General features: G+C 51.3%; 60 protein-coding genes, 1 tRNA gene and 1 pseudogene (1 of these 62 only partly in view). 12 read left to right on the top strand and 50 right to left on the bottom strand.

Going from position 1 to position 57,671, the window contains the following annotated elements:
• Positions 1–18: 18 nt before the first annotated feature.
• From RSX24_RS03550 to RSX24_RS03610, 13 genes are all read right to left on the bottom strand, one after another.
• Entirely contained in the window at positions 19–246 is a 228-nt protein-coding gene (locus RSX24_RS03550; RefSeq protein ID WP_343259702.1) for a DUF6148 family protein, read from the bottom strand.
• Between the two features lie 27 nt (positions 247–273).
• Entirely contained in the window at positions 274–2,139 is a 1,866-nt protein-coding gene (locus RSX24_RS03555) for a phage terminase large subunit family protein (protein ID WP_343259703.1), read from the bottom strand.
• Positions 2,136–2,639: a hypothetical protein gene (locus tag RSX24_RS03560; protein WP_343259704.1), complete on the bottom strand. Its 504-nt coding sequence runs from the start codon at positions 2,637–2,639 to the stop codon at positions 2,136–2,138. The genes RSX24_RS03555 and RSX24_RS03560 overlap by 4 nt, the downstream gene beginning before the upstream one ends.
• Before the next feature lie 287 nt (positions 2,640–2,926).
• A complete protein-coding gene (locus tag RSX24_RS03565; RefSeq protein WP_343259705.1) occupies positions 2,927–3,262 on the bottom strand; it encodes a hypothetical protein in 336 nt (111 codons plus the stop codon).
• 143 nt (positions 3,263–3,405) lie between these two features.
• Positions 3,406–3,864 (bottom strand): hypothetical protein, encoded by a 459-nt coding sequence (locus RSX24_RS03570; RefSeq protein WP_343259706.1) that lies wholly within the window; start codon positions 3,862–3,864, stop codon positions 3,406–3,408.
• 260 nt (positions 3,865–4,124) lie between these two features.
• Positions 4,125–4,457: a hypothetical protein gene (locus tag RSX24_RS03575; protein ID WP_343259707.1), complete on the bottom strand. Its 333-nt coding sequence runs from the start codon at positions 4,455–4,457 to the stop codon at positions 4,125–4,127.
• A gap of 166 nt (positions 4,458–4,623) precedes the next feature.
• Positions 4,624–4,911, bottom strand: a complete 288-nt coding sequence (locus RSX24_RS03580) for a hypothetical protein (protein ID WP_343259708.1) — start codon at positions 4,909–4,911, stop codon at positions 4,624–4,626.
• A 289-nt stretch (positions 4,912–5,200) separates the two neighbouring features.
• Positions 5,201–6,886, bottom strand: a complete 1,686-nt coding sequence (locus tag RSX24_RS03585; protein ID WP_343259709.1) for a hypothetical protein — start codon at positions 6,884–6,886, stop codon at positions 5,201–5,203.
• Entirely contained in the window at positions 6,886–7,356 is a 471-nt protein-coding gene (locus RSX24_RS03590; protein ID WP_343259710.1) for a hypothetical protein, read from the bottom strand. Before RSX24_RS03590 ends, RSX24_RS03585 begins: the two co-directional genes overlap by 1 nt.
• 90 nt (positions 7,357–7,446) lie before the next feature.
• A tRNA-OTHER gene (locus tag RSX24_RS03595) sits at positions 7,447–7,514 on the bottom strand.
• Between the two features lie 29 nt (positions 7,515–7,543).
• A complete protein-coding gene (locus RSX24_RS03600; protein ID WP_343259711.1) occupies positions 7,544–7,798 on the bottom strand; it encodes a hypothetical protein in 255 nt (84 codons plus the stop codon).
• 39 nt (positions 7,799–7,837) lie between these two features.
• Positions 7,838–8,044 (bottom strand): hypothetical protein, encoded by a 207-nt coding sequence (locus RSX24_RS03605; RefSeq protein WP_343259712.1) that lies wholly within the window; start codon positions 8,042–8,044, stop codon positions 7,838–7,840.
• Positions 8,045–8,112: 68 nt separating this feature from the next.
• Entirely contained in the window at positions 8,113–8,367 is a 255-nt protein-coding gene (locus RSX24_RS03610) for a hypothetical protein (protein WP_343259713.1), read from the bottom strand.
• A gap of 608 nt (positions 8,368–8,975) precedes the next feature.
• Here RSX24_RS03610 and RSX24_RS03615 point away from each other — a divergent pair.
• A complete protein-coding gene (locus tag RSX24_RS03615) occupies positions 8,976–9,194 on the top strand; it encodes a hypothetical protein (protein WP_343259714.1) in 219 nt (72 codons plus the stop codon).
• A gap of 43 nt (positions 9,195–9,237) precedes the next feature.
• On the opposite strand, the gene RSX24_RS03620 is transcribed toward RSX24_RS03615, so the two are convergent.
• From RSX24_RS03620 to nrdR, 6 genes and pseudogenes are all read right to left on the bottom strand, one after another.
• A complete protein-coding gene (locus RSX24_RS03620; RefSeq protein WP_343259715.1) occupies positions 9,238–9,702 on the bottom strand; it encodes a hypothetical protein in 465 nt (154 codons plus the stop codon).
• A gap of 233 nt (positions 9,703–9,935) precedes the next feature.
• Positions 9,936–10,232: a hypothetical protein gene (locus RSX24_RS03625; RefSeq protein ID WP_343259716.1), complete on the bottom strand. Its 297-nt coding sequence runs from the start codon at positions 10,230–10,232 to the stop codon at positions 9,936–9,938.
• Between the two features lie 12 nt (positions 10,233–10,244).
• Complete coding sequence (locus RSX24_RS03630; RefSeq protein ID WP_343259717.1) at positions 10,245–10,622, bottom strand: hypothetical protein; 378 nt, start codon at positions 10,620–10,622, stop codon at positions 10,245–10,247.
• A gap of 233 nt (positions 10,623–10,855) precedes the next feature.
• Positions 10,856–11,653: pseudogene (locus tag RSX24_RS03635) on the bottom strand (ATP-dependent DNA ligase); the annotation flags it as partial.
• A 57-nt stretch (positions 11,654–11,710) separates the two neighbouring features.
• Positions 11,711–12,169 carry a NucA/NucB deoxyribonuclease domain-containing protein gene (locus RSX24_RS03640; protein WP_343259718.1) on the bottom strand — a complete coding sequence of 153 codons (459 nt, stop codon included), beginning with the start codon at positions 12,167–12,169 and terminating at the stop codon, positions 11,711–11,713.
• A gap of 427 nt (positions 12,170–12,596) precedes the next feature.
• Entirely contained in the window at positions 12,597–13,064 is a 468-nt protein-coding gene (nrdR, locus tag RSX24_RS03645; RefSeq protein WP_236421214.1) for a transcriptional regulator NrdR, read from the bottom strand.
• A gap of 113 nt (positions 13,065–13,177) precedes the next feature.
• On the opposite strand from nrdR, the gene RSX24_RS03650 reads away from it, so the two are divergent.
• Positions 13,178–13,396, top strand: coding sequence for an alpha/beta-type small acid-soluble spore protein (locus tag RSX24_RS03650; protein ID WP_236421213.1), 219 nt, complete (start codon positions 13,178–13,180; stop codon positions 13,394–13,396).
• A gap of 99 nt (positions 13,397–13,495) precedes the next feature.
• On the opposite strand, the gene RSX24_RS03655 is transcribed toward RSX24_RS03650, so the two are convergent.
• From RSX24_RS03655 to RSX24_RS03710, 12 genes are all read right to left on the bottom strand, one after another.
• Positions 13,496–14,059, bottom strand: a complete 564-nt coding sequence (locus tag RSX24_RS03655) for a lytic transglycosylase domain-containing protein (RefSeq protein ID WP_339277197.1) — start codon at positions 14,057–14,059, stop codon at positions 13,496–13,498.
• The gene (gene coaE, locus RSX24_RS03660) at positions 14,056–14,652 is read right to left on the bottom strand and encodes a dephospho-CoA kinase (RefSeq protein ID WP_339277195.1); all 597 of its coding nucleotides are present in this window, start codon (positions 14,650–14,652) and stop codon (positions 14,056–14,058) included. Before coaE ends, RSX24_RS03655 begins: the two co-directional genes overlap by 4 nt.
• Before the next feature lie 9 nt (positions 14,653–14,661).
• On the bottom strand, positions 14,662–15,441 hold the full coding sequence (locus tag RSX24_RS03665; RefSeq protein WP_343259719.1) for an MntP/YtaF family protein: 780 nt from the start codon (positions 15,439–15,441) through the stop codon (positions 14,662–14,664).
• Between the two features lie 145 nt (positions 15,442–15,586).
• Positions 15,587–16,417 (bottom strand): DNA-formamidopyrimidine glycosylase, encoded by an 831-nt coding sequence (gene mutM, locus RSX24_RS03670; protein WP_343259720.1) that lies wholly within the window; start codon positions 16,415–16,417, stop codon positions 15,587–15,589.
• A 115-nt stretch (positions 16,418–16,532) separates the two neighbouring features.
• Positions 16,533–19,187, bottom strand: a complete 2,655-nt coding sequence (gene polA / locus RSX24_RS03675; protein ID WP_236421208.1) for a DNA polymerase I — start codon at positions 19,185–19,187, stop codon at positions 16,533–16,535.
• Positions 19,188–19,443: 256 nt separating this feature from the next.
• Positions 19,444–20,103, bottom strand: a complete 660-nt coding sequence (gene phoU / locus RSX24_RS03680) for a phosphate signaling complex protein PhoU (protein ID WP_236421207.1) — start codon at positions 20,101–20,103, stop codon at positions 19,444–19,446.
• Positions 20,104–20,158: 55 nt separating this feature from the next.
• Positions 20,159–20,914 (bottom strand): phosphate ABC transporter ATP-binding protein PstB, encoded by a 756-nt coding sequence (gene pstB, locus RSX24_RS03685; protein WP_236421206.1) that lies wholly within the window; start codon positions 20,912–20,914, stop codon positions 20,159–20,161.
• A 213-nt stretch (positions 20,915–21,127) separates the two neighbouring features.
• Positions 21,128–22,330, bottom strand: a complete 1,203-nt coding sequence (locus tag RSX24_RS03690; protein ID WP_343259721.1) for a methyl-accepting chemotaxis protein — start codon at positions 22,328–22,330, stop codon at positions 21,128–21,130.
• Positions 22,331–22,494: 164 nt separating this feature from the next.
• Positions 22,495–23,223 carry a response regulator transcription factor gene (locus RSX24_RS03695; protein WP_236421204.1) on the bottom strand — a complete coding sequence of 243 codons (729 nt, stop codon included), beginning with the start codon at positions 23,221–23,223 and terminating at the stop codon, positions 22,495–22,497.
• A 118-nt stretch (positions 23,224–23,341) separates the two neighbouring features.
• The gene (gene pnpS, locus RSX24_RS03700) at positions 23,342–25,171 is read right to left on the bottom strand and encodes a two-component system histidine kinase PnpS (RefSeq protein WP_236421203.1); all 1,830 of its coding nucleotides are present in this window, start codon (positions 25,169–25,171) and stop codon (positions 23,342–23,344) included.
• Between the two features lie 24 nt (positions 25,172–25,195).
• Positions 25,196–25,561 carry a cupin domain-containing protein gene (locus tag RSX24_RS03705; RefSeq protein WP_343259722.1) on the bottom strand — a complete coding sequence of 122 codons (366 nt, stop codon included), beginning with the start codon at positions 25,559–25,561 and terminating at the stop codon, positions 25,196–25,198.
• 231 nt (positions 25,562–25,792) lie between these two features.
• A complete protein-coding gene (locus tag RSX24_RS03710) occupies positions 25,793–26,662 on the bottom strand; it encodes an SDR family oxidoreductase (protein WP_236421201.1) in 870 nt (289 codons plus the stop codon).
• Between the two features lie 349 nt (positions 26,663–27,011).
• Here RSX24_RS03710 and RSX24_RS03715 point away from each other — a divergent pair, with 349 nt between their 5' ends.
• Positions 27,012–28,574, top strand: coding sequence for a histidine kinase N-terminal 7TM domain-containing diguanylate cyclase (locus RSX24_RS03715; protein ID WP_343259723.1), 1,563 nt, complete (start codon positions 27,012–27,014; stop codon positions 28,572–28,574).
• A gap of 239 nt (positions 28,575–28,813) precedes the next feature.
• Here the strand turns inward: RSX24_RS03715 and RSX24_RS03720 are convergent, their stop codons facing one another.
• The 5 genes from RSX24_RS03720 to RSX24_RS03740 form a co-directional block, all read right to left on the bottom strand.
• Positions 28,814–29,239, bottom strand: a complete 426-nt coding sequence (locus RSX24_RS03720) for a hypothetical protein (protein WP_236421199.1) — start codon at positions 29,237–29,239, stop codon at positions 28,814–28,816.
• A 132-nt stretch (positions 29,240–29,371) separates the two neighbouring features.
• Positions 29,372–30,313 carry a malate dehydrogenase gene (gene mdh / locus RSX24_RS03725; protein WP_236421198.1) on the bottom strand — a complete coding sequence of 314 codons (942 nt, stop codon included), beginning with the start codon at positions 30,311–30,313 and terminating at the stop codon, positions 29,372–29,374.
• A 15-nt stretch (positions 30,314–30,328) separates the two neighbouring features.
• Positions 30,329–31,621 carry an NADP-dependent isocitrate dehydrogenase gene (gene icd / locus RSX24_RS03730; RefSeq protein WP_236421197.1) on the bottom strand — a complete coding sequence of 431 codons (1,293 nt, stop codon included), beginning with the start codon at positions 31,619–31,621 and terminating at the stop codon, positions 30,329–30,331.
• 156 nt (positions 31,622–31,777) lie between these two features.
• Positions 31,778–32,890 carry a citrate synthase gene (citZ, locus tag RSX24_RS03735; protein ID WP_236421196.1) on the bottom strand — a complete coding sequence of 371 codons (1,113 nt, stop codon included), beginning with the start codon at positions 32,888–32,890 and terminating at the stop codon, positions 31,778–31,780.
• Between the two features lie 727 nt (positions 32,891–33,617).
• Entirely contained in the window at positions 33,618–33,956 is a 339-nt protein-coding gene (locus RSX24_RS03740) for a DUF4064 domain-containing protein (RefSeq protein WP_290371507.1), read from the bottom strand.
• Between the two features lie 351 nt (positions 33,957–34,307).
• On the opposite strand from RSX24_RS03740, the gene ytvI reads away from it, so the two are divergent.
• Positions 34,308–35,426, top strand: a complete 1,119-nt coding sequence (ytvI, locus tag RSX24_RS03745; RefSeq protein WP_236421195.1) for a sporulation integral membrane protein YtvI — start codon at positions 34,308–34,310, stop codon at positions 35,424–35,426.
• 84 nt (positions 35,427–35,510) lie between these two features.
• On the opposite strand, the gene RSX24_RS03750 is transcribed toward ytvI, so the two are convergent.
• The 8 genes from RSX24_RS03750 to RSX24_RS03785 all read right to left on the bottom strand — a co-directional run bounded on the left by RSX24_RS03750 (position 35,511) and on the right by RSX24_RS03785 (position 45,276).
• On the bottom strand, positions 35,511–35,906 hold the full coding sequence (locus tag RSX24_RS03750; protein ID WP_236421194.1) for an FxsA family protein: 396 nt from the start codon (positions 35,904–35,906) through the stop codon (positions 35,511–35,513).
• A 6-nt stretch (positions 35,907–35,912) separates the two neighbouring features.
• Positions 35,913–36,419, bottom strand: a complete 507-nt coding sequence (locus RSX24_RS03755) for an acyl-CoA thioesterase (protein ID WP_236421193.1) — start codon at positions 36,417–36,419, stop codon at positions 35,913–35,915.
• 88 nt (positions 36,420–36,507) lie between these two features.
• A complete protein-coding gene (pyk, locus tag RSX24_RS03760; protein ID WP_236421192.1) occupies positions 36,508–37,935 on the bottom strand; it encodes a pyruvate kinase in 1,428 nt (475 codons plus the stop codon).
• 105 nt (positions 37,936–38,040) lie between these two features.
• Entirely contained in the window at positions 38,041–39,072 is a 1,032-nt protein-coding gene (locus RSX24_RS03765; protein ID WP_343259724.1) for an acetyl-CoA carboxylase carboxyltransferase subunit alpha, read from the bottom strand.
• A complete protein-coding gene (accD, locus tag RSX24_RS03770) occupies positions 39,073–39,966 on the bottom strand; it encodes an acetyl-CoA carboxylase, carboxyltransferase subunit beta (protein WP_236421190.1) in 894 nt (297 codons plus the stop codon). It abuts the gene before it with no gap.
• Positions 39,967–40,384: 418 nt separating this feature from the next.
• Positions 40,385–40,573, bottom strand: a complete 189-nt coding sequence (locus RSX24_RS03775) for a glutamate decarboxylase (protein WP_236421189.1) — start codon at positions 40,571–40,573, stop codon at positions 40,385–40,387.
• 252 nt (positions 40,574–40,825) lie between these two features.
• A complete protein-coding gene (locus RSX24_RS03780; RefSeq protein WP_236421228.1) occupies positions 40,826–41,317 on the bottom strand; it encodes a phosphatidylglycerophosphatase A family protein in 492 nt (163 codons plus the stop codon).
• Between the two features lie 233 nt (positions 41,318–41,550).
• Positions 41,551–45,276, bottom strand: a complete 3,726-nt coding sequence (locus tag RSX24_RS03785; RefSeq protein WP_343259725.1) for a DNA polymerase III subunit alpha — start codon at positions 45,274–45,276, stop codon at positions 41,551–41,553.
• A 396-nt stretch (positions 45,277–45,672) separates the two neighbouring features.
• Between RSX24_RS03785 and RSX24_RS03790 the strand changes: the two genes are divergently transcribed.
• The 3 genes from RSX24_RS03790 to RSX24_RS03800 all read left to right on the top strand — a co-directional run bounded on the left by RSX24_RS03790 (position 45,673) and on the right by RSX24_RS03800 (position 46,944).
• Positions 45,673–45,999, top strand: a complete 327-nt coding sequence (locus tag RSX24_RS03790; protein WP_236421187.1) for a YtrH family sporulation protein — start codon at positions 45,673–45,675, stop codon at positions 45,997–45,999.
• Positions 46,000–46,026: 27 nt separating this feature from the next.
• A complete protein-coding gene (locus RSX24_RS03795; protein WP_236421186.1) occupies positions 46,027–46,515 on the top strand; it encodes a sporulation membrane protein YtrI in 489 nt (162 codons plus the stop codon).
• Positions 46,516–46,614: 99 nt separating this feature from the next.
• Positions 46,615–46,944, top strand: a complete 330-nt coding sequence (locus RSX24_RS03800; RefSeq protein WP_236421185.1) for a YtpI family protein — start codon at positions 46,615–46,617, stop codon at positions 46,942–46,944.
• 124 nt (positions 46,945–47,068) lie between these two features.
• On the opposite strand, the gene RSX24_RS03805 is transcribed toward RSX24_RS03800, so the two are convergent.
• The 4 genes from RSX24_RS03805 to RSX24_RS03820 all read right to left on the bottom strand — a co-directional run bounded on the left by RSX24_RS03805 (position 47,069) and on the right by RSX24_RS03820 (position 49,569).
• The gene (locus RSX24_RS03805; RefSeq protein WP_236421184.1) at positions 47,069–48,403 is read right to left on the bottom strand and encodes a DRTGG domain-containing protein; all 1,335 of its coding nucleotides are present in this window, start codon (positions 48,401–48,403) and stop codon (positions 47,069–47,071) included.
• 191 nt (positions 48,404–48,594) lie between these two features.
• Positions 48,595–48,879, bottom strand: a complete 285-nt coding sequence (locus tag RSX24_RS03810) for a hypothetical protein (protein WP_236421183.1) — start codon at positions 48,877–48,879, stop codon at positions 48,595–48,597.
• Positions 48,880–48,977: 98 nt separating this feature from the next.
• A complete protein-coding gene (locus RSX24_RS03815; RefSeq protein ID WP_236421182.1) occupies positions 48,978–49,325 on the bottom strand; it encodes a YlbF/YmcA family competence regulator in 348 nt (115 codons plus the stop codon).
• A 46-nt stretch (positions 49,326–49,371) separates the two neighbouring features.
• A complete protein-coding gene (locus RSX24_RS03820) occupies positions 49,372–49,569 on the bottom strand; it encodes a hypothetical protein (protein ID WP_339277174.1) in 198 nt (65 codons plus the stop codon).
• A gap of 28 nt (positions 49,570–49,597) precedes the next feature.
• Between RSX24_RS03820 and RSX24_RS03825 the strand changes: the two genes are divergently transcribed.
• The 5 genes from RSX24_RS03825 to RSX24_RS03845 are packed head-to-tail and all read left to right on the top strand — an operon-like array spanning position 49,598 to position 55,964.
• Positions 49,598–50,965 carry a YheC/YheD family endospore coat-associated protein gene (locus tag RSX24_RS03825; RefSeq protein ID WP_236421181.1) on the top strand — a complete coding sequence of 456 codons (1,368 nt, stop codon included), beginning with the start codon at positions 49,598–49,600 and terminating at the stop codon, positions 50,963–50,965.
• A gap of 29 nt (positions 50,966–50,994) precedes the next feature.
• On the top strand, positions 50,995–52,179 hold the full coding sequence (locus RSX24_RS03830) for a YheC/YheD family endospore coat-associated protein (RefSeq protein ID WP_343259726.1): 1,185 nt from the start codon (positions 50,995–50,997) through the stop codon (positions 52,177–52,179).
• Positions 52,180–52,231: 52 nt separating this feature from the next.
• Positions 52,232–53,605, top strand: coding sequence for a YheC/YheD family endospore coat-associated protein (locus tag RSX24_RS03835; protein WP_236421179.1), 1,374 nt, complete (start codon positions 52,232–52,234; stop codon positions 53,603–53,605).
• The gene (locus tag RSX24_RS03840; protein WP_343259727.1) at positions 53,605–54,708 is read left to right on the top strand and encodes a YheC/YheD family endospore coat-associated protein; all 1,104 of its coding nucleotides are present in this window, start codon (positions 53,605–53,607) and stop codon (positions 54,706–54,708) included. The genes RSX24_RS03835 and RSX24_RS03840 overlap by 1 nt, the downstream gene beginning before the upstream one ends.
• A 38-nt stretch (positions 54,709–54,746) precedes the next feature.
• The gene (locus RSX24_RS03845; RefSeq protein WP_343259728.1) at positions 54,747–55,964 is read left to right on the top strand and encodes a YheC/YheD family endospore coat-associated protein; all 1,218 of its coding nucleotides are present in this window, start codon (positions 54,747–54,749) and stop codon (positions 55,962–55,964) included.
• A 177-nt stretch (positions 55,965–56,141) separates the two neighbouring features.
• Here RSX24_RS03845 and RSX24_RS03850 read toward each other — a convergent pair whose 3' ends face one another.
• Together RSX24_RS03850 and RSX24_RS03855 are read right to left on the bottom strand one after the other, a co-directional pair.
• A complete protein-coding gene (locus tag RSX24_RS03850) occupies positions 56,142–56,831 on the bottom strand; it encodes an HAD hydrolase-like protein (protein ID WP_236421176.1) in 690 nt (229 codons plus the stop codon).
• A 140-nt stretch (positions 56,832–56,971) separates the two neighbouring features.
• Positions 56,972–57,671: the 3' portion of a Gfo/Idh/MocA family protein gene (locus tag RSX24_RS03855; RefSeq protein ID WP_343259729.1), read on the bottom strand. The gene runs 272 nt beyond the window's last position; the window shows 700 of its 972 coding nt (coding positions 273–972); the start codon falls outside the window, past its right edge; the stop codon is at positions 56,972–56,974.

Here is a 57,671-nt window from a genome sequence, read left to right on the forward strand (position 1 = left end):
GTGGTCTGTGTTTAGGAATCAATAGTCCATGGGAGTTATGCGATGCACTTTACGGCGCTTACGGCCGCTTTGAAGCTCGTCACACAACCGACTGTAATACTTCTTGCGTTCCAACACCTCCCCCATGTTAATGCGCGTCAGCGTCCGCCCTGCTATGCTGTATGACTGCGATGTAGCCAGCGCCTTTTCAGCATCGAACCAAAGTTGATACATGGCATAAGCTTCTTGGTACGTCATTTGCGGCATAATCCCTTTCACCTCCTTTCGTGTGGTCTACACGCTACTGCTAACGTTCTGCTTCCTCTTCCTCCGCTGTGCTTGAGGCGTAGCCCCTGCAACGACATTCCCCGGAGACGGCAAAGGGCTGTCAAAGTTCGGGTTACCAGATTCAATGGCGGCAAGGTTGTACACCGCCAAGTCGAGCGCTTCGTTTCGGGCACGGATTTGTTTCCACACCTGATAGGCCACGCCGTTTTTCTTCCTGGTCACCAACTCTTCGGAGGCCAGTTGTTTGAAATACTCTTCGTCGTAGGTGAACGGGTCCGGCTTTTCCGGGTCCGGCAAAGGGAAACGCCAGTATCCCGGCTCTCCGGGTTTGACTTTCATCGCGGCAAACACCCTTGCCTTCCCCTCAGCGACGCCCAGTCTGAACACCGTGGCGCGGTGGATGTTGTTGTCCGACGTTCCAATAATGAGCGGAAGCTTTGTCCCGTCGTCCGTCCCTTCCCCCTTGATGGCGTAAATGCCACGTCCTGCGCGTTGCTTGCAGAACTTATAGACCTGGTTCGTGAAGTGACCACCGGAGTCTATGAACGTCCGGTTAATCCTGAACTTGCGACCCTCGGCATCAGACCAAGTTCGGGCCAAGAACTCGTCGAGATCGTGCCAGACCTGTTCTTGATTGAGGTCACCGAATACTTTGTGGAACTGGATTCGCCAAGCTGCAAAGCCCTTGCCCCATCCGACGACATCAATCTCGAAACGGTTGTCCTGTGTATCCACTGCCGCCGTTAGGAAGCGCACACCTTCGGGAACGCGAGCAATGTACATCTGCCTGCGGTTCAATAGTTCCTCGTGTTCCAGCTTGTCGCCTTTCTCTTCCCACGTTTCAGCAAGGCGGGTGTTGACGAATGCCTTGATCATCTCGGGGCCGCCTCGATTCGCTTCCTTCCACTCGTTCACGAAATCTTTCCACGTATAGTTGATCGTGGCGTACAGTGAACTCAAGTGGAATCCCCTGCACTTCGCGTGCTGTTTAGCTGCAATCCACACCGCTTTATTTTCATAGTCGTGCTTCCACTCATGTTCCCCACTCGGCATGCCGCATTCGCAGCAGTGATAGCGAACATCGGTACACGACTTTGTTTCCTCGTCATAGTCGTACTTCAAATTTTCGAATTTGAGGACTTGCAGTTCCCCGCACTTCGGACAAGGAAGGTACAACGACTCTTGCGTGCTGTCTTCGTAAAGAGACTCGATCCGGGAAACACCCTTGACCGTAGGCGTAGAAACGAGAATCAGCTTTTTGTTATAGAAGGTGGTTGTCCGCTTGGAAGCGAGATCCACCGGGTCGCCCTCTTTACCAGCCGATACCGGGAAACGGTCAATCTCGTCCGCAATCAGGACCCGGATAGGCTTGGATGCCAAGGAAGCCGGGGAATTCGCCCCTGCAATGTTGATCCTTCCGCCTGGGTAAGACTTGTATAGGATCGTGTTCCGCGTATCCCGGCTCTTATCCTTCGTGACCAGCTTCGACAACTGGGGTGAATCCCGGTACATCGGGGCCAATCGGTCGTTTGAAAAGTCCTTAGCCACTACCAAGTCCGGCTGAACGACCATGATCGGGGCCGGGTCATGCCCGGTGAAATAACCGATGGCGTTCAGTTGGATTGCCGTTTTACCGAGTTGGGCACCCCACATCATGATGATACGTTCTATATTCGGATCGGATATGGCTTCCATTGGCTCTTTTTGAAAAGGAGAGCGGCTTGTTTTCCATGGACCCGGTTCCGCTGAGTCCTCCGGGGATAGTACCCGGTGCCTGTCCGCCCATTCCGCCACGCTGAGTGGTTCAGGCGGCTGTACCAAAGCCACCGCACGTTTCAGGAGAGCGAATGTCTGCCTGCGTTGCGCGTTCATTCTTCTTTCGCCAACGGATCGTATTTAGCAAGCTCCGTCAACGCCTCATCAATCAACGTTTCCAGTTTAATGCGGACCTCTTTCTCATCGTTCATGTGCGCCACCGTTCCAGCGATCCTCGGGGGCAGCCCTTGCAACCTTTCGCGGAAGGCTACAACCAATTCGCCCCACGCGTCCAGCACGTCGCCTGTTGTATGCAGGTCACCGCGCAGCTTTTGAAGCTCAAGCATCGCCATTTCCTTCTTGATCTGTTCATGCGCGGCCTTCTCTTCGGCTAAACTGATCTTGCCTTCCTCCGCTGTGCCCGTTACATGCCGGATGTAAGCCTGCATGGTTGAAGCAAGCTCGTACTTCCCACGGGCCACTTGAGTAAGCACGCCATCCCTCGTTAACTGCGCCACCCATTGCTTCGTTTTACCGATGCAGGCAGCAAGTTCATTCGTGCCAATAATTGTTTTAGCCGTCGCTTCTTTCGCCGCTGGCTGTTTCACTTTTGGCATGTCCACCACTTTCCTTTTCTTCTCCTGATTTATCGCACCTTATCAGACCGATTTTAAGGCCGTTTTCAGAGGCGCTTAATTTGAAGGTAAAATTCTACCTACAACAAAACAAAAAGCCATCACAAGGCCGCTGGATGGCTCTGTGTGGCTTACAAGGTAAAGGATATTTAAAAAATAAAATCTAGGCGTTTTTCGGGGTCGTCCGCACCCGCCCTTAATTCCCAAACTCTGGAGGGACCCAGGAATTATTTTCCCGAGGATTTTCCTGATAAAAATAGGAAAAACCATTAAATAATCATTAATTCCGGTTGTTCTTTGCTGAGTTTGTACCAATCGAACTCCGAGTTCGGCATGATGATGGTCAGCGTCTCATCACCAATGATCGTACTGCCCAGTTGTACACGGCGTACTGCATCCTCCATACGTTCACCTGGCTGTTGATCAACAGGCAACCACACGAATGCTGATGTATCATAGCCTGCGATCTCACACCATAATACAATGGTCTGCCATCGGGTAGGGATACGGTTGTTGATAACATTCATTAGGTTATCACTTGCCTGTTCAGGTGTTAGGTAATAGCGACTAAGTGTGTTGTTCAATACGGATGTTATGTTCGTCAAGGCAACCACCACCCTTTAATGTTGTAGTGTTCTTCCAATCGTCGTGGTCAGGAGGTTTGTGCGAAGCGTGTTGTATATGTTGTGTTCTCCCAACTGGTTGATCGTCTATAAAGAGTGAAGCGTTAATAAGGTGTTCTCCCATACTATTCACTCTCCCACATACGTACGAATTTAAGTGCTCGTGTTAACTCCTTACCCAATACTTCCGTGCCATCAGATAACGTGTATATTACGCCTGCATCAATTTCCCCATTTGATACAGGGTTTTCTGATGACCCATCAGGGGAAGTATTATCCGATGATTTAGGCGAAGCATGTACGCTTTCTAATAGCGCATCAAGCAATGGTTCGATGTAGTATTGAGGGTTTACATCGCCACTATGATAATCATGTTCGTCCATAATAAGGAGTTTGTCCAGCAAGCGAATACGTTGCGTGAATAAAACCTCTTTATCGCGGTCCGCATAAGACGGAGGTTTTCCGATTCTTTGGTGAAGTTCGCTTAATATTTTCTCGGCGTCTTCATACGTAACAAATGTCGGGGGTGCAGCAACTGTTTGTTTTTCTCCACCATTCCACCATTTCTTAAACCATGAGAACATTTTGTATCACTCCCCTTATATTTTTGAACAACAAATACACCCGCTTTTATACGAGTGCTTATGCATGCATGAATGAAGTTGTAATGTATATATCTTTTATTATTTATATCTTTTATTTCTTTTTTCTTTCTTGGGTGTATAATTGTCCACCACTAGAGGGGTATAATTGTCCACCACAAACGTTTTTTCAGGCATATATTTAGTGGTGTATGATTCTCCACCGCTTTTATGCACAATTCATGTATAAATTGCATGGATATTCAATCGTTAATGATAGGTTGGAATTGATAATCGTTAACGTAATTCGGATCGCGAGAATCCAAAGGTATGTTTATTTGCCCTGCCACATATCTCAATGCTTGGTCATGAACAAACCTGATTTGAAGATCAATCTCACTTTCAACCGGGAGAGTGTTTTGGAGAACACAAAACCCGAATAACGTCAAATTCCCAACTTCATTTATCTCGAATGGCGCGCCTTCTTCTTTAAGAACTTCAAACGCTTTGTACTTCATGTGAATGGCTGCGTCGATAAACTTTTTTTCGGATTTCAAGCGCTCCAACTTCGTTTTGATGAATTCCGTCAATTCCATAGTAGCTGCACCCCCGTTTAATCGTTTGTTCTCTTCCAGCACTTCTTACACACGATCCGCGCTGTGGGCTTGTCGCCCCGTCTTACTTCATGGCCTCTTTTCACCGGATCACCGCACCTGATGCAAAGAGGGACGGTTACGCCGTTTATCGTTATGGATTCAACGTTCAGCATCTTGATCTCGCCACCGCTCGACGAGGTTTTTGGTTCATGCAAAGTAGATGCACTGGGACTTTGGGCATCACAGAATTCGGAGGTTTTGAACGTTTGCGTTTAAAGTGACTCTCCAACGTGAATCGGATTTCGTGGTCAGGAATGCCGACCGCCTTGCACTGATTGACGAAATCGGATAATTCCAACGCCAGTTGGTAAAAGTCTTTTATTTTGTCCCAAAATTCTTCAAGTTCCAAGCGAATACGTTCAATTGCTTCGCCAAACGTTTCTTCATGCTGCATGCTGCTCCCCTACCTTTTCGAGAAATCCAAAATTGTCGTTACTACCAAAGCTAATGAAAGACAGGTCATAACCGGGCTGTCCAAATTTATGAATGATAGCAAGAATGACATTAAGGAATACGCTCCGGCCGCCAGACCAATTAAGATCAAGACTGCAAGCAAGTTACTAATATAATTTTCCATGCCGCCACCACCTTTCTTTTTATGTACCGGCACGCCCCTACTTCGCCGTCACCTCTGCAACTTTTCGGGGCATAGATTTGCCTGCGATTATAACAAATGATTTTGGTTATTTACCGTCATGCGTCAAAACGACGTCGCGTGCAGATCCAAGGAGGTTTTTGACCGTGATGTTTCCGCCAGCAGCGAGGTAAATGTTTAGCTTGCCAGCTTCGGAACCTTCTTCCGTCGACACATTAGCCGTAGGCCCGACGGAAATAGGTGTCAGTGCGGCGCCGTCGGAGAAGAATATCGCAAAGCAAGCAGAGTTATGATCGGCCCATACCTGGTAAATACCGCGTCTGTTTTGATTGTTCGTTGAAGGTATGACCCATGATGCCGTTCCGTTATTCGCAATGTTTTTAACCCGACCGGATCGCGAAACCGAGAAAAGAACGCCGTCTTTGCTCAATTTCATGGCGTAGTCGGTCCAATCAAAGTTTTTATCCGACGATTGGCTGTACCCGATTTCCAGTTCGTTCGCTGTTGTATGGCGAATGCCGAATTTACGCGTTCTGGCCGTTGGACTGGCAAGCGACATTTTATCCGGGAACATCGGCGGATGACGCGGATCAACCAGCGGGCCAGATAGCTGCAAAGGCGTTTCGCCGTTATCCACGTATGGAAGATCGGCTTGTGATTGCCATAGGTCGTTAATGGATGATGCCGCGACGCCAGGATCAAGAATGCCGCCAGCAATACGCAAACCACCTACGCTCGCTCCAAGCTCGAATATTTTGTTCGCCACATTTGCAGCGTTGGCAATGCCGATACGCGATATCGTGCAGTTTTCGAACAGGATAGCAGACGAATTCCGGAATTTGAACATTGGCACAATCTGCGCTTCCGTAATTCCCCGCCCTGCGCCCTGTGTGTTGTTGTGCGTGAACTGGCAGTTATAAAACCCGACCCGATGCGAATGCTCAAGCTCGATAATCGTCGTATCCCAGTTACGGGCTTCGAAATGGCATCCAAAGAACCCATAGTTATTATGCTGCAGCACAGCAGGCCCGCCGACCGAACGGAAGAACGTCCCGCCTGGCACTTGCTCGAAGTGGCACCGGTAGAACATGAGGTTATTTGACGGGTCCTCGGCGTGCTTTAAAACGTCAATTGCAACCGGGCTTGTGCCGCCCAGGTTAAACATTTTGCAATCGTAAAATGACGCATCATACATATGGCCGATTTCTAAAATTTTGTTGAAATAGTACCATTCGCAGTCCCTGAATGTAGTCTGCTTGAGCGTAACGTCACCAAGAGGATTGGAACCGCCTGTTTCGCGAGCTTCCCGGCCGATTTTTGCGAATTTGATCGTGCCGCGTCCCATAAACTTGATGTCCTCGACAATGACTTGCCCGTACTTGAAATCGAACATCTGCGTTAAATCAGGTCCGCTTTCAAATAGAACGCCCGATGTTCCGCCGCCGCCACCTTTGATGTGTAGCGTGATCGTGTCAGATGAATTCGAGTTTTGCCCAATGGAGCAATCAACGGTAATCATCTGGTTTATCAAGTATTTTCCGCGAGGGATGACCAACTCAACCGTCGAATAAGTCGGATAGTTGGCATTGGTTCCTTTGATGGCATAATCCTTTAGCGCTCGATTGATATAGGTTTGGATCACTTTGGATGCGTCATTAACACCCGTCTTGTCCAAAACGGTATTCGCCAGGTCGATAACCACCCTATCCGTTACATTAGACACGCGCTCAGACTGTCCAAGTGCTGTTGTTGCAATCATTTTTTCACTTGCCATCAGCCAACAACCCCTTTAATGTTGACCGTCCCGTTTGCCGGGGCTGTGTACTTAATGCGCAGTTTGCAACCAACCGGAATGGAATAATCAACGACGTCTCCAACGTTCGCACTCGAAACAAGGCCGATGCTCACATTGTTCCTGACCCCTTGCAGAACAGTTTCCCGGCCGTTGATGTCAACGAGGAACGTTGTGAAGGTCGCGGTCGTGTTAGCAGCAGACCCACCGTACGTGACCGTGATGTCTGTCGCCTTTTTCATGCTTGAATCTTTCGGGAAATCCGCAGAACCGGCAGCCGTCCCTGTACCCAAGATGTTAATAACCTCCGGGTCCGGGATAGGCGTTGGACCTTCACCGACGATGTACACCGCCATTGGGTTATTAGGCCCTACCTCCGCCGTTTCCCCTTCGGCGTTCTTCATAAACATTCGCTGTGCCGGAAGCAAATAACCTCCGTCTTTACTAGCCATGCAAAGCACCTCCAAAAAATATATGTCATAAGGCGTTTCCGCCAAATGCATCAAAAGTTCGTGCTATTGTGACTTGTTCGTTGTTGTATAAGCTCCCTGGAGGAATCGAACCACCGCTTTCCGGATCTCTCCGGACTCTACCGTTGAGTTAAGGGAGCGCAATAAAAAAGCCGCCTACATTTGGCGACTACACATTGAGATTTAGTTTTAGGTCTTTCTCATTTAGATTCAGTTTCAAGTCCTTCTCAAATACTTCCTGCAAGTTTGCACACGAAAGAATAAAATCGGGGCCTCGTTTACTCGCGATCCAAGCGACCTCTTCTACAATATCTTTTGTTCTGAGCAAAGTTTGTTTTGACCATTCCGAAATCATTTCTTTCACAGTCTCAAGATCCTTTTCTCCAAATAATCGATACAAACTTAACATTATTTCGTCGTTCAACTGACATCACCCCTGATGTTTTGTTGTCAATGCTCTGCCTCACTTCGGTACAGCTGTAAAAATGTATCCCTCTGATCTGCTGTCTATTGTTTGAATGATTTTATAGTCGTTTATGTTTTTCCCTGCAGCCTCTACCTGCTCCGCAATCATGTCTTTTACTTGTTCTGAAACCTGTTTACCTGTCATCAATTTGGATGCAGCAAAGCTAACTTCAACAACAAACTCTTCTTCTGTCAGATTCTTCACGCAACCACCTCCATAGAGACAGTATAAACCAAAAAGAGCAACGGCGCTTAACCGTCACTCTCGAGATGCTATTTCATTATTTGGTCTATGTTAAGACCAGTCAATATTTTGTACATGTTTTGAAGTCGATGCTTTGTTTGACTCAATTCAACGACATTCAAATTAGGCACAATTGAACTTGCTTTTTCAATGGCTTTGTTCAACTCATGGTACTCACAACGGATGTTTTCAACGAGATGCCTAAGATCGCCCAACTCTACCGAAACAACCTTATCTCCCGGCTCATTCGAATTTTCAACTAACACTTGTTTAATTCCGTACACATCATCACCCCTAAAGGTAATTATACACGATGTTATGGTTGATGTGGGCAAGGGCCATCCTCCCCTGCATGCTCACTCGGTTCCGGTCACTCGGATTGCGGTATTTTACCCCAACAATAGATATGGGCCGACTATCACTGAGTTGGTGGGTACACCGTTCCTTAGCGTCTCTCTTCCGCCACCACATCATTTGATCATACGCGGGCATCATGTGTACCGTGCGGTTTACTGATCGGATGTTGATTGTTGTAGCCCCTCATAACCTAAACCACGCAACTGAGCGTAACCCTCAAGCGATTATGACAAGCGATGAAACAAAAAGAGCAGCATGCCCGCTTGTACTACCCTTGCGGCTCTATGCGGGTCTTATTGCAAGGGGCTAACTGTCGCCGCTCGTCTTACGCCTGCCACCGTCAAACAGGTATTTGGTGTGTCGGGTGCTGTTCTCTTTTTGTTCCATGCTATAACTATAAACTATAAAAAACCTAATGACTTATAGGATTTTTAAATAATTCGTAAAACTTTTTTAAAAAGTTGTTAATCCGATTTTTGGGAGAAAAGAAGGATCGCCGGAGGTATTCGGAGAAGTAGCCCATTGAGGTGATCAAATGTATCGTACATACAAAGTTTTAAGGGATGACATGGAGTTTTTGGTCGCGGCATTCAGCCAGGATCGCGTGAGTGTCTGGCATGTGCTTGAGGAAGGCGAAGCATTGATTGATTATGGAGGGATTGTCGAGGGGTACAGCCCAATAGCGGTTAAGATTGCAGGCAAGAGGTTTTTTAGAGATACCTTTGAGTTTAGACTGGAGAAGGTAACTACATAAAGCGAAAGCTCTACCGGCTTATATGCTGGCAGAGCCTTTGTATTTATTTAGTGAGTGTGATTGAGTGACCGTGATTGAGTATCCAAGACTCAGCGGCTCTATCCGACACTATGGCCGAATACTCCATGACTTCACCAGCGCTGATTTTTTTTGCTATTTCAAGAAACTCATAAACTACATCCATTTCTTCATATAGCACATCTGTGTCGTTTGAGATCCTGTAATCTCTTCTAAAGTGTCTTACCATTTCTTTCATGGTATCGACACCAAGTAAAATACTGTCTCCGCCATCGGCGTATCTTGGCTTGTGATATGTTAAGTACGGACTGGCTATCTTGATTTCTATACCTCCGAAAAAACCTTCTTCCAGTTTGTGGGATACTGATACTCTAGAACTGTCTAAGTCTTTCTCCATATCCTCAATCATTTTGATGGCTCCTTGTATCGTTTTTGGATAGTTAGCAATAAACTCCATTCTCAATTCCCACAAATTCTTTTTGTATTCCATGATTCCCTCCATTGCCCGGCTCCTTGTTGAGCCTGCAGCGAACTATATATATCCTACATAACGCCAGAATCCTGTTTTAAGATCACGTTCATATACTTTCCAATCGCCATCCTCTTCGACGACCCTTAACTTGATTGGATCGCCATTAAAATAAGCGTCGTAGTAAGTCTTTAAACCGTCTTCTGACGTAAGGGATATATGAGTGTATCCCATGCTTTCTAGGTGTTTTATATTCATTCAGCCTGCCCGCCTTTGATCAGATGTTTGATCGTGTCGGCCATCCAATATCCACGGCCGCTTTTTGTAAAACCATCATATTCCGGAACCGTGCCACGAGAGATTCGGTCCCTAATAGCTGCCGTGGACACCCCTAGCGCCTTTGCAAGATCAGTCTGGTTAAACCTATCCGGATCAGGGTCAACATCCTCTGGCCGGTATACTTTTCCGGCTGGTGATACAAGCACGGGCACCCCGTCTTTGCTTGCTGGGTGATCTGTAGTGATGGTCCATTCAGGCCATATTTGAGTCATGAAAATTACCTCCTAAACAATTGCTTCTACCCAAGCTCCAACTATACGGATTTCTTGGTCGTCCATTTGATATTCAGTGTTTAGCGATCTGCCAGCTATCAGAACCTGTACATCAGAACCGATGTAAATGCTGTTGTATTTAATCGCTGCTTCGATATTGGAAATTAACTCTTCAACTGTTTCTACATCCACATCAACCGCCGTACAGCAAGTTCCGCCAGCAGTTTCGCCTGTTGTGTGGTATGCGGAACAGTCGTTTTCTAAATCCCATTCATAGGATTCGCGCGTGCTGTCACCAACTTCATAAGCTTCGTCAGCTGTAAGGGTGCGAACACCTAAGTAATAACCTTCTGCCAAAGCTTCTTTTGCAATTTCTAAGTATTTGCTCATTCCGATCCATCCTCCTATTTTTATTATTTATGTATGTCGCGCTTGCTATAATTCCATTATATATGACCTTCTCTAAAATGAGAAGGGGAACAAAACATTAATTTATGCGAACAAAAACACTCCATCAGCGTGATGCTGTGGAGCGTTTTATTTTTACGATACTTCTTGTATTAGATTATCATTGTTATTTCGAACATTTCCGACGGAGGAATCCACCTCCTGCATATCTTTAATCACACGATAAACTGTTCAAACACCGGCGTTCGTAATAGACCCGACTTTGTCCAGTTTCTCATTTTTACCCGAGCTTGTATACGCGGCTCCAGGTAAACGTGATTCTTGTCTTCTCCAGTCACAAGCTGTTTGCATACACCGCGGAATGCCTGCTTATGCTTTTGATTCGGCCCGTGCTCAATTATTCCTGCTGGACGTAGCTTTCCGGATAGATCGGACACGGCAGCAAGCCAGCCGAATTTCGCCTTTTTGTACCCTGTGATAAATACTTCGGCATAAGACCAGTTAATGACCTTTTGCCAGTCTCTGGACCGCCTGCTGAAGTATTGGCTATCCTTCCGCTTGCCAACCACACCTTCCATCCCCATAGCCTCTATTTGAGCGTACAGTGCTTCTCCTGCCCCTTCTATGTGTGGCACAATTCCAAAGCTACTGGATGGCAGATTGAGGCCGTGAAGGATCGCTTTGCGCTCCATGAGTGGCAGCTTGCGTAGATCCTTCCCCTGATATTGGAGTATATCGAAAATCGCGAACGTGGCAGGCAGCGTCTTAGTGAGCTGCAGCACCTTAGAATGTTGGCGCGTGCTGAACCTGCTCATGACACCCTCAAAATCGTTAAGCCCCGTCGCCGGATCGGTGCAAGCCACCTCTCCGTCCAAGATGATGTCATCGTCAAATGGGATCAACAACTCGGGGTATTGCCTGGAACAATCATTATTGTGTCGCGTATATAACCGGATGTCTCCGGACTGCTGCGAAAAAATTAACCGGTGCCCGTCAACCTTCGGTTCAAAAACACCTCAACCCAATTATAGCGTTTTGCCATAAAGGATTGAGGCGGTAAGTTATGGTTACTATTTAAATTCAAACTCCACGACCGTCCCGTCTGGATAATCTTCCAACTGATTCCCTACCCAACTACCGGCGCCCCGATTATCTGACGGGCTTATGTATTCGATATCTGCTCCTGATCCTCCTTCGGCACACATGGCCATCGGCCACTCGTCGCGATCGTAACCCTTCTTCGTCTCGACGCCTTTTAGGGACAGTTTCCGGTTTTCCTCCGCTCCATCCCTGTCGATGGTACATGTCGCAGGCTGTCCGCTCTCTATGGCGTCCTGAATGTGTTTGGCAGTCTCAGGATAACGATCGGATGGAAACTCCAGCACGACCACCTTGGAGCGATCCACGTCTACGTCAGATGTTGTAGCAGGGGTTGAGTCGCTTGGTTTGGAGCTCGGCAAAATGTCGCCATTCAAAAGTGCGATCGCCATAATTATTGCGAGTATTGCCCCCGCAAGCAGCTTTTTCATACTTACTGTCCTCCAATTAAACTGAAAATATAAAACGCCCCTATTCATTATAGCGCTTGGCTACACAGAACAGAGGCGAAATTATTTATATTAAGGGAATTAATTACGTTTTGGTTTGATCTGATAAGGATAATTCCTTGATAACTGCGTTTCGATGACCTTGTTTGATGGTAGTACATTCAGCAGATGCGCTCTCCCAGCTGAGCTAAGGCCCCAGGATATGTATTTATTCCTCATCGCCATATCGTTTGCTTCAGGCGACTTCTATATCATATAAAATTCAGCCCATGTTGTCAACATCTTTTTAAAAATTAATTCATTTCAATCCATACCTACCCTAAAGTGATCGGAGAAGAACAACCTTTATGCACAATGTGTAACGATAACTCTGGACTGCTCTTCTCCCTCAACCCTTCACTTTAAGCCTTCAATCTTCCATGTCCTCGTTGGACAGCAGCGATTTCAGTTCTTTCATGAACATGTTGATGTCTTTGAACTGGCGATACACCGAGGCGAATCGAACGTAGGCCACCTCGTCCACCGGAAACAGCTGTTCCATCAGCAATTCGCCGATCTGGCGGCTTTCCACTTCGGCGTCCGCCGTATTGCGCAGCGATTTCTCCACTTCGGAAACCATCATTTCCAACGTTTCGACGGAAACCGGACGTTTCTCGCAGGCACGGATCAAACCGCGCAAAATTTTGTCCCGGCTGAATTCCTCCCGGCTTCCGTCCTTCTTAATCACGATGAGCGGAGTCTCCTCCACCATTTCAAACGTAGTAAACCTTCGGCTGCACTGCTCGCATTCGCGGCGGCGCCGAATCGACTTGGATTCGTTGGCCGGCCTTGAGTCCAGTACTTTAGTGCCCAAGTAGCCGCAATAAGGACATTTCAAATCAGATCACTTCCCATGTTTTTCTTTTGGAACAAATTCCCTATAGACATTCGTAATGAAAATCGAAGCTTGGACACATAATACTTTTACCAACCGCGAGGAGGTGAACAGCAATGGCCCAAAGCAATGGTAACTCCAATAATCTGGTGGTAACTAGAGCTTCCGCAGCTCTCGAGCAAATGAAATACGAAGTTGCTCAAGAACTCGGAATTAGCATCCCACAGGACGGATACCAAGGTAACATGACTTCTTACGAGAACGGTTCGATCGGTGGTTACATCACGAAGCGTCTGGTAACAATTGCAGAACAGCAATTGGCAGGTCAATACTAATATCCGTTCGGGAATACGTAATACAGAGGAGCACGGAGTGGTCGGCAGCATGCCGGCCACTCTGTTTTTCTTGCTCTTTTCATCCGGATTCTGTCCCTTTTAGAACGTATCATAGATATCTACATATTGATTATAATAATAAATAACGCGTTGTACATAGTGCCGGGTTTCTCCAAAAGGAATATCCTTGATCGACTCCAACGTTCCGTCCCATACGCCGTTCTTAAGCCACTCGTTGACCTTGCCCGGACCTGCGTTATATGCAGCGATCATCGCGATGGGATTGCCATCGAATTGCTCGGACAAATTTTTCAAGTACCACGTTCCAAGCTGGATGTTCCTGTCCGGCTCATGCTTCAGCTCGTCCAGCGAGGTATGCGGAATTTTGGCCTGTTCCATGATCCAGTTCGCCGTATCGGGCATGAGCTGCATCAAACCGATGGCGCCTTTTCTGGATTCCTTGCTTGTTTTGAAATTCGTTTCCACCCGGATAATCGAAGCGATCAGAAACGGGTCCACTTCATAACTCTGCGATTGCGCCCGAATTTCGTTTTTGTATTGGATCGGATAAAACCATGCCATCCAGTTCGTATTCAGGAACAACACGAGCACAAATGACACAAACAGCAGCAGCAGCACTCTCTTTTTGCGCAGCAGCTTCATGACAGACCCTTACGATGCCAAAACGCCGCCAACTGCTTTTCCGTCTCCGTCCATGAACCGCTATTGTCAATGACGATATCTGCGCGCCGCTTTTTCAGTTCGATATCCATTTGCGCCCCAAGGCGTGCATCAGCCTGTTCTGACGTCAATCCATCCCGAATCATCAGTCTTTCCTTTTGCACGGAACGGGGGACATATACAACCATAACTTCGTCAAACCCATTCTCCAATCCCGATTCGTACAATAAAGGAATATCCGATACCACAAGCTTGTCCGGATATTCTGTCCGATATGCGACGGCACGCTCCCGCATCTCCTGACGGATTGCCGGATGCGTGATCGCTTCCAGCGCTTTTCGCTCTTCGGGGTTCCCGAAAACGATGCTGCCCAGTTTTTTGCGATCCAACGTACCGTCTTCATGCAATATGGCTTGTCCAAACCGCTGCACGGTGGCAGCCAAAACCGGATGCCCGGGCAGCATAACCTCCCGGGCAATCACGTCTGCGTCAATGATCAACGCCCCCTTGCTTGCAAGAAAGGCGGAAACACTGCTTTTTCCGGTTGCGATCCCGCCGGTTAAGCCCATATTCATCGTTTCACCTCACAACAGCTTCATTATTCCCATAGCCACCAACAAAATGGCAGGCAGCACCGACAAACGTTGCATCCAGCGCAGGTCGGCAAAGCGCAATCCCACCTTCATCCCGAGCGAAAGAAACGCCCCGCTGAACAGCGCAATCACCAATGCGGTCCAGAACGTCGGAAACCCCAGCAAAGCAGCCCCGAGTCCGGCACCAAAAGCATCCAGTGACAACGCTATGCCGAGCCACATCGCTTCTTGGGCAGATATGCTGCCCGAATTGTCGATATCCGCCTTGGAGGGACTGCGCAAAATCTGGATCACCACGCCCAGCTTGCGCAGTTCCAACGTAAACACCATTCGTTCCAATGATCCGCTTGAAGCGGATTGCTCCAGTTCCAGTGCCATGACCTGACTTTGCCTTCTGGTCACCTGTTCTTCTCCACCATAGATCTCCGTTCCATATCCCGAAGACGCCCTCATCCCTTCCTGTTCAAGGGAAGTGTTGGCTTCGGCCGAATCTTTGCTCTTCTTCCGTACAAGCTGAAGGAGCGACCAGCCGCCAATGCCGATCAGAATGACCGCGCCGACAACGGAAGCCACGTCCGGAGACACAAAACGGGATAATAGCACGCCGACCTGCATCGATACGGCAATGACCAATCCCGAACACAACGAAATGACGGCAATGGATAAGAGCGGGATCTTGGTCCTGCGCAATCCATATGTAATTCCGACTCCAAAACCATCCAGACTCACCGCGAAGGCCAGCACGAACAACGAAATAAAATGAGGCAGCACCCCGGATTCCTCCCCTGTGCGGATCACATCCACCTACCCGGAAGTAGGTATTCGCCCGCTTATTTCTGCCATATCAGTATATGGAGAGAGGAGTCCATGGGTGCTACGATGGGATGATTTCATTGATCCTGACGCTTGGCTCAGCTTATTCTGACGGCTGGCATGTCGGACAATAATGCGTGCCCCTGCCGCCGACCACGCTTTTTTCAATCAAGGTGCCGCACACGGTACACGGCTCGGACTTGCGACCGTAAATTTTCAACTGATGCTGAAACATTCCCATCTCGCCTTGTCCGTTGACGTACGATTTGATGGAGGAACCGCCTGCATCGACGGCATCCCGCAGCGTCACCACAATCGCTTCATGCAATCTGGCGAGCTGGGCTTCGCTCAATGTCCTGGCAATCGTTTCGGGATGGATGCCCGCCCGGAACAAGGCCTCGTCCACATAAATATTCCCGATGCCCACGACATATGCCTGATTTAGCAGTACGGCCTTGATCTTCGTTGTCCGTTTGCCAACGGCTTCCCGGAACGCATCCAACGTAAACGCCGGATCGAGCGGTTCGAGCCCCAGCTTCAGCAGCGGTTTCGATACAAGCTCTTCGCCTGCTTTAAACAGGTGCATCGTACCGAACTGGCGCACGTCCTTGTAGCGCAATTCCGTGCCGTCGGTGAAATGGAAAATTACGTGTGTGTGTTTTTCCACCTCTTCATGCTGCTTGTACAGGCCGTACCGCCCTTCCATGCGCAAATGGGACACCAGCACAAGCCCGTCCAGCAAAATCCGCAAAAACTTGCCCCTGCGCTCCACGCCGACCACGGTATGCCCCGCAAGTTCCAAAGCAAATGCATGTATATCATCAGGCCGCTGAATGATTCGCGGCAGATTCACGGTAACATGATCGATCGTTTTGCCGACGATCAATTGATTCAACGTTCTTTTGACAGTTTCGACTTCCGGCAATTCCGGCATAGTGTTATTCACCTCGTCTCTATTATAACGGAAGAAAAGGCGAAACGGGACCCTTCTTGTGCCGAAACCTTGTGCAAAAGGAATTCCATATATCGGATATCAAAGCAAACCCAATCTATTTCGCCTCGTACCAGTTGTCTCCATAGCTGACTTCCGCCTTAAGCGGCACGGACAGCTTCAGCGCTTGTTCCATCACCGCAGGCACCAGTTCCTTCATTTGTTCCAGTTCGTCCGCCGGCACTTCGAACACAAGCTCGTCATGTACTTGAAGCAGCATGCGGCTCTTCAAATGACGCGTACGAAGCGCTTCGTCCATCTGAACCATGGCCAGCTTGATGATGTCCGCAGCCGTACCCTGGATCGGCGTATTCATCGCCGTGCGTTCGGCAAAGGAACGCAGGTTGAAATTGCTCGCATTGATCTCCGGCAAATAACGCCGGCGTTCCAGGAGCGTTTTGACATAACCGTTCTGGCGCGCTTCCTTCACGATATCGTCCATATAACGGCGCACCCCCTGGAACACGTCAAAATATTGGTCGATGAACTGCGCCGCTTCCTTGCGGGTAATGTTCAGGTTTTGGGAGAGTCCGTAATCGCTGATCCCATAAACGATACCGAAGTTGACCGCTTTGGCAGAGCGGCGCATATTGCTGTCCACGTCCTCCGGTTTGACGCCGAAAACGTCCGATGCCGTCTTGGTATGGATGTCCATATCGTGCAGGAACGCTTCCTTCAGGCGCTCGTCGTCCGAAATGTGAGCAAGCACCCGCAGCTCGATTTGTGAGTAATCCGCCGCCAGAATGGACCATCCGGGCTCGGACGGCACAAACACCTTGCGGATTTTCCGGCCTTCCTCCATACGGATCGGAATGTTCTGCAAATTCGGGAACTGGCTGCTGAGGCGCCCGGTTGCCGCAATCGTTTGCCGGTAATACGTGTGCACCTTGCCGTCCTTCTCCGAAATTTCCTTGAGCAAGCCTTCCACGTACGTGGACTGCAGCTTGGCCAATTGGCGGTATTGCAAAATCAATTGCACCACATCGTTGTACGGCGCCAGCTTTTCGAGCACCTCGGCATCGGTGGAATAACCGGTCTTCGTTTTTTTCACGACAGGCAAGCCCAATTTATCGAACAAAATTTCACCCAGCTGTTTCGGCGAATTCAGGTTGAATTCAGTACCGGCCAATCGGTAAATGTCAGCCATCAGCTTGGCGATCTGCTCCTCGAACTCGCGGCCCAAAGCCTGCAAATCGGCAACGTTAGCCTTGATGCCTTGCTTTTCCATGTCGGCCAATATGCGCGACAACGGCATCTCCATCTCATGGAACAGGGCGTTCATTTCGTCCTTTTCCAGCGCCTGCTCCTGAAGCGGAACGATGGCTGCCGCTGCCGCGGCTTTACGACATACAAAATCGGCCAGAATCTCCGTCTCCGGTACCTTATACTTGGCACCCTTGCCCATAACGGCCTCATCCTCAGCCAGGGAAGGGAGACCATATTTCGCCGTCAAGCCGCTCAGCGTCTGATTGGCTTCCGTCGGATCCAGCAAATAAGCGGCGAGCTGCACGTCAAAAGCCGCTCCGGCAAATTCCACGCCATGGGCGTGCAATGCCAGATCCACCTTGTGAAGATCGTATCCACGCTTCGGCTGATCGGGGCTGGCCAGCCATTCCCTCACCGGAGCAGCCGCCTGAGAGCGAAGCAGCTCCGGGGACAAAAAGACATACGCCGAACCCGAACCGACGGCCATGCCGATCAATTCGGCCACATGGGGATTGTCGCCATGCGTTTCGACATGCAAAATGTCGATCGTCTCCATCTCCGCAAAACGCTGGCCTATCGTATCTTCGGTTGCAATGATGGCTTCAATTTCTACGGCAGGAACCTGCTCCTGCGCCGAGCCTGCCGTTCCGCTAAAGGACAAGCGCTCCAGCAGCGATTTGAATTCAAGCTTCGCGAGAGCCGGACCGGCCTGCTCTTCCTTCAGGCCGTCAAATTGCATCTCTTCCCACGTCTTCTCGAGCGGAACCTCGCGGTAAATGGTCGCGAGCCGTTTGCTCATCCGCGCATCCTCCGCGTGAGCCTCGATCTTTTCTTTCATTTTCCCTTTGAGTTCGCCCGTTCCGGCCAGCACTTCCTCGACCGAACCGAACTGGTGAAGCAGCTTCAGCGCCGTCTTCTCCCCTACGCCCGGAATGCCCGGAATGTTATCGGAAGCATCGCCCATCAGCCCTTTGAGATCGATGATTTGCAGCGGCGTCAATCCGTAGCGCTCCCGAATCTGGGCAGGGTCGTACAATTCGATCTCGGTGACGCCTTTGCGCGTAAGCGCGATGTTTACGTTCTCGGAAGCGAGCTGCAGCATGTCTTTGTCTCCGGTAACGACGAGCACTTGTTTGCCCGCGTCGTCCGCGCGTTTGGTTAACGTGCCGATGATGTCGTCGGCCTCATAACCCTCAATCTCAAATTGAGGGATGCCCAATCCTTGCAGCAGCTCCTTCAGGGCCGGAAATTGCTCCGACAGCTCCGGCGGCGTTTTTTCGCGTCCGCCTTTGTATTCCTGATATCCCTCATGGCGGAACGTAATCTTGCCCGCATCGAATGCCACCATCATGTGGGTCGGTTTATGCTCTTCCAGCAACCGCAGCAGCATCGTGGTGAAACCGTATACCGCATTGGTATGCAAGCCCTTGGAATTGGTCAGCGGCGGCATCGCGAAAAACGCCCGATATATAATGCTATTTCCATCTATAAGAATCAACTTGTCCATTCCAGCACCTCGCGTATCAGGGTCAAACCCAGCAATTTTCATCTTTCTCCATGATAACATACACCACTTCCACAACAAAAAAGATTCCGCATCTTTTTCGCGCCACATTCCATATTTGCAAAAAAAGAACCCTCTCCCTGTCGCCTGTCGTGCAGGCCACCGGAAGAAAGTCCCTCTTTGTTTCGCGAAGATCACTTATTACCGATACAATTGCGATGCGATGAAACGATTCCCCAATTCCAATTCGTTCATCGACTTATTGATTCAAATCCGGGCGTTTGCCCGTGACCAGATATACCGTGCTCTCGCCAATGTTGGTTGCGTGATCGCCAATCCGTTCGATGTAACGTCCAACCATCATGAGCAGCATAGCCTGCGAACCATGGTTCGGATGATCTGTCGTGAATTCGTACAGATCGCGAATCATGCTGCTGTAAAGCTGGTCCACCTGATCGTCCGTCTGCGCCATTTTGTAGGCCAGATCGGTATTTTCCTTCAGAAACGACTCAATGGACTCGTCGATCATACCTTTCACGATTTCAGCCATGCGCGGAATATCCACCAGCGGTTTGATCAATGTCTGTCCTTCCATGCGGAGCGTGACTTTGGCAATATCCAGCGCGAGATCGCCCATGCGTTCCAGATCGCTCGAAATTTTGAAGGCCACGATAATGCGGCGCAAATCTTTCGCCACAGGTTGCTGCGTAATGATCAGCTTGGAGCCGAGCTCCATAATTTTGTCTTCAAGGGCATTCAAATTCGCATCGTTTTTGATGATGACCTGCGCTTTTTCTGCATCCATCGTTTGCAAACTTTCAATGGCACCGTCCAGTGCCGATCCGACATGCTCACCCATTTGCCGAAGCAGTACGCGCAGTTCTTCAAGCTCCTGGTCGAATTCTTTTCTGCGAATCATGGTTAGATTGCCCCCTTGTCCATCATCTCCGGCATAGCCGGGATCCATTGTTTTCTTAACCGAACCTTCCGGATATATAATCCTCGGTCCGGGAGTCCTGCGGCGTGGAGAACAGCGTCTCCGTATCCGCAGCCTCAACGACTTCGCCATTCAGGAAGAACACCGTGCGTCCGGACACGCGCGCGGCCTGATGCATGTTGTGCGTGACCATGACGATCGTGAATTTGGTGTGCAGCTCCTTGACCAACTCCTCGATCTTCAGCGTGGAAATCGGATCCAGCGCCGAAGTCGCCTCGTCCATCAGCAGCACGTCCGGCTGCACGGCAAGCGCGCGCGCTATGCAGAGACGCTGCTGCTGCCCGCCCGACAGACTGAGCGCGGACTTTTTAAGCACGTCCTTCACTTCGTCCCACAGGGCTGCGTGAGCAAGGCTTTGTTCCACGATCTGATCCAGCTCGGCCTTTTGCGTGACCCCATGAAGTCGCGGTCCGTAAGCGACATTGTCATAAATGGATTTCGGGAAAGGGTTCGGTTGCTGAAAGACCATGCCCACACGTTTACGCAGCGTCTCCACTTCAATCTCGTTGCCGTAGATATCCGATCCGTCCAGCAGCACTTGTCCTTCCACGCGCACGCCTGGAATCATGTCGTTCATGCGATTCAGCGTGCGCAGCAATGTGGATTTGCCGCAGCCTGACGGCCCGATGAATGCGGTGACGGTCCGCTCCGGCAAATCCATCGATATATTTTTAAGCGCGTGATGCGTATCATAGTACAGGTTCAGTCCTTCGATATGAATGAGATCCTTCATGGATGTTCACTTCTCCTTCGTTTCAGGGGCAAGCTGCTGTCCCTTACGTTGAGACCGGGCCCATTAATGCCAATCCAACATGTCCGGCCATCTTTAACATCCTACCTTTTGATTGTAAAACCAGTATCATTTTCATGTTAACGGAATGTAAAAAGACATCCTTTCACGACCATGATGCTGCGCCATCATGATGCGAAACGATGCCTGAGCAGGCTAGGCCGGGGTATTCCCGGAAACCATGTCATTTAATTTGTTTCGGATATAATCCGCGACTTCTCCCGACCGCTTGCCTTCCTCGCCGATCTCTTCCGCAATCCGGGACATTCCCGAAACCGCGTTGTTCAATTCCCTGAAAGCGGTCTCCCCTTCCGTAACATAGCCCAAGCTGCCCTCGATCTCGGCCGCGCTTGCGCGCACCAGCTCAACGGTCTGCCGGGTCAATTCGCCGATGCCTTCAAGCAATCCCGACATGTTCTGCGCCACCTCGCGGGTTTGCTTGGCCAAAGCCCGGATTTCACTGGCGACCACTTGGAAACCGCGTCCGTATTCCCCGGCATGCGCCGCTTCAATCGAAGCATTCATCGCCAGAAGCCCGCTTTGGTCTGCCAGCGACCGGATCGATCCGGCCATGCTGGAGCCTGTCTCAATCGATGCCAGCATGTCTTCGGCATGTTCACGCTGTGCGAGCATGTGCCGATTCACCCGGTGATAGGAAGCTTCGACCTGCATCAGGCTCTGCTCCCCTTGCTCCGACAACGAGAGGATCCGTTTAGCTTCCTTCTGGGTCTGGCTGGCGCCTAGAACAAGTCCGGTAATCGATTCGTGAATCCGGGACATTTCCTGCCGGCTCTCCGTGATCGTGGCCGTTCGTTCTTCGCTGGCCTTGTGCTGCAAGTTTCGGGAAAGGGTCATCACGTCCCTCACCGTCAACACGCCGACCAATCGGTCTTCTTCGGTGACGATCAGGCAGTCGTAGAAATGCTGCTCCGTGCGCGAAAGCGCAATATCGATCATGTGTTTGGCATCGGCATGCACATCGACGATGACAGGAGAAGAATCGGCTACTTTCATCAGCGGTTTGTCGTAGAACAGATCGGCGGCAAAACGGCCGTTCAATAGGCGATATAACGTTTCTCTCATCACCATGCCTACAGGCTGCATAAGGTCGTCGCACAATAGAATGCAGGGATTGTCCTTGTCATGGTTCAACATGTTAGCTGCTTCGCCGCAGGTGGTATGTATTCCGACTATAGGGACTTGACGGCAATAGTCCCGGATCAACAAGCGCTTCTTCGGACCGGATTCCGGCTGTTCCTTCGGAACGTCGGCAACAACATCGGCACTTGCGGTTACAGATTCCCGCACAAGCGCTGCATCCTCGGCTTGCTCAGGCCTCGCTTCAAGCAACATAGGCATAAATGCTCAATCTCCTTTACGTATGAGCTGCTTCATAAGTCTATTAATAGGACCTAAGTATTACTCAGACAGTATCATGCTACCCCTTCTGAGTAAAGGAAGCTTTTTCTTTTTGTGAATGGAACGTAAAAATATTGTGACAAAATAAAACTCCCCAATCATTGTCAGCTCGAATGATGGGGAGTTTTTCTTTTGACAACCAATTTATAGCCCACGCCACGAATGGAATCGATATGCACCGATTCGGGATCGAGCTCGAGTTTTTTGCGCAATGAACTGACGTGAACGTCGACCGTCCGCTGCCCGCCGATATAATCGAAGCCCCAGACTGCATTCATCAAATCGTCGCGGGTAAGCACCACGCCCGGCTTTTTCGCCAGATAGAGCAATACTTCGAATTCTTTGGGACGCAAGCTGATGGATTGGCCGCCCAGCGTTACCTCGTATTTTAAAGGGTAGATTTCCAACTCGCCGAGCACGATGCGCGACCCGTCTTTATCCTCCTGCTGCGGCAAGTCCTCGCCGCTTGAAGATCTGCGGAGTACGGCGTCCACCCTGGCAAGCAGTTCGGAAACCCCGAACGGCTTCGTGATGTAGTCGTCTGCGCCGGATTTCAACCCTTGCACGACTTCCGCTTCTCCGTTCTTGGCCGTCAAAATGATCACCGGCGTGGTTACGCCTTGGGATCTGAGCTTGTTCAGGATGTCCAGGCCATTCATTCCCGGCAGCATCAAATCAAGCAAAATCAGATCGAATTCCTGCGATACCGCGCGGTCATATCCCGCCGAGCCGTGATCTTCGGCCGTCACGTCATAACCTTCCTGCGTCAGGTTGTACGTAAGCAATCTTGATAATGTAGGTTCATCTTCGATAACGAGCAAACGCTGTGCCATGATACCCCTTCTCTCCTTATAGGTTGTCTGTTGCCACAACACTTTTTTAATCATAGCACCCTTTTGTTAACGCTGTGTAAAGTGAGCACATCCTTTTTACATTTCGCTTCCAAACGAGCTACACCGTTTCTTCCTGAATTAATGGAAGGATGACACGGAACGTGGATCCCATGCCAAGCTCGCTCTCTACGGACAGTTTGCCATGATGCAATTCCACGAGATGTTTAACGATGGACAAACCAAGGCCCGTGCCGCCCGAATTGCGGGAACGTCCTTTATCGACCCGGTAAAACCGTTCGAAAATGCGCGGCAAATCCTTTTTGGGGATGCCGATCCCCGTATCGGACACCGCAAAGACGACCTCTTCCCGCTCCCCGTCGTTTTCAACGGTAACCTGTACTTTGACCCGTCCGCCCTCAGGCGTGTAGTTGATGCCATTGGACAGCAGATTGATGAAAATCTGTTTCATCTTGTCTTCGTCGGCTTCGATGTACAATTCCTCGGGTACGATCATCTGCAAACGGATCTGCTTTTTCTCGGCCACCTTCGACAAGGTTTCCAGCACCATCTCCAAGAAGGAATGGACATGGACCGGAGAACACTCCAGCGGAGCCCGTTTGGATTCGATTTTGGACAACTCGAGAATGTCTCCGATCAAACGGTTCAACCGGTCTCCTTCATCGTAAATGATCTGCAAAAAGGAACGCTCCGTCTCCTTGTCCTGAACCCCGCCGCTTAGCAGCGTTTCTGCAAATCCTTTCACCGCGGCGACAGGCGTTTTCAGCTCATGCGAGACGTTGGCTACGAATTCGCTCCGCATTTTTTCCAGCCGCCGGATGGCGGTAACGTCCTGCAGCAGGAAAAGCATGCCGCGGTATCCTCCGTCATTTTCGGACATCGTCACCCCGTCGATGCGCAGCAGATGCTGTTCAGGATTATAAATGCTCACTTCCTCCGACATCCGTTCGCGCAGTTCAACGCTTTCCTCGATCGTGTGAGTCAGCTCGTAATGCCGCTTGAGCTCCGTATAAGGTTTGCCCGTCACGCGCGCGGCCTGAATGCCGAGCATGCGCTCCGCTTCGCGATTCACAAGCGCTATCGACTGGCCTGCATCGATCATAATGATGCCCCCGGTCATGTTAGCCAGAACGCTTTGCAGCAGCGCCTCGTTATCCCGGATCGTTTTCAGCTGCGTTTGCAGGCTGTCGGCCATGCCGTTAATGGCCAAACCAAGCTGGCCAATCTCGTCCCGGCGGGTTACTTTAACTCTCGCATCGTAGTCCAGCTTGCTGATCCGATGGGCCACCTTGGTAATATGCTCAATCGGGGACGTCAGCCCACGAGCTACCCGATAGCTGACCAGCGCAACAACGACGAACAACACGCCCAAAGCAATGAACATGATGATCCATCCCCGCTGCAGTCCCTGATTGACAGCCTCAAGGCTCATGGACAAGCGAATGAATCCGTCGAATTTGCCGTTCGGCATTTCGATCATGTCGCTTTGCGCGGAATTCACGGGTAACGCCACATACAGCATGTCTTCGCCCAATGTTTCGCTGTATCGAATGGACCTCCCGTATCCCGTTTCTGCGGCTCCCTTGATTTCTTCCCGGTTTAAGTGGTTATCCATCGTCCCCGGATCACTTTCCGAATCGCCGATCACAACGCCATCCTTATTGATAAACGTGACGCGGGAATCCGTCAGACGTTCCAGCTCCGACGCCCTTTCCGAGTAGTACTTTTGGGTGGCGAGCGATGAAGGATCGGTTGCATCATGAAAAGGAAACGTAGCTTTAAGCAAATTGATCTCGCGGATCATCGTTTGCTCCAATACTTCGATATGCGTTGTTTTGAATACTCTGCCCATCGTGATTCCCGCCACGATGACGGACACGCCGATGAGGGCCATCATGATGATGGAAAGCCGGTTGCGAAACGTTCTCATGGATCTCTTCCTTTGGTTATATAATCAATTCAATGAATCCGTCTGGTCAGCAGCGAGTTCGATGCGGTCCCCCCGCGTGCCCGGCATGGAAATAACCAGAAATTCCACGTCTTCGCTGCTTCGATTCTGCATTTGATGAGGCTTGCCCGGCGGGATTTCAATGCCTTCCTGTGCCTCCAGGATCATGTCTTCACCATCAAGCTCCATGCAGGCTTCTCCGCTCAGCACAAAGAAAAATTGGCGGCTGATGTTATGAACATGGCGAACCTCCGCCGTATGGGCAGGCATCCGTTCATGAATGATGCTTAATCCCTCATGCTGCATAAGGTGCCATCCATCGCAATTCGTTCCCCAGATATAATGCGGCGCATACTGTTTGCTGATTTTCAACGTTGTTCCCCCCTGTATGTATAAAACGTTCACTACATCATATCACAGGGCTTGTTCGGATTCATACGAGTACAGATCAATTCAACTATATCATGTACAAGTCCGTTAAAATCGCTGATTATGTAAAATAGGAAATAACTATTTTTGTTCGATCACGCCTTCATCCTGTTCAAAATAAAAAACGCACTGCCCGACAAGCCGGCACAGTGCGTCTTCATCATACCCTTGTTTCTATCCATTCACGACTTCGCCGCCATTAATATGCATGACTTGCCCGCTGACGTATGAAGAATCGTCTGAAGCAAGATAAACATAAGCAGGAGCGAGCTCTTCCGGCTGGCCCGGTCTCTTCATCGGCTGCGTCGATCCAAATTCGCTGACTTTTTGCGCATCGAACGTGGACGGAATCAACGGTGTCCAGATCGGACCTGGTGCTACCGCATTTACCCGAATCCCTTTCTCCACCACATTCATGGACAATGACCGCGTGAACGAAGTGATGGCCCCTTTGGTCGAGGAGTAGTCGATGAGCGTCGGGTTGCCCCGATAGGCCGTAATCGATGTCGTGTTAATGATCGAGCTGCCTTTTTTCAAGTGCGGCATCGCCGCCTGCGTCAAATAAAACATGCCGAAAATATTGGTGCGAAACGTGCGCTCCAGCTGTTCCGGCGTAATGTCTTCAATGTTTTGCTGCGGGTGCTGTTCGGCCGCGTTGTTCACAACGATGTCCAGCTTGCCCAGTTCCTTGACCGTCTGTTCCACCGCTTTTTTGGCAAAGGACACATCGCCGATATCGCCGGCAATCAGAATGCATTTGCGTCCTTCCTGCTCCACCTGGCGTTTCGTCTCCTCGGCATCCTGATGCTCATTCAGGTACACGATGGCAACATCGGCGCCTTCCTTCGCATAAGTGACGGCCACTGCACGTCCAATGCCGCTGTCTCCTCCGGTAATTAAAGCTACCTTGTCCAGCAGTTTATCGGCCGCCTTATATTTCGTCTTCTCGAATTCCGGTTTGGGATTCATTTTCGATTCAATGCCTGGCTGCTGATTTTGATGCTGTGGCGGCAGCGTTTGTTTGGATGGGGTTGTCGTTGACATCTCGCATTCTCCCTTCAAAATGGTGTTCTTGCACGTCTCCATGTGTAGGATGGCATGAACCCTGCATATTATTCCTTTCCAAGGTCCATTTCACCAATCAAATAGCCTGTCGGCTCATCATTTTATTACCACTCTGCTCATGAATTAAACGACAAATAACAACCTCCCGCGGGGTTTACATCGAAAGCGAGTCGAAATATACACATTTCGATCCAAAAAAGAAAGCTTAAGTCACGATTTGTATTCCACAAGCCGGATGGGCTGATGTACAATGTACATTATGCATGGCTGTCCAAAGCTTATTCATAAGGCTTCTTAAAACACTGATCGAAGAACAGGGGAAGTGAACATGGAAGAATCGCACATTAATGCTTATATAACCCTGGTAACAACTTCTGCTGTCCTTAACGTGTTTTTGTGCCTGTATACCTATTTTCGCAGAGCGGAGATTCCCAGCGCAAAAACGTTTATTCTCTACACGGCGGCACTATCGGTCTACGCCTTTGGTTACGCCATCGGACTGGCCAGCAATACGCTGGAACAGATGAAATTTTGGACGGTCGTGGAATATATGGGCATGCCTTTCTCGGCCTCCCTCGGCCTGCTGCTCATGATTCAATATACGGGCAGGTTCCTGTCCCGCAAAATGATAACCGCATTGTTCGTAATCCCTTCCGTAACGTTGATTATGGTGGCCACGAACGATGTTCATCATCTGTTTTACAAAAAAGTGTGGCTGCGTGAAAACAGCACCGTGCCCGTCATGGAAATCGCCGCAGGACAATGGTATGTCGTTCACGGCGCCTTCACCTTTTCCTGCCTGCTGTGCGCCTGCCTCATCCTGATTGCCCAATGGAGACACACCAAAGAAACGTATCGCCGGCAGCTGTTTACGCTGATTACTTCCCAATTGATCCCGATGGTCGGGGCTTTTGTGTACTTGCTCGGGCTGACTCCCGGCGGCATGGACCCTGTGCCCGTTCTGATGTGTATTACCTCTGCCATGTATATCTGGGCGATCCTGTCATCCCGTCTCCTGACGATCGTACCGATCGCCAAAGACAGCATCTTCGAAAGCATGCGAGAGGGCGTTATCGTGCTGGATAGCTCCAATCGGCTGGTCGATTACAACAAAGCCTTGCAGCTTATGCTGCCTGAGCTCGACATGGGCATGATCGGTCAAAAAATGGATGACATTTGGATCAACCTGTCTGGGAACCCTTTCCCGCTCGGTAATGACAAAGAGGGGCTGCAGCAGGACTTGTATTGGCAACTGCACGGTCAAACGGTCTGTTATCAGGTCCGTACGTCTTATGTCCACAATAAGGGCGGTCAGACCGTGGGCAGCCTCATCATGCTCATTGACATCACCGAACAGCGCTTTTTGCAGGAACAGCTGAAGCAGCTTGCCTATTTCGACGGGTTGACCAAAATATACAATCGAACCCAATTTCTGCATCATGCGCGAAAACTGCTCACGAACGCTTTAGCGAATGGGCAGCCCCTATCCTTGATTTTGTTCGATATCGATCATTTTAAACGGATCAACGACACCTACGGACATGAGACAGGCGACAAAGCGATCGTGCACGTCGTTTCAATCTGCAACCGTTACCTCGGACAGGATATGCTGTTTGCGCGTTACGGCGGCGAAGAATTTGTCATTGCCCTCCCCGAGATGACGCTGGCGGAAGGCAAACAACTGGCCGAACAACTGCGCATGGCTTTGCTGGAACACCCTATGGAGTGGGATGGGACAAACATCACCATTACGTCCAGCTTCGGCATAACGTCCTGCCATAATCCATCGGATTCGCTGGAATCGCTGCTGCGTGATGCCGATCATGCGTTATATCAATCCAAACGGAACGGACGCAACACCGTCTTTGCTTTTACGGCAAACCCTGCCTGAAAGAACGATGAATTCGGAATAAGGGTGGACAACAACCTGTCGTTATGATCTCCAGGATGCTGAGCACTGTCCGAACAACGCAAAAAAACAAGACAGAGTAAAGGCTGTCTTGTTTTTTTTGCGTTTCCTTTTGAAATCCACTTTTGAGCAGGACAGCTTGTCCTGGCCCTGAGTTACCAGCATGATGCAAACGCTTCAATCTTCGCTCGAATCCTACATTCCTCAAGCCGTAAGACGGCTTAGATCACGCCGGGGTTTACCATCAGATAAACCATGACGAGCAAAAACACGGCCAGCAATGCGCTGAATGTACTGATTTTGCTCTGGTACGAACGGACATCCTGATTGCTCCTCGCGCCTTCTGCCGCGAGTCGCAGCGGTTTGCCCATAATGCCACCGATCGCCGCAATGGCCAGCAGCAAAAGAACAACAATGGTCATCCATAGATGGGAGTACTCCCCTTTGGTCATGAGGTAACCCCCGGTAAGCAGTTGAATGATCAGACCATATTGAGCCACTTTGTTCAGCGAACGGAGTGTTGTGAACGTTCCCTCCTGCGCAGCAGAGCTCAGCGTGCGAATTTTACCAACCACAAACGGCAAGATTAAATAGAACCCCATAGACAGCGCTCCGACAATATGGAGCAAATACATCACCATACCCAAACCCTTCATCCTCCTCAATAAGCAATGTGTGCTATTCATCACATCCCATTATACTGGTGAAGTTATCCAAAGAAAAGAAAACCTCCGGAATCTCCGAAGGTTTCTTGATTGCTGTTTGGGAAATGTTCAAATTTAAAGGTTCACGACTGAAATGACATTGCGAACAGCTTCGGCGGATTTGTCCAAAGCCGCTTTCTCGTCTTCCGTCAACTCCAGTTCAAACACCTTTTCAATGCCGTCGCCGCCCAGGATGGTTGGTACGCCCAAGAACAAATCATTGTAGCCGTACTCGCCTTCCAAGTATGCAATAACCGGAATTATTCGTTTCTTATCCTTCAAAATCGCCTCGGCCATCTGCACGAGAGAGGCTGCCGGGGCGTAATAGGCGCTGCCGTTGCCCAGCAGATTGACGATTTCGCCGCCGCCCACGCGCGTGCGCTGAACGATCGCTTCGATGCGGTCCGCAGGAATCAACGTATCGATCGGAATGCCGCCGACGCTGGAATATCTCACCAGAGGCACCATGTCATCTCCATGTCCGCCAAGGACGAAACCGCGAACGTCTTCTACCGATACATTCAGCTCCTGAGCGATAAATGTGCAGTAACGGGCCGTATCAAGCACGCCGGATTGGCCGATAACCCGGTTTTTCGGGAAACCTAAAGTCTGGTACGCCGCGTAGGTCATCGCATCTACCGGATTGCTCAAAATGATGACAATGGAATCAGGGCAATGCACCTTCACATTTTCACAAACGGACTTTACGATGCCTGCATTCGTGTTGACCAGATCATCGCGGCTCATGCCCGGTTTGCGGGCAATGCCGGCCGTGATGATGACGATATCGGAACCAGCAGCATCCTCATAGCTGGAAGTACCGATGATATTGCTGTCAAACCCTTGAACCGGACTCGCTTCCAACATGTCAAGCGCTTTGCCTTTTGTCGGGTTCTCCAATTGCGGAATATCTACCAGTACGACGTCCCCAAGTTCTTTTTGGGCAAGCATCAGAGCGGTCGTGGCTCCGGTAAACCCGGCGCCGACAACGGTGATTTTTTTGCGCTGGATCGTCAACGTGATCGTCTCCCTTTACAGGTTATTAATGATTTGGTCGGCAAACTCGGAGCATTTCACTTCGGTTGCGCCTTCCATCAAACGTGCAAAGTCATAAGTAACCGTTTTGTTGTTGATGGCAGTTTCCATGCCTTTGTAAATGAGGTCAGCCGCTTCTTGCCAGCCAAGATGCTCAAGCAGCATCACGCCGGACAAAATAACCGAGCCTGGGTTTACCACGTCTTTGTCCGCATACTTCGGTGCAGTACCGTGAGTTGCTTCGAAGATCGCGTGGCCAGTCACATAGTTGATGTTTGCGCCCGGAGCAATACCGATTCCGCCAACTTGCGCAGCCAGTGCATCGGACAGGTAGTCACCGTTCAGGTTCAATGTCGCAATGACGTCAAACTCGGCTGGGCGAGTCAGGACTTGCTGCAAAGCGATGTCGGCGATGGCATCTTTGATGATGATTTTGCCTGCATCTTCTGCCGCTTTTTGCGCTGCGTTTGCAGCATCCGTGCCTTGCTCATCCTTGATTTTGTCGTATTGAGCCCAAGTGAACACTTTATCGCCGAATTCCTCTTCAGCTACTTCGTATCCCCAGTTTTTGAAAGCACCTTCGGTGAATTTCATGATGTTGCCTTTGTGTACCAACGTTACGCTCTTGCGGTTGTGGTCGATGGCGTATTGCACTGCCGCACGTACCAAACGTTTGGAGCCTTCGGAAGATACAGGCTTGATGCCGATCCCGGAAGTTTCAGGGAAACGGATTTTGTTGACGCCCATTTCCTGCTGCAGGAACTGGATCACTTTTTTCACTTCTTCGGAACCTTCCGCATACTCGATTCCTGCGTAGATGTCCTCGGTGTTTTCGCGGAAAATGACCATATCTACCAGGTCAGGACGCTTTACCGGGGATGGAACGCCGTTGAAGTAACGTACAGGACGCAGGCAAACATACAGGTCGAGTTCCTGACGCAGCGCAACGTTCAGGGAACGGATGCCGCCGCCGATCGGTGTTGTCAGAGGTCCTTTGATCGCTACAATGTACTCACGGATTGCTTCAAGTGTATCGTTTGGAAGCCATTCTCCGTATGTATTGAATGCTTTCTCTCCGGCAAATACTTCGTACCATGCAATCTTTTTGCTGCCGCCGTAAGCTTTGTCCACAGCCGCATCCAGAACGCGCTTGGACGCTTTCCAGATGTCACGGCCCGTGCCGTCGCCTTCGATGAATGGAATAATCGGGTTATTAGGCACTTGCAATGCGCCGTTATCAATCTGAATTTTTTCTCCTTCAGTTGGATGAGCAAATTTTTCTAATTTCATGGTCACAAATTCCTCCCTAAGTGTAATAATATCCCCGGCATATACATGCCGTGCTTGTACTTATGTTGAAGGAGGGGAGCCCATGCATGGCTCTTCAACCCGGTATGAGCAGCCCCTTCGCCTCATCGTTGTTTATTATACTGGTTTTTCCATCAATTAGCGAAACCCAATCGCAACGTACTTCTGCTCAGCAGGTCCCGTATACTCCGCGCGTGGACGAATGATCCGGTTATCGGAAAGCTGCTCCAAGATGTGAGCTGTCCAGCCCGATACGCGGCTAATGGCAAAAATCGGCGTGAACAATTCGTGATCGATGCCCAGTTGTGTGTACACTGATGCGGAATAGAAATCCACGTTTGGTTTCAGTCCCTTTTGGCCAGTAACCATCTCTTCGATTTTGACGGACATTTCGTAAAGACGAGTATCGTTGTTCATCTCCCCGAGCTCTCTGGACATCTTTTGCAGATGTTTGGCCCGTGGATCGCCGTTTTTGTAAACGCGGTGTCCGAAACCCATGATCTTCTCGCGGTTGTTGAGCTTCTCCTGAATGAAGGATTCCAAACGATCCGGCGTACCGATTTCGTTCAGCATCTTCATCACCGCTTCGTTCGCGCCGCCGTGCAACGGACCTTTCAGCGCTCCGATGGCAGAAGTAACGCCGGAGTAAATATCAGACAAAGTCGCTACCGTTACGCGGGCAGCAAATGTCGACGCGTTCAACTCGTGATCGGCATGAAGGACGAGTGCCTGGTCGAACGCTTTAACAGCCGTTTCGGACGGCTCCTCGCCTGTCAGCATATACAAGAAGTTTTCCGCAATGGAAGCGCCTTCTTTTGGAGACACGGGGTCTTTGCCTTGACGTATACGGGCTATCGCTGCAACGATGGTAGGCAATTGCGCTTGCAGTTTGACTGCCTTGTTCTCATTGGCCTCGGCCGTCATTTCGTCTGCCTGACTGTCATAAAGGCCCAATGCCGAGATCGCGGAACGAAGTGCCGCCATCGTGTTCATGCTTTTTGGATACAGCCGAATTTGCGCAATCAATTCGTCGGGGATCGCCGCATACTCGCTCAGGCTGTTCTTCAGGGTTTCCAGTTCATTAGCGTTTGGAAGTTTGCCGAACCACAACAGGTAGGCCACTTCTTCGAAGCTTGCATGCTCAGCCAAATCGTCAATATTGTAACCGCGATACGTGAGCACGCCGTCCACAATGGAACTGATCGAAGAGGTCGCCGCAACGATGCCTTCCAAGCCTTTGGTAGCTGTCATATTACATCTCTCCTTTTAATAAGCGAAATAAGAAAAACAACTATCGTCGTACTTGCAGAGAAGCCAGACCGGGTCTGGCAGGAGTGGTTCTCGCGCATGAGGTCGTTCTGCTCAGATCAGACATCTCCGATCCATGAGTTCACAGGCAACGGCCAAGCATCAACAAACTTTTGAAAACATTTACATTAAATAAGTTGGTAAAATTTCCAAATTACGCAATTCTTATCTGTCAATCGTCATTTCCTTATAACATCATACTGGATTTTGTCGTTTATGTGAACATCGTCAAGTATCATTAGGGCATTAAACTTCTTTATCACACTGATAATCATTTGGCTGTTGCAATCGGTTTCAATATGTGTCTTATCGTTTCTTTTCATTGATGCAACAGGTTCTTCCAGTATTTGTTGTGCCATTGTATTTCTATATGTTTTGGCCTGTTTTAGCCGGATTATAGGTGGTTTTCTAGATGAAAAACACTAGAATTTGCGGGTTCTTGTCTCCTGCTTTTTTGGTGCGCAATCACTGATTTTATTTTAAAAAATTCCGAATTATATAACATAAATCCTTGATATTAACTGCTGCTGCCAAATCCATTTGGATGGCTCCCATTTGAACGCTAACCAACAAACCGATAAAACCCATGGAAATTGGAGCATAACAAAAAGCCTCTGTCCATGTTGGCAGAGACTTTTTGCTCAGTGCATATAACTAATTTTTGTTAGCTTCAATTCGGGCGCGCTTCCTGTACGACCTTCTTCTTACTAAGGATCCCCATGAACCCTGCTACAATAAAGAGTACTCCTGATAATATGTAGAACATAGAAATACTGATAAACCCGGCAACCCCACTAACAAGCATCAACCAGCCAGCCAGCTTTGGTTTGCTTTTGGTGAACGCTGCCCCTACAATTCCTAAAATGCTGAACAGAAGTGCTGAAATTGCAAGCCCTGTCACGCTGGATGTTCCGCTTTCGGAAAATGCCGCATCGATTCCTCCGATCATCAAAGCGACAATCGATGCAATAATACCGAATATACCGGCAATCAAGCCCATTGCGAACAATGTTTTCTCCTCCTACTATATAGTAATTAAGACTTAAGTATAATATCACAACTTTGCTTTAGAATGTATGTTTTTTCTAAAATTATATAAAAAAATACCTAGGTCTACTAGACTATAGCCATCGCACAATTACACAACATGAAGGATTTACATTGATTATATTTAATTGTACGTATACAAATCTGAGAATTCTTCCGTTTCCCATTGCTATGTTTCTTCCTGATCTGGCATACTCTAGGAAGCAGGAAAAGAATGGAGCTGATCGATCGGTAACCTCGTATTCCGTTTTCTCTTGCCTCCCATGCAGTCTACGAAAGTCTGATGCTTGCCCATTCGGAAGGAGACGTGATTGTGGACAGAATTGTAGCGAAACGACTGCTCCGCGGCCTGTGGGTCATTATTGCGACCCTCTTGGCTGCCGTGTCCATCTATCTGCTGTTCCCGCTTTTGTACCCTTTCCTTATTGCCTGGCTCATCGCTTATGCCATGAACCCGCTTGTATCGGTGCTTCAGAGGAAAGTCCGTTTTCCCCGCTGGCTGGCCGCGACTTTTTCGCTCATTCTTTATTTCGGAGCCGTAATGGTCATCTTATCTGCCGCGGTCACCCGCATTGTGCGGGAGGTTATCTCGCTGACGGCAAGCTTTGACTTGCATATCGACGAACTCAGGGATGCATTGGTTCGCTGGACCCAAAGCGATACGATCCAGAACCTCATCGAGCAAATCAGCAGCTTTTACAGAGATAACCCCAACTATCGGGAAACCATCAACAACAATATCAGCAAAACGACGGAAACGGTCGGAACAGCCGTCACGGATCTCGTCACCGGTTTTTTCAACGGCATCGTAAACTTCCTGACCTCCTTGCCGAGTATGGGCGCAGTTTTCATTGTCATTTTGCTGGCCGCCTTCTTCATCAGCAAGAACTGGGCCAGACATGGCGATACCGTTTCACGCTGGGTTCCTGCGGCCATTCGCAGACCGATCGTTGACATCTGGAATGATTTGAGAAAGGCTTTGTTCGGTTACGTCCGTGCCCAGCTCATCATGATTTCCATTACGGCTCTGTTCGTGATGATCGGTTTGCTCGTCCTTCAGGTCAAATCCGCCTTTACCATTGCATTGATGATTGGACTTGTCGATCTGCTGCCTTACCTCGGCGTTGGTCTGGTCATGGTTCCGTGGGCGGCATATCTGCTTATGAACGGCGATCCCTATCTGGGCATCGGCATCGCCGTGATCTATTTGATCGTGCTCGTCGCCAGACAGATGATCGAACCGAAAGTGTTGGCCAGCAGCGTGGGATTGGACCCGCTCGCTACCCTTGTCGGCATGTTTGTCGGACTCAAGCTGTTTGGCGTGCTTGGGCTGATCATCGGCCCGGTCAGTCTGGTCATTCTTGATGCCTTCAACCGGGCCAACGTATTTCGTGATTTACGCAACTACGTTGTCAACGGGAAGGTTCGTTGAACGCAAAAGAGGCATCGCTTGCAGCGTATGCTGCAGCACGAAGCCTCTTTTCAATGAATACGCCAGTTCCGGACAACCTTCATGTCACCGTCGGCGGTAAAATGTGATGCTGCCGTTTTTCATTTTTTTCTCAAGCCACCCCAGGAAGAACAAGCGGTATACGGCGCGTGTTATCGGAAAGACAAGCGTGAACCCGATCAGATCCGTAACAAAACCGGGAATCAGCAAAAGAAAACCGCCAACGAACACCAACAGCCCATCCACCATTTTTCGGCCGGGCACCTGTCCGCGCTCCATTTCTGCTCTTGCGTCATAGAGCACTTTCCGTCCCTCAAATTGCAGCATGGCTATACCGATCAAGGACGTGAGAAGCATGAGCAGCAGCGTCTTTCCAGCCCCGATCCAGTCGCTCATAACAATAAAACCAAACAGTTCGATGACCGGAACAATCAATAATATGCCCCACATCCATCTTCGCATTGCGAATTACCCCTTTCCTGAAAGCCACACTTTCTCAAGCGCGCTGTAAAGCTCAGAGGCTGCCTTATCCAGCCTGACCGGCTTCCAGTCCCGGTTCACCCATACGTGCTGGGTAGCACCGGTAACCAAACGTTCTCCGGGAAGCGATTCCTCGGATGACCATACCCGCAGCTCGCCGTCAGCCTGACCGGGAGAGTCTGAAGTCATGCGTCTCACGTCATACTCGTAATTCAGGCGCAAGCCGCTAAACGCAGCAATTCGGGTAAAAATCATGATTTCATCATCATACCGGGCCGGCTTGTGATATTTTACATCCAATCCGGTGACGGGAAGCAGAAACCCCTGCTCCTCTATTTTACGATATGAATACCCCATTTGGCGAATCGTCTCGGTCCTGCCGATCTCAAACCAGTTCACGTAGTTCATATGGTACACGACCCCCATCTGGTCGCTCTCCTGATACCGAACGCGGAGCTTTGTCATGTACCAATTGCCATTGCCCGAATGCTGCATTGTCCCTGCCTCCTTTGATTCGAAATAAAAAGCAATGGGGCGCAAAACGCCCCATTGCTTCATGCTGCTTCGATGTTCTAACGAACCATTAAGCGTTGTTTGGAATTTGGCTAACTTTGATCAGGTTGGTGGAACCGGAGCGGCCCAGAGGTACACCCGCAGTGATGACAACCAGATCTCCTTCTTTGACAATGCCGGATTTCAGACCGCCTTCGATTGCGTTCTCGAACAAGGAATCCGTCGAATCGCAACGTCTGCCTTTCACCGGCGTAACGCCCCAAGCAAGCGCCAGGCGGCGGGAAGTTCTGTCTTCCGTTGTTACTGCGATGATCGGAGCTTCCGGACGGTATTTGGATACCATGCGAGCCGTATGGCCGGATTCCGTGGAAGTGATGATCGCTTTGGCGTTCAGGTCTTGAGCGGACAGCGCAACCGATTGGCTGATCGCTTCCGTAACCGTCGTTTGTTGAGCCACGCGTTGTTTCAGGTACAGCTCCTGGTAAGGAAGCGCAGATTCCGCTTTTTCGGCGATGCGGGACATCGTCAGAACGGATTCTACCGGATATTTACCGGCAGCCGTTTCGCCCGAAAGCATGATGGCATCCGTGCCGTCGAAAATCGCGTTCGCTACGTCGGAAGCTTCCGCACGAGTAGGACGCGGGTTGCGCTGCATGGAATCCAGCATTTGTGTTGCCGTAATAACCGGTTTGCCAGCAACGTTACATTTTTCGATCATGCGTTTTTGTACCAATGGCACTTCTTCCGCAGGAATTTCAACACCCAGGTCTCCACGGGCAACCATCAGGCCGTCGGACACTTCAAGGATTTCGTCCAGGTTGTCGACACCTTGTTGGTTCTCGATTTTGGAGATGATTTGAATATGGCCTGCATTGTGTTTTTCCAACAATTCGCGGATTTCCAGCACGTCGCTTGCTTTACGCACGAAAGAAGCCGCGATGAAATCGACGCCTTGTTCGATACCGAATACGATATCGTTCGCATCTTTTTCCGTAATACCCGGCAGAGAAATGGCAACGCCTGGAACGTTAACACCTTTTTTGCTTTTGATCGTACCGCCGTTAACGATGCGGCATTTGATCTCGGTGCCTTGTACTTCCACAACGGTAAGTCCGATCAGACCGTCGTCGATCAGAATGGTAGATCCCGGCGCTACATCTTTCGGGAGATCTGCATACGTAATGGAAATACGATCTTTGTTGCCCAGAATTTCTTCTGTTGTCAACGTGATGTACTCGTCCTGAACCAAATCGATCGATTCAACTTCGAGTTTACCTGTCCGAATTTCCGGTCCTTTGGTGTCCAGCAGAATAGCTACTGTTTTGTTCAATTCTTCGCTTGCTTGGCGAATGTTTTTGATCCGTCCGCCGTGCTCATCGAAATCACCGTGGGAGAAGTTCAGACGGGCTACATTCATGCCGGCCGTAATCAATTTCTTCGTGTTCTCCAGCGATTCGCTGGATGGTCCGATGGTACAAACGATTTTCGTTTTGCGCATTTTGGGTTTCCTCCGATTTTAAAGGTCTCTCTTTATCTGTTTTTTTCTTTTTCCAACTATTAAATTTACTACATTTTTGAGCATTTGTATAGGAATTTCGTCACATCATTCCGCATTTCCCGACAAATTTCTCACCGGTTCAGCTTCCACGGGCGGTTCGGAGGCCTCCGCTTCCGCTGGCTTTTCGAATGAAACGGATCCGATTTTGCGGAATTTTTCATAACGATCCTGTCTAAGCTGCTCCCCGCTCCAGCTGCCGATTTCGCCCAAATGACGAACAATGGCTTCGCGAATAACCTCCGCGGTTTCTTCGTAATTGCGATGGGCTCCTCCGCGCGGCTCGGGAACGATCTCCTCAATCACCTGCATGTCGAGCAGGTCGCTCGCGGTAATTTTCATCGCCTCTGCCGCCTGATCTGCCTTGGAAGCGTCCTTCCACAGAATCGACGCAGCGCCGTTCGGAGAAATGGCGGAATAGATGGCATGCTCAAGCATCAGCACGCGGTTGCCCACGGCAAAAGCCAGCGCACCGCCGCTGCCGCCTTCGCCAATTACCACAACGATGACGGGCACGGACAACTTGGCCATTTCCAGCAGGTTGCGGGCAATGGCTTCGGATTGGCCTCTCTCTTCTGCAGTATTACCCGGATACGCCCCTTTAGTATCAATAAACGTAATAATTGGGCGGCCGAATTTGTCCGCCTGTTTCATCAGGCGCAGCCCTTTCCGGAATCCCTCCGGATGCGCGCTCCCGAAAAAACGGGCGATGTTGTCTTTCGTATCCTTCCCCCGCTGTTGCCCGATCACGGTCACCGTTTGTCCGTTCAATCTGGCAAGGCCCCCTACGACGGCCAAATCGTCGCCGAACATGCGGTCCCCATGCAATTCTATGAAATCGGTGAAAACAAGCTGAATCAGGTCAAGAGCGGTCGGACGCTGCTGATGCCGCGCCAAATGCATTTTTTGTGCAGCCGTAATTCCGGAATAAATCTCCTCTTCCAAACGTTGATATCGCTCTTCCAGCCTGGCAATTTCCTCCGTAAAATCGATGCCTTTCTCCTGGCCGAACTGGATCAGTTCTTCAATCTTTTTGCGCATCTCAACCAGAGGCGCTTCATATGGCAACTCACCCGCCATTCAGACCCCTCCCTTTTCACTGTGCATATCCAGCAGTTTACCCAGCGTGGACCGCAATTCCTTGCGATGAACGACCAGGTCCAGCTGTCCATGCTGCTGATTGAACTCCGCAGTCTGAAAATCATCCGGCAGCTTCTGGCGGATCGTCTGCTCGATGACGATTCGGCCCGCAAAACCAAAGACGGCTCCCGGTTCTGCGATAATGATGTCGCCCAGGCTCGCAAAGCTTGCGGATACACCACCCGTCGTCGGGTCCGTAATGACCGATATATATAATCCGCCCTGTTCGTCAAGGCGTGACAGCGCCGCGCTTGTTTTCGCCATCTGCATCAAGCTGAGAATGCTTTCTTGCATCCGGGCACCGCCGGACGTGGAGAAAATGATCAACGGCAGACGTTTTTCCGTCGCTTTCTCGATCGCACGCGTAATTTTTTCACCCACTACCGAGCCCATGCTGCCTGTAAAAAAATCAAAGCTCATGACGGCAACGACGACAGGCAGTCCTTCGATGGTGCCTTCGCCGGTGATCACCGCTTCCTTCAGCCCAGACTTCAACCGCTGCTGCTCCAGTTTGGTGCTGTATCCCGGGAAGCCGAGCGGGTCTACCGATACCATGTCGGCATCGTATTCCACGAACCCCGTCTCATCGAGCACCATGGCAATGCGCTCCATCGCGTTCAAGCGCATATGGTAGCCGCATGCAGGGCAAACTTTCAAATTTTTCTCCAGTTCCTTGCTATATTGAATCGTGCCGCATTTGCTGCACTTGTTCATAAGCCCTTCGGGTATTTCACGTTTTGGGCGTTCCTCAGTTTCCTGGCCTTCGCCACGAACTGCACGCTCGGAAGGTATGGTAGCGTACTTCCGTTTCTTCTGGAATATATCTTTGAACACAACTACACCTCTCCAGCTGTTGATTTGATATCCGCAGCACACTCAGCCCATCACATTAATGCCTCAATAGTCTGAACGACTGCGGTAAACCGCTTACGAGCAGCACGGTGCCGCGGGGCTTGTCTCATCCGTCCACAACAAAACAATCCGCCGGCACGGGCAGCCACCAGCGGTCAGCATCATTACCGCCCTATGCTGCCGCAATCACCGAAAGATTGCCTGAGCGAATGCTTGAATCTGTGCTGGCGCAAGGGCACGGCATCACCGGTCCGATCTTGTCCTAACAAAAAAAGAAGGAAGGACAGCAGCATAACGATACGTGCAAGTCGATTCCTCTCTCTCCCTGTGCGGTCAATCCCTTATGTACCGGTTCATCGGTACTCCTTCATGCGCCAAGGCACGTCTTCTATTGAACGAATCAGGAATGCAGAATCGAGTTCAGCACTTCCTGAATCTCTTCCAACTCCCCAGAAGGGACGCGAATCTCGTATTGTTGCTTGGATACACTGATGGGACGGGTCTGTACCAGAAAACCTTCTTCCGAAAGCTTGGTTTTGATCTTGTCCGCAACCTTTGCTGTCGGTGCAATGTAAATCACCGTCCACATTCCTCGTCCGCCCCCTAAGCTAATGTTCAGAGCCCGTATATTGGACTAATGATAACATACCTCACTTTTTTTCTGCAAGGAAGGGTTCGGGACTGTACGGAAGAAATCTGCAATTTGAAGGACATTCGTCCTGTATTGCAACACGGACCGACCGGCTCATTTATCCTGAATTTTCCTGATGGGGAGCAGCCTTACCCGGCAGGGCAGCGCATGCCGCCCATGGCTGTTTTCAGAAATGCGGCAGATCCATGTTCATTCTCCTGCAGGATATTTTTTGGCCTTGACGTTGTTGTGGGCGATTCTTGCAGAGGCGGCCGCAGCCAGACCAGCGACAAGGTCGTCAAGAAAGACGTGGATGCCTGTACCATGCTCATTCAGATCCCGGATCACCCCGATTTTTTCTTTATCCAAATAACCAAAGCTGGTTAAACCAATCATGCCGAACACATGGGTAATGCCCAGGGCCAGAGTCTCGTCCACCCCGTACAGGGATTCGTCGGCTTCCATAATGGCCTGAAGCGGCTGGGGCAGCAAGCGTTTCTCCGCAAGCTCATCCAGCGCAATTCCCGTATATAGGGTATACTGCACTTCACGTTTATGCAGCACGGCCTTTACGCTGTTGACGCAATCGTCCATGGTCAGATCAGGATGATACCCGATTTGCAGCTGGTAAACAATTTTCGCAATGGAATCAAGCCCGACGCCCCGTCTGGACAGCATCGCTTCGACAATTTCATATGACATCATTTGGCCTCCCGTCTCGCTCCTCAAGGACCGTCAGGTTCTTTGGTGTTCTCAAGTGTATGCGGCAAGCCGGTGAAATGTTCATAAAAAATGCGACGAATGGCGCCCAGCGCTTTGTTTCTCCATACGGACTCCGTCCTCTGCGTCACCCCGGATGATGACAAGGATCAAAAAACCTGTCCGGTTTCCGGACAGGCTTGACATGATGCCTTGAGGCCCGCGTTGGCCTCGGATCATTTGATTCGGACCGTGTCCTTGCCCAGCATGTTCTCCATCTCGGCGAACAATTCCGGCGAAGGTTTGATGCGGTAAGCATCGCTGAGTGCCAGCAGCTTCTGCTGCCGCTCATAGAAGAGCACCGTGGCCACGGGTCCCTGATGCCGCTGCAGCAGCTGCTTCAGACGCTCCAGCAACTCGGGCTGTTCCGATTGCGGCGTGATCTTCACGAACACCCGCTGCTCCGCTGCCGGGGCGCGCCGCTCCTGCACGGCTCCGCCATCGGCTTGGCCAGCCGCCGCTCGGGCAGCTGCCGATCCTCCGCCGCCGCTGCCTGAGCTGGCTCCGCCGCGCGGCCCTGCTGCGCCATCGCCTGCCCCGCTCCGCTGCCGAGCGGCTCCCGCGCCAACCGGCTGCCGTGCCCCGGCTGCCGGGCGCGAGGCGCTGCCGCTGCCGGACCGGCCGCGCCGTTCGCGGCTGCGCAGCTGCTGCTCCAGTGCCGCCGGACCGAGCGGCGCCACTTCCTCGGCCAGCAGCTTGAACCCCTCGTCCTGGTGCTGTACGCGCGCACGCACGACGAGCAGTTCGCCTTTCCCGACATACTGCTGGCTCCGCCGCCATACTTCGGGAAAGAGAACCACTTCGCAGCGTTCGATCTGGTCTTCCAGCTCCATGAACGCCATCGCCTTGCCCTGTTTCGTCGTGATCGACTTCACGGACACCACCATCCCGGCCGCGACGGCCATCGCATCGTCCGCCGCTTCCGTCAGTTCCATGATCCGGTCGGCCCCGCTGGATTCCAGCAGCGCCTCGTAATCGTCCAGCGGATGGCCGGACAGGTACAGTCCGAGCAGCTCCCGTTCAAGCTCCAATTGCTGGGTAGCGGAATATGGCGGAATTTCCGGATAATCGATTTCCCAGTTGGGCGTTTCCACGAAATCGAACAGTTGGATCTGCAAATCCTCACGTTCCTTCCGCCATTTCAACGCTGCCTCTACCGTTTCGTCCAGCATGGCCAGCAGCTGGGCCCGATGACCAGGCAGCGTGTCGAAAGCCCCTGCTTGAACCAGCGACTCGATCACCCGTTTGTTGCATACCCGCAAGTCCACGCGGCGACAAAAATCGAGCAGGCTGTCGAACGGACGCTCCTTCCGCACCTGCATGATGCTTTCCATCGCCTGCGTGCCTACGTTTTTGACCGCAGCAAGACCGAAACGAATGGAGCCCCCCCTGCTGCGGGCCGGCATGTCTTCACTGGCAATGCGGCGATCCCCGCCTTCTGTGAAGTCGAACACCGGCGTAAAAAGAATGCCGCTCTGGTTGACGTCAGGCGGAAGCACCTCGATGCCCATTCGCCGGCATTCCACGACATATTCCGCGACTTTGCGGTGGCTGCCCATGACGGCCGTCAGCATGGATGCCATGAAATGTACCGGATAATGCGCCTTGAGGTAGGCGGTCTGAAACGCCAGCACGCCATACGCCGCCGCATGCGCGCGCGGAAAGCCGTAGTTCGCGAAGCGTACGATCATGTCGTAGACATGATCGGCTTCCGTTTCGCCGTACCCTTGCTTCAAGCTTCCCTGCACGAAGTGGCCGCGCTCTTCATCCAGCACTTCCCTCTTTTTCTTGGATACTGCCCTGCGCAGCAAATCCGCTTCTCCAAGCGAGAAACCCGCCATGCGGGACGCAATCTGCATAATCTGTTCCTGGTACACGATGATGCCGTACGTATCCTTCAGGATCGGCTCCAGGTCCTTGTGCGGATACTCCACCTCAATCTCTCCATGCTTGCCCTGAATATATTTCGGAATGAACTCCATCGGACCCGGACGATACAAGGCGAGCACCGAAATGATATCCTCGAACACGCTGGGCCTCAGTTCTTTCAGCACCCGGCGGATGCCCGCGGACTCCAGCTGAAATATGCCCATCGTATCGCCCCGGCCGAGCATTTCGTAGGTCGCCGCGTCGTTATCCGGGATATGGCGGAAATCGGGAACCTCGCCCGTCTCGCCGATCCACCGCAAACACCGTTCGATGATCGACAGGGTGCGCAGACCGAGAAAGTCCATTTTGAGCAATCCGATCGCTTCCAGGTTTTCCATGGAATACTGGGTTAGCGCCGTCCCTTCGCTGCCTTCCTGGAGCGGCACGGCATCCGTCAGCGGATCGCGGGAAATGACGACCCCCGCCGCATGCGTCGATGCGTGTCTTGGCTTGCCCTCCACTCTCACGGCCATGTCCAGCAATTCGCGCGTCCTTGGTTTGGTTTCGTACAAACCCTTCAGCTCCGGAGACGCCTCCATCGCCCGCTCGATGCTGATGCCGAGTTGGGCAGGGATGAGCTTCGCCGCTTTGTCGACCTCGCCGTACGGCACGTTCAGGGCGCGGCCGACGTCCCGCACGGCCGCACGGGCCGCCATCGTCCCGAAGGTAATGATCTGGGCGACGTGTCCCTTGCCGTACTTTTGGGCCACGTATTCGATCACTTCGTCCCGGCGTTCGTCGCTGAAATCGATATCGATATCGGGCATGGAAATGCGCTCGGGATTCAGGAAACGTTCAAAGAGCAAGTTGTATTTCATCGGATCAACGTCCGTAATGCGCAGCGTATAGGCAACAAGGCTGCCTGCCGAGGAACCCCGGCCCGGGCCCGTCACGATCCCCTCGCGATGGGCGTACGCAATGAAGTCCCATACGATCAGAAAATAATCCGAGAATCCCATGCTGTCGATGACCTGCAGCTCGTAGTCAAGCCGCTGCTCCAGTTCGGATTTCAGCTCCGGATCGGTCCAGCGCGGCGTTTCCGCGTATCTGGAGTGCATGCCTTCCACGCACAGCTGACGCAAATATTCCGAAGGTGTCATGCCATCGGGAAGCGGACGGTACTCCGGCAAAATCGATTTGCCGAATTCCAGTTCCAATTCGCACGCTTCCGCGATGCGGACCGTGTTTTCCAAAGCCTGCGGCACATGCGGGAACAGGCGGGCCATCTCCTGTCCGCTTTTGAGGTACAATTGGTTGGTGCCGATGCGCAAGCGGGTGTCGTCGTCCACCGTTTTGCCGGTGCCGATGCAAATCAGCACGTCCTGAAGCTCGGCATCTTCCTCGTTCAAGTAATGAACGTCATTGGTCGCGGCAAGCGGGATGTCGAGTTCTTCCGCCAGTCGGATCAACTGAGGGTTTACCCGTTTCTGCTCGGGCAGGCCATGATCCTGCAGTTCCAGATAGAAGTCGGAGCCAAAGATCGCTTTGTAACGCAGCGCCGCGCGCCGCGCTTCTTCCTCGCGCCCGTGAAGCAAATGCTGCGGCACTTCCCCGCCCAGGCACGCGCTCATGCATATGATCCCCTCATGGTACTCGGCCAAACTCTCCATATCGATGCGGGGTTTATAATGAAATCCTTCCAGATGACCGATGGAGCACAATTTCATCAGATTGCGGTAACCGGTCATGTTTTTGGCCAGCAAAATCAGGTGATGGATCGGCTGGTCTTTCCGGCTTCCCCTTTCCTTCCGGGAACCTGCCGTCATATAAGCTTCGCATCCGATAATCGGCTTGATGCCGCGCTGAACGCAAGCTTTATAGAAAGGTATGGCGCCATACATGACGCCGTGATCGGTTAGCGCCAATGCGGTCATTCCAAGATCTGCGGCCTTGTTCACGAGATCCGGAATACGCGCAGCGCCGTCCAGCAAACTGTATTCGCTGTGAACGTGCAAATGCACAAAAGAACTCATGGCTTGTCTTCCTTTCGCCGCGGATTGCTATTCCACATTCCTTCGTCTCTATCGTTATATTTATTTGCTCGGCTTTCCGCTCTCGGGACGGCGATTTCCCGCTCCATCGAGCTTCTGTCCTCCCCAAATCCCCGTCTATTCATCATCGCTATATTCATGATATCAGGACATACAAACACTTGTTTCCATCATAATTCATCGGCGCAGCAGAGTCAAAGCGGAAAAGCGTTTCCGTTCGTCCCGACGACTATGAAAATGAAGGAATCCCGAACGAATCTTTAAAGTTTATCATAACGTTCGGGGGCATGCCCATACATATAGAAGTACAAGCTGCTCCCCCTGCCTCTGACCGAAGACAGGAGGTGCGCCGCTGGGTCTGAAAGGGGTGTTTTACAGGTGAGCACATTTTTGTCCAAAGCCATTCTCGATTTTTTCATCGCGTTCGGCATCGTGCTGGGTGGAGCTATGTTGGGAGGCATCGGAGCCGTTCTGTCCATGCAGCCTCCGACGCAGACGATGCTTGACATTTCCAGCAAAATCAAAATATGGGCGCTGGCGGCTGCCGTGGGAGGTACCATTGATCCCATGCGGGTGATCGAGAGCAATTTCCTCGATGGCAACATGTCTCCGGCGGTCAAACAGATTTTGTATCTGATCTCGGCATTCATGGGCGCTCATATGGGAACGGAATTGGTCAAGTGGATCTGCGGGGGGCGGAGTTGACATGAGGATGAGGAAGGGGCGACGTGTATGAGAATCCCTCCCTTTTCCCGCTATCGGCCGCTGATGCGCATGACCGCTGTTTTTGTACTCGGAGCGATCGCCGGCAGCATCGTATATAACGGGATTTTCCATCTAAGCTACAACAAGCTCTGGCTTACGAATCAGGAATTGCAGCTTCGACTGCATCAAAACGAGAAGGATATCATCACGCTGAAAAAATACAGCAAACGGCAAACCGTGATTAAAGAGATCAAAGTGCTGTCGGAGGAATCCGATAACGGGCCGGATCAGGCCGCGCTCAAAATCATGCTGCAAAAGCTGGGCGACGAACTTGAAGTGCTGCGCGGGCGGGACGTCTTTAACATTGACGAGTACAGCAAAATGACCCGAATCATGCTGAATCAAAAAACGTACACCGTTCGCGAAAAGCAGTACAGCGTGCAGGTCAAAACGATGCTGGTCATGGAAGGCGTGCTGCATGTATGGGTGCAGATTCGGCTGCATGTTCCTACCTAGCCAGTTGGCCGATCGGATGGAAACAAAAAGATATCCTTGTCCAAAAGGGCATGGTACACTGAGAGCAGTGAATGTTTTCCAGAAAAGGAGATGCACTGCATGCTGATTGAAGTTTTAAAGATGGTCCTCATTGCAGCATTTGCCCTTGCCATGATCTGTTCCGCCCTGAACAGCATTCGTTCACATCGTTCTTCCGGCGCCGCCCAAACGGGATTGTACCGTTCGTGGACCAACATTTGGATGGGCATTATGTTAATTCTGCTCGCCCTTATTCTGATGTTTGTGTTTACGGGCTCCACCCTGTCCGTTATTGTGGAAGCGCTATTTCTGGTTATCGGTGCTTTCAATCTGTTCGCCGGCCTCCGCAACCGAAGCCATTATGCGAGACGAATAGACCAAGCGCAAGGCGCCGGCACCGGACCCCGGTGAAAAAGGACTGGCGCGTTAGAGGATGCAGGTTGCGTTCCAATGCGGGTAAGGAGATCAGGCGAAACAAATGCATTCAGCGTTTTATACGCATTCGCCAGTGATCTCCCCTTATTCTCGCAATAACTTACGCATGATCGATCGAATGCAGCGTCATGACCGCCTTGCACACCGTGTTGCCCTCGCTGGAAATGACGATATCCATTTTACAGGTTCGCCGGCTCGTTTCCAGGATGACCGGGCGGACGATGATCTGGTCTTCAATCTGCACGGGCCTTACAAAGTAGGTCGTGATATTGTCGACGACATGGTCATTGCCCGTCACGTCCCAGGCAGCACGTCTTCCGGCTTGGGTCATGATGTTAAGCAGTACGCCTTCCGAGATGGTACCCAGATCCGTCGCCATTTGCGGAATGATGAATCCATGGAAGATCAGTTCGTTCTGTTCTCCGCGTTCCTCGGCGAAGCCGTTCCAGATCAAATGGTCAAACGTCTCTCCAAGCTGCGGCTGCTTCTGGGCATCCCGCATCGCCTGCAGCACTTCTTTGCGCGTCACGGACGCAATCAGCTTGCGATTCCGATCGACGATCGGCAAAAAGTCGATGCCTTCCCACGTCATGATCTGGGCGGCGGAAGCGAGAGATGTCTGCAGCGAGGCGGTAACCGGGCGGCGGACGACGCACTTTTCGATGCTTTGACCGGCCTGAAGCTCGCTGACATCCTTGAGGCTGACGATGCCGATTACCCGGTTCCACTCATCCACGACAGGGAAGCGATGTTCTCCCGTCTCGGCCACAAGCGCATGGAAATCCGCAGCCAGGCTGCTCACTTTAAGGACTTGAAGCCTTGGCTTCTGTCCGATAATATCCTCAACCAGCATGATTTTTTTCTTGATAAGCCTGTCAAAAATCGCCCGGTTGATCATCGAAGCCACGGTAAACGTATCATGTCGCGACGAAATGATCGGCAACCCCAGTTCATCCGCCAGCAGCCTGACCTCACGGCTCGTCCCGAATCCTCCCGTAATGAGCACCCCTGCCCCCTGCTCCAACGCCAGGGAATGGGCATTGTCCCGGTTGCCGACAATCAGCAGGCTTCCTGCATCGATGTATCGGGCCATGGCCTGTTCCTTCATTGCCCCAATGACATACTTGTGAAGCGGTTTGGCCAGCCCGTCGCTCCCGCCGAGAACGTGGCCTTCCACGATGGTGACGACGTCGGCAAAGGTTAGCTGCTCCGACATGCCGCGCGGTCTTTTTTCGATCCGTACCGTCCCGATCCGTTCTTTGGTGACCACCAGCCCGAAATTTTCCGCTTCCTTCACGGCCCGATAGGCCGTTCCCTCGCTGACGCCAAGATCGCGCGCAAGGCCGCGAACCGATATTTTGCTGCCTACCTTGAGTTGTTCGATGTGCTGCAATAACTGCTCGTGCTTCGTTATGTTTTCTTCCTGGCCGTCCATCTGTACCACCCCCGAAGATGAATCTGTATTATTCTGTATCTATTATAACACGGCTTTAGGAAAATAACCCCATGTCCGACATGTTGTCCCTAAGCATCGTGCCCGGATTATCTTTGGCAATATGGAAAAAGGCCGGGCTCCCTACCACACGGAATGGGAGCCCGGCCTTTTTCAGGCAAGCAATACGCAGATTATACCGATTTTCCCTGCTCCTGCTTGTCCAGCAGTTTAATTTCCCACTGACGCATTTTGGCGCGCCGTACGGCTTCCAGCGCCCGCTTCTTCTCCTCATCCACACCAAGGATGAAATGAAGATGCGCGGCGATGACGAGCAGGGAGAACAGCACCCAAACGATGCCGAAAACGTTCACCCAGTCCATTCCGCCTGCAAAGGAAATTCGCGGCAGTGCAATGACAAGCATAGACAAGGCAATCAGCAGGTAGACAACATGTTTTACTTTTTTAAACCTTTTCACGGTTACACAGCTCCTTCGCGTCCTTGGTAGACTCTATATCTCTAGTCTATGAACGCAGGCCATGCATTATGAAAGGTTTGTACACGAAACGTCCCCGATTACGCTTGCGGGCCTCCGTACAGATGGCTCAGGCTGTCAGAAATAATTTTGTTAACATCCTCGATGATTACGCTCAGACGGCGCTCTGCATCGAACAATCGGCGAATGTTCAAGTTGAGGCTGAGTACCTCGAACAATTTCTCCATTTTCTCCATTTCTTCGGGAGCAGGCATGTCACCGCTCATCATGCGCTGCTGCAGCTCCATCTGCTGCGTACGGAAATTGTCCAGCATGCTTTTGGCTTCCGGATCCGCTTCGATCAGCTTCATCGCCGAAGTGATCTCCGTCACTTCGCTGCTTTCTTTCAATGCTTTTGCCAACTCGTTGGCCTTGTCGTAAATGTTCATGTTCATTTCCTCCTTGATTCGCCGTTACGGCCTACTTCGTTCATTTTCATTTCCATCGAAACGTCCATTCACCTGCAACACGCGGATACACATCCATCAGCTGCGCCTGTCCATGCCTAACCGCCGCGTCGCTCGATACATAGATTGCATTTAATCCAAATGGGTCAATCACCAAGGGATTTATGTCCTCATATGATGAAGCACATCCATGTTCAGATGCCGCTTCAACTTTAACATCAGACATCAAGTTGCCGCCCGGAAGGAGATCCGAGATGTCCACTAAAAAAGTAACGATACAGGTCATCGGCTCGGGCATCCTGCAGGACGACGTCATCATGCTGGGCGAAGGGGTGCTCAAGACACTTAAAATCCCTTCTGGTCGACCGCTAAAGCTGCAATTCGGTTCTTTCCGCAGTGAAGTCACCGTAATTCCCGTGCCAAAGTATGACGGCCTGCGGATCAATCAAACTGTAGCCAGCAGAACCGGCCTGATTCACGGTTCAGTCTTGAAAATGTCCTATCGTCCAGGCAGCCGCACGCTTCGCCTCGGTCCATTCATCTGTGTATTGGTAAGCCGGGATTACCCCGATCAGCCCGATCGGCCTTTCGGCTCCATCACCATGTTTTGCCGGGAATTGGTGAATGCATGCCGCAAGAAAGGCGCCTATGTATCCTTCTTCACCACAGAGGATATCGGAGATATTCAAGGCCGCATGCAGGGCTGGGTATACGATGACGGCTGGAAAAAAAAGGAGCTGCCCATTGCAGATGTCGTCAACAACCGTCTCACGTCCCGGAAACTCGAGAACAAACCTAGCGTACAGCATTTCATCAAAGAAGTAAAATCACTCTACGGCACCCAAACCTTCAACGAAAAGTTTCTGGACAAAAACGAAGTGTTCGATGCCTTGAAGTCCGTTTCATCGCTCAAACGCGTCCTTCCCGAGTCGCATTTGCTCAAAAGCGCGGCCACGCTGAAAACCATGTGCGGCCGATACCCGGTCGTGTTCCTGAAGCCTGTACGCGGGTCGCTGGGCAAAGGCATCATTCGGGTCACCCGGCAAAATGATGGAAGCTTCCTGACCCTTACGACCGGCGTTGGCGGTACACGGAAGCAAACGTACTCGTCGCTGGATAAATTGTATGCCAGCGTATCCGGCAAAAACAAATCCACGCGATATCAAATCCAACAAGGCCTGAATCTGATCGACAATAACGGCAGACCCGTCGATTTTCGTGCACTTGTTCAGAAAAACCGTACCGGCAAATGGAATGTAACGTCCATCGTGGCACGGATTGCGGGTGGCAGCCATTATGTTTCCAATCTCGCCAGGGGCGGGTCGCTGAGCACGGTCAAAGAAGCCGTGTCCCGGACCTCATTGTCTTCTTCCGTCAAATCCTCAGCTTACGCCAACCTGAAACAAGCGGCATTGGATATCGCCAAAGGCATCGAAAGCTCCATTCCCGCCCATTTCGGAGAGCTCGGCGTCGATCTGGCCTTCGATACGAACGGACGCGTCTGGCTGCTGGAAGTCAACTCCAAGCCGTCCAAAAATGATAATACTCCGTTGAAAGATAGCAAGATCCGGCCTTCCGTGAAGGCGATGCTTGAATATTCGACGTATCTCGCCGGTTTCTAAAGGCGAATTCCGCTGGAGGTGTTGAACCGTTGCCAAACCGAACTTTCCCGCCCGACATCCTGACGATTCTGGTCCGTGAAGCAGCTGGCTCACCTTCCTTTTCGGATGAACCCTTCTGCCGCCGGCTTAGTCTGGAGAGCGGGCCTTACGGAATTCGCATCGTTGTGCTTCCGTTGCCTGATGACAACCAAGCAGCATTGCCGAAGCAAGGATTCGTTTTCGTTGATGATCAGTGGAGAGCCGTGCCTCTGCCTGCAACCAAGCTGGTGATGGATCGCAGTCTGCAGCCATTGCCCCAGGCGTGGAGACAGCAGCTGAGCGCTCCTGGCCCTGGAGCAAGAACGACGTACTGGTCCGCTTCACTGCCCGGCAAATGGAAGGTGCATCAGATTCTAAGCCGTGATTCGGAAACGAAAGAGCTTCTTCCCCAGACGGCGCTGTTTCAACCGCACGTTCGGTGGGAGACTTGGCTGGAACGATGGCCGCAGGGCCTGTTCTTCAAGCCCGTGTCCGGAACACACGGGAAAAACACCTTTCGCCTGGCTCGCGGCACCGAGCCGTCCACTTGGGTCATCGACGGCCGCAACCATTCCAACGAGCCGTTTCATTGGCTATTTCAAACGCCCGAACGCGTATCCTCCCGGCTTCATGCCTGCAGCTCCCGACGCAGGCTTCTGATACAGCCTTACCTTGACCTTAGCCATCATGGACGTCCGTTCGATATTCGGGCGCTGATGCAGAAAGACGGCCGCGGACGCTGGTTGCTCACGGGATGTATGGTACGGGAGGGCCCGGAGAAAACACTGACGTCCAACCTTCATGGCGGCGGGAAGGCCTACCCTGCGCTTCCTTATCTCCAAGACCGGTTCGGAGCTTCCGAAGCAAATGCATTGCTTGAACAAATAAAGCAGGCCGCGGGCCGGATCCCCCCGCTGTTGGAAAGGCACTTCGGCAGACTCGCCGAGTTGGGCCTCGATTTCGGAGCGGACTCCGATGGGCGCCTGTGGCTGCTTGAAGCCAACTCCAAACCGGGCCGCTCCTCGTTTGCAAAAGCAGATGACCCGCAGTTATTTCGAAGGGTTCATACCCGGCCGCTTGCCTATGCCCGTTATCTGCTGCAGCAACATGTTCTCGCTGACGTTTACCGTCCAACGAAAATGCCGAATACATCCAGCATAGCTGGCCTGAAACCCATCCGGAATCACGGCAGCTAAGGCGTGTCGCCGGCTTGCCTTGAAGGATATTTTCAGGATAGGAGGATAAATCATGAGTTTGACCACTTGCAACCTGCATTTCACGCAGCAACCGGATAAAGTGATTTATGTATCCAGTTCGTTAATGAAAAGCCTGAATCTGTCCGGCAAAAAAAAGATTCATCTGCGATTTGGGAGGGACCGGGTGCCGGCAACCATCAAGCCAATCCGAAAAGCAGGCAAACATCTATATCTTGCCTCAGGCATTCGCAACCTGATGAACGTTCCGAAGAGGAGCAGCGTCTACCTCCGCAATTTGCAAAATGACGAAGTTCAACTTGGTCCGCTGATCGGGATCCTTACCGACGGTATGGCCAGCAGTTCCAATCCGTTCGGTTCACGTACCGCATTCATCAAGCAACTGCTCCGCGAAGGGAGCCGGAAATCCTATATTTTCGCCTTTACGCCCCGGGACATCAACTGGCAAAACGAAACAGTGAACGGTTTCTTCCTGAGCAGCAGCGGCGGATTCACCCGCAAAACCGTGCCTTTGCCGGACGTGGTGTATAACCGTCTGCCCAGCCGCCGTTCGGACTTTTCCCCTGCAATCAACCAGCTGCGGGAACGATTCATCCGGCGCAAAATCCCGTTCTTTAACTGGAGCTTCTTCAATAAATCGGATATCTACAAATTGCTCGAAAACGAACCGGCCGCTAGCCTTCATATCCCGGAATCCATCACGAATCCGACGGTGGAACAGATGAAAGACATGCTGGAACGCCATCAATTCGTATATTACAAACCTACGGCAGGCAGCCTCGGCAACGGGATCTATCGCCTGACCTATTCGCCCAAACGCGGCTATTTTGCACGTTACCGTACAAAAAAGGGAAATGTCCTGATGCGCTTCGGTTCCTTCAACGGCCTCATGCGCATGCTTCAGGGGAAACATGGCAGACACTTGCGCGGTTATGTCGTTCAGCAAGGCATCCGGCTGATCGAGATTGACCATTGCCCGATCGATTTTCGCTTTCATATGCACAAGAACGGGAACAACCAATGGGTCGTTGTGGGGATCGGTGCCAAAAAGGCTGGCCGCGGCAGCGTCACCACACATATCAAGAACGGCGGTTCCCTGATGACCCCGGAAAAGGCGCTCAGCCAGAATTTCGGCGACCGCGCAAGCGAGGTTCTTCAGCAAGCCAAATCCGTCGCCATCACATTGGCCCAGGCGATCGAAAATCAACACCAGCATCTCATTGGTGAACTTGGCTTTGATCTGGGCATTGATCAGGAGGAGCACGTATGGATGTTCGAAGCGAACGCCAAACCCGGACGCTCCATATTCCGACACCCTTCCCTCCGAATGGAGGGCAAATCGTCGGTGGAGCACATTTTGGAACACTGCCTGTATTTAAGCAAGTTCCGGAAGAGGGACGACATTTGATGAGCCTGCACGATGATTTCAAACCTGTCATTGCCATACTGACCATGCATGATCCTCAGCGAATGTTCAGGGGAAACCATCAAAATTTCGAGGATATCATAAACACCGGTGAAAATATGGGTTGTTTGGCATACGTCGTGACCGTCCGCGACTTGGATATGAGCGGTCCCACCGTTAAAGGCTACACGCTTGGCAAAGGAAGCAAACGATGGATTTCACAGTTCTTTCCTTTGCCTCATGTGTTGTATAATCGCATCCCGAGCCGCGAGGATGAAAGCAAGCCGTTTGTCCAGCGCAAAATCGCAGAATGCCTTCAATCCGGCGTCAGCCTGTATAACCCGTTTTACTTCAATAAATGGAATCTCTTCGAATGGCTGAAAAAATCGAAGACGACCCGACAGCTCGTTCCATACACCCGCCGGATGCGCAGCGCATCCGGTCTGGGCAAAGTGCTGCAGCAGTACCCTTACCTTTATTTGAAGCCGGAAAGCGGGAAAGCGGGCAAAGGGATCATGATGCTCAAGTTTCAGGAGAAGGATCAATTTCCCTACAAACTCAAAATCCAAAGCAAAAGACGAAGCACCACGTATAAGGCCATCACGCTCCAAAAACTGTGGGCACGCGTGCGCCAGGAGTCCGGCCGAACGCCCTATATCCTGCAGCAAGGCATTGAATTGGCTTCCTCCGGCAAACGTCCTTTCGACTTGCGCGTGCTCGTGCAAAAAAACGGGAAAGGCCACTGGAGCGTAACCGGAATCGGTGCCAGGCTGGCGGGTTCCCGCAGCATTACGACCCATGTTCCCCGCGGAGGCAGCGTGGAGGATCCGGAAAAGCTGCTGGCCGATCTCTTTGGAGAAGAAATGACTGCAACACTGATGAAACGAGTCAAATCCACGTCGATCATGATCGCCAAGCAGATCGAGCGTGGATCGGGAAGCACGCTGGGCGAAATGTCGATGGATCTCGGCATAGACGTTATTGGCGAGCTTTGGTTTTTCGAGGCAAACGCCAAGCCGATGAAATTCGATGAGCCCCAGATCCGCCGCCGATCGCTGGAACGCATATTTCAATACAGCACTTACCTGGCCCGCCAACCCAAATGAACTTGGAAAGGAATAACCGCTAAAGAAGGTGATTGTTTGTGTCCTCACCTGTTCTCGGCATCATGACGCTATATTTGAACGATCATCGCGGCTTGGAGGAGCGAGGCATTTACCGCAAGATGATACTGGAAGGTCGAAAGCGGGGACTGGATGTGTACGTATTCACGCCGGCAGACGTTCATTCCGGCGGCAAGCATATCAATGCGATGGTTTATAATCCGGGAAAAGGCTGGTCCAGGGAATGGCGTTCATTCCCGGACCTGATCTTTGACCGCTGCCGGATCCAGAGAAACCACCGGTTTGTACAATTGCAGGATTTCCGCAAAAAATACGGACATCTTTTGTATTTGAACCGCCCCTTGCGCAACAAATGGACCATTCACCAGCTCCTTGCAACCAAAGCCGCTTTTCGGGAACACCTTCCCGATACCTGCCTGTTTCAGGATATGTCGGACGTGAACCGAATGTTGAAAACCTACCCGCTAATCTATCTCAAACCGATCAACGGCACGGGCGGTCGCGGCATTCTGCGCATCGAACACAGCAACAAGGAGCCCAACACGGTTCTGGTACGCGGACGGAACCAGAAACGACAAATCATCACGCCGCGCAATGTGCATATGTCTCGCCTCGGAGCCCTTTTGCAGCACTGGGACATGAAGGACAAATATCTCGTGCAGCAAGGGATCCAGCTTCAGCTCCCCAACCAGCGCGTGCACGACTATCGCATGCTTGTTCAGAAAAACGGCGAGGGGGAATGGGAATTCACCGGTTGTGCCGGAAGGATCGGGGCGGAAAAGAGCGTCACCTCCAATCTTCACGGCGGCGGCCAAGCCATTGAAATGAAGCGGCTTATGAAACAATGGATTCCGGAAGAGGAGAAGCAGGCCGAAATTGCGAGCACCGCCGAAAAATTCGGCATTGCTATCGCTTCCTTTCTCGAGGAAACCTATGGCGCCCTCTGCGAATTGGCGCTCGATCTGGCCATAGACAAAAGCGGGCACATCTACTTGCTCGAGGTCAACCCGAAGCCGGCACGCGAAGTTTTTTCCAGAATCGGGGAAAGCGAAATATATGAAAAAGCCATCACCCAGCCGTTGGAATATGCCTTGTGGCTTTACCGGCATCGTCCCGTTTCTTCGACCTCATCGCGCCCAAAAACAGCCGCACCGACCAAACCAGTCACACCAGTCAAACCAGCCACACCGGCCATACGCAGAAGCACCCCGTCTAGAAAGAAGAGAAGAACGAGATAACCCCGTCACCGAAAAAGGATCGGGAACTCTGGCATTCCAGAGTTCCCGATCCTTTTTGGAGTAAAGCAGCCTCAACGATCCATAAGCGCGTCTGCCGTCTAATGGAGCGAATCGCAATACAGCGATGATCGCGATTCAATGGTCAAGCTGAACATACAGCAATCGTGCATGACGTAGTTATTCTGCAGCATTCCGATACAAGCCCAGCAATTCCGTAAAGTCGGAGATCAACACATCCGATCCGGCCAGCTCCTCATCGCGGCCGAACCCGGCATAGGCGCAGCCGATGACGGTCTGTCCGTTCATCTTGCCCGCCTCGACGTCCGAGGAACGGTCTCCGACCATCCAGGCATCCTGAATGTGGTGCTTCTTGAGCAAGATTTGCACAAGATCGACCTTGGATGGCGTCTTGTATTGGCCTGCGCTATACACACCTTCAAACAGCGGCATGATTTCGTGGGCAAAAGCTACGCCTTTCACGTAATCCTCCAGCCCGTTGCTCGCCACGAACAGGCGCACGCCCTGTTCCTTCAGCGCTTCCAGCGTCTCTTTGACCTGCGGATATAGTCGAGAATCGCCCCCATCGAGCCCTTCAATCTCCAACTGAAGCAGCAGTTCGTCCGCGCGGCGATGGGCTGCCTCGGAAGCGTCCGGCATGACGACCTTCCAGATATCCTCCAGCAGCATGCCTAGACTGCCGAGCATTCGCTCCTCCGGCGGCGTTTCTCCTTCAAAATGTCCTTCGGCTCTAAGCGTATCGAACAGACGGTGATACGCGGGCATCAACAATGTTTCCGTCTGAAACAGAGTTCCATCCATGTCAAAAATCATCGCTTCCGGTTTGCGCAATGTCGTTTCTTTCGTCATATCAGAATTCCTTTCGGCTTGAAATATTGATCGGATTTTTCCGTTTTTCCCCATGATATACTTAAAGGTTCACCAATGTAAACTTGAGCTGTTTTGCAAACCATCGACGAATCGCCGTACCCTGCAACATTGGCCGGGAATCAGGAAAGCTTCGGACTACGCAGCGCTTCCAGCACAAGCTGGGCCCGGTAACCGTCGTTGAAATCATAGATTCTGCCGGGCTTGCCTTGAAGGCGCGCAATCACATGCTTCAGCACAGGCAGCTCGCTCATGGATTCCGGGGTCTCGATGGGCATAAGCGGTTCGCCAATGGCCCCGCCCATCAACTCCTCCCAGTTTTCCAAAGCCAGCGTCCCTTCCGCTCCATATACGATCATGGAGACACGCTCCTCGCCCGAAAAATGGGAGATGCCTTTCAGCTCAACCCGTGTCCCGTCATCCAGTCGCATATCCGCATGCACCTCTCGCTCACATCCAAGGGCATCTTCGGGATAATCCACTTCGCTTCGAAGGACGGTGATGCTGCCAAACACGTTCTGGATGACGTGGATCCAATGAATGCCGACTTCCAGAATAAAGCCGCCCTGCTCGCGCCCCGTAATCCACTCATTCTGCTGCCAGCTCCGCGGCCATTGCGGAAATTGCAGAATCAGTTCGATTTTGCGGATTGACCCAATCGTTCTCTGGTCCAACAGCTGCTGCAGTTTCAGGACGGCCGGCTCGTGGGGCATGGAGAAATGCACGGCGTGCATCACCCCAGCGCTTTCCGCTGCGGCTAACATTTCAGCCGCCTCCTGGGCGCTGTTCGCCAGAGGCTTCTCGCAGAATACCGGGATTTTG

It is taken from the genome of Paenibacillus hubeiensis, assembly GCF_032334105.1.
In the GTDB taxonomy this organism is placed as follows: Bacteria; Bacillota; Bacilli; order Paenibacillales; family Paenibacillaceae; genus Paenibacillus; species Paenibacillus hubeiensis.

Coding starts and splice junctions, on each gene's coding strand:
- RSX24_RS03590 (WP_343259710.1), bottom strand. CDS start 7,356: ATGGCTAGTAAAGACGGAGGTTATTTGCTTCCGGCACAGCGAATGTTT.
- RSX24_RS03775 (WP_236421189.1), bottom strand. CDS start 40,573: ATGTGGACGGTGATTTACATTGCACCGACAGCAAAGGTTGCGGACAAG.
- RSX24_RS03620 (WP_343259715.1), bottom strand. CDS start 9,702: ATGGAATACAAAAAGAATTTGTGGGAATTGAGAATGGAGTTTATTGCT.
- RSX24_RS03580 (WP_343259708.1), bottom strand. CDS start 4,911: ATGCAGCATGAAGAAACGTTTGGCGAAGCAATTGAACGTATTCGCTTG.
- RSX24_RS03650 (WP_236421213.1), top strand. CDS start 13,178: ATGGCCCAAAGCAATGGTAACTCCAATAATCTGGTGGTAACTAGAGCT.
- RSX24_RS03755 (WP_236421193.1), bottom strand. CDS start 36,419: ATGCAGCATTCGGGCAATGGCAATTGGTACATGACAAAGCTCCGCGTT.
- RSX24_RS03840 (WP_343259727.1), top strand. CDS start 53,605: ATGAGCCTGCACGATGATTTCAAACCTGTCATTGCCATACTGACCATG.
- RSX24_RS03715 (WP_343259723.1), top strand. CDS start 27,012: ATGGAAGAATCGCACATTAATGCTTATATAACCCTGGTAACAACTTCT.
- RSX24_RS03655 (WP_339277197.1), bottom strand. CDS start 14,059: ATGAAGCTGCTGCGCAAAAAGAGAGTGCTGCTGCTGCTGTTTGTGTCA.
- RSX24_RS03560 (WP_343259704.1), bottom strand. CDS start 2,639: ATGCCAAAAGTGAAACAGCCAGCGGCGAAAGAAGCGACGGCTAAAACA.
- RSX24_RS03800 (WP_236421185.1), top strand. CDS start 46,615: ATGCTGATTGAAGTTTTAAAGATGGTCCTCATTGCAGCATTTGCCCTT.
- RSX24_RS03640 (WP_343259718.1), bottom strand. CDS start 12,169: ATGAAAAAGCTGCTTGCGGGGGCAATACTCGCAATAATTATGGCGATC.
- icd (WP_236421197.1), bottom strand. CDS start 31,621: ATGAAATTAGAAAAATTTGCTCATCCAACTGAAGGAGAAAAAATTCAG.
- RSX24_RS03575 (WP_343259707.1), bottom strand. CDS start 4,457: ATGGAATTGACGGAATTCATCAAAACGAAGTTGGAGCGCTTGAAATCC.
- RSX24_RS03570 (WP_343259706.1), bottom strand. CDS start 3,864: ATGTTCTCATGGTTTAAGAAATGGTGGAATGGTGGAGAAAAACAAACA.
- RSX24_RS03710 (WP_236421201.1), bottom strand. CDS start 26,662: ATGTCAACGACAACCCCATCCAAACAAACGCTGCCGCCACAGCATCAA.
- phoU (WP_236421207.1), bottom strand. CDS start 20,103: ATGATTCGCAGAAAAGAATTCGACCAGGAGCTTGAAGAACTGCGCGTA.
- RSX24_RS03805 (WP_236421184.1), bottom strand. CDS start 48,403: ATGGACGGCCAGGAAGAAAACATAACGAAGCACGAGCAGTTATTGCAG.
- pnpS (WP_236421203.1), bottom strand. CDS start 25,171: ATGAGAACGTTTCGCAACCGGCTTTCCATCATCATGATGGCCCTCATC.
- RSX24_RS03795 (WP_236421186.1), top strand. CDS start 46,027: ATGAGAATCCCTCCCTTTTCCCGCTATCGGCCGCTGATGCGCATGACC.
- pyk (WP_236421192.1), bottom strand. CDS start 37,935: ATGCGCAAAACGAAAATCGTTTGTACCATCGGACCATCCAGCGAATCG.
- RSX24_RS03785 (WP_343259725.1), bottom strand. CDS start 45,276: ATGAGTTCTTTTGTGCATTTGCACGTTCACAGCGAATACAGTTTGCTG.
- RSX24_RS03815 (WP_236421182.1), bottom strand. CDS start 49,325: ATGAACATTTACGACAAGGCCAACGAGTTGGCAAAAGCATTGAAAGAA.
- RSX24_RS03615 (WP_343259714.1), top strand. CDS start 8,976: ATGTATCGTACATACAAAGTTTTAAGGGATGACATGGAGTTTTTGGTC.
- RSX24_RS03820 (WP_339277174.1), bottom strand. CDS start 49,569: ATGTCTGATGTTAAAGTTGAAGCGGCATCTGAACATGGATGTGCTTCA.
- RSX24_RS03690 (WP_343259721.1), bottom strand. CDS start 22,330: ATGCCTATGTTGCTTGAAGCGAGGCCTGAGCAAGCCGAGGATGCAGCG.
- RSX24_RS03585 (WP_343259709.1), bottom strand. CDS start 6,886: ATGGCAAGTGAAAAAATGATTGCAACAACAGCACTTGGACAGTCTGAG.
- coaE (WP_339277195.1), bottom strand. CDS start 14,652: ATGAATATGGGCTTAACCGGCGGGATCGCAACCGGAAAAAGCAGTGTT.
- polA (WP_236421208.1), bottom strand. CDS start 19,187: ATGGACAAGTTGATTCTTATAGATGGAAATAGCATTATATATCGGGCG.
- RSX24_RS03550 (WP_343259702.1), bottom strand. CDS start 246: ATGCCGCAAATGACGTACCAAGAAGCTTATGCCATGTATCAACTTTGG.
- mutM (WP_343259720.1), bottom strand. CDS start 16,417: ATGCCGGAATTGCCGGAAGTCGAAACTGTCAAAAGAACGTTGAATCAA.
- RSX24_RS03750 (WP_236421194.1), bottom strand. CDS start 35,906: ATGCGAAGATGGATGTGGGGCATATTATTGATTGTTCCGGTCATCGAA.
- RSX24_RS03695 (WP_236421204.1), bottom strand. CDS start 23,223: ATGGCACAGCGTTTGCTCGTTATCGAAGATGAACCTACATTATCAAGA.
- RSX24_RS03825 (WP_236421181.1), top strand. CDS start 49,598: ATGTCCACTAAAAAAGTAACGATACAGGTCATCGGCTCGGGCATCCTG.
- RSX24_RS03625 (WP_343259716.1), bottom strand. CDS start 10,232: ATGACTCAAATATGGCCTGAATGGACCATCACTACAGATCACCCAGCA.
- RSX24_RS03765 (WP_343259724.1), bottom strand. CDS start 39,072: ATGGCGGGTGAGTTGCCATATGAAGCGCCTCTGGTTGAGATGCGCAAA.
- RSX24_RS03850 (WP_236421176.1), bottom strand. CDS start 56,831: ATGACGAAAGAAACGACATTGCGCAAACCGGAAGCGATGATTTTTGAC.
- citZ (WP_236421196.1), bottom strand. CDS start 32,890: ATGACAGCTACCAAAGGCTTGGAAGGCATCGTTGCGGCGACCTCTTCG.
- RSX24_RS03630 (WP_343259717.1), bottom strand. CDS start 10,622: ATGAGCAAATACTTAGAAATTGCAAAAGAAGCTTTGGCAGAAGGTTAT.
- pstB (WP_236421206.1), bottom strand. CDS start 20,914: ATGAAGGATCTCATTCATATCGAAGGACTGAACCTGTACTATGATACG.
- RSX24_RS03780 (WP_236421228.1), bottom strand. CDS start 41,317: ATGTCATATGAAATTGTCGAAGCGATGCTGTCCAGACGGGGCGTCGGG.
- RSX24_RS03555 (WP_343259703.1), bottom strand. CDS start 2,139: ATGAACGCGCAACGCAGGCAGACATTCGCTCTCCTGAAACGTGCGGTG.
- RSX24_RS03835 (WP_236421179.1), top strand. CDS start 52,232: ATGAGTTTGACCACTTGCAACCTGCATTTCACGCAGCAACCGGATAAA.